Annotated in this window: 56 protein-coding genes and 1 pseudogene (2 of these 57 running past the window's edge); 27 read left to right on the top strand and 30 right to left on the bottom strand. The window is 69.0% G+C overall.

Going from position 1 to position 55707, the window contains the following annotated elements; genetic code table 11:
- On the bottom strand, window positions 1-363 hold the start of the coding sequence (locus tag AC0685_RS16820; RefSeq protein ID WP_478226331.1) for a S8 family peptidase. It extends 1203 nt beyond the left edge of the window; the window shows 363 of its 1566 coding nt (coding positions 1-363); it begins with the start codon at window positions 361-363; its stop codon lies off the left edge, out of view.
- A gap of 393 nt (window positions 364-756) precedes the next feature.
- On the opposite strand from AC0685_RS16820, the gene AC0685_RS16815 reads away from it, so the two are divergent.
- A complete protein-coding gene (locus AC0685_RS16815) occupies window positions 757-1272 on the top strand; it encodes a GNAT family N-acetyltransferase (protein WP_478226330.1) in 516 nt (171 codons plus the stop codon).
- Window positions 1273-1350: 78 nt separating this feature from the next.
- Here AC0685_RS16815 and AC0685_RS16810 read toward each other — a convergent pair whose 3' ends face one another.
- From AC0685_RS16810 to AC0685_RS16795, 4 genes are read right to left on the bottom strand one after another with little or no spacing between them, the layout of a single operon-like run.
- Window positions 1351-2250 carry an ABC transporter substrate-binding protein gene (locus tag AC0685_RS16810; RefSeq protein WP_478226329.1) on the bottom strand — a complete coding sequence of 300 codons (900 nt, stop codon included), beginning with the start codon at window positions 2248-2250 and terminating at the stop codon, window positions 1351-1353.
- Window positions 2247-2936, bottom strand: a complete 690-nt coding sequence (locus AC0685_RS16805; protein ID WP_478226328.1) for an ABC transporter permease — start codon at window positions 2934-2936, stop codon at window positions 2247-2249. The genes AC0685_RS16810 and AC0685_RS16805 overlap by 4 nt, the downstream gene beginning before the upstream one ends.
- A complete protein-coding gene (locus AC0685_RS16800; RefSeq protein WP_340687187.1) occupies window positions 2933-3616 on the bottom strand; it encodes an ABC transporter permease in 684 nt (227 codons plus the stop codon). Before AC0685_RS16800 ends, AC0685_RS16805 begins: the two co-directional genes overlap by 4 nt.
- Window positions 3616-4704, bottom strand: coding sequence for an ABC transporter ATP-binding protein (locus tag AC0685_RS16795; RefSeq protein ID WP_478226327.1), 1089 nt, complete (start codon window positions 4702-4704; stop codon window positions 3616-3618). Before AC0685_RS16795 ends, AC0685_RS16800 begins: the two co-directional genes overlap by 1 nt.
- A gap of 182 nt (window positions 4705-4886) precedes the next feature.
- Here AC0685_RS16795 and AC0685_RS16790 point away from each other — a divergent pair, with 182 nt between their 5' ends.
- The 3 genes and pseudogenes from AC0685_RS16790 to AC0685_RS16780 all read left to right on the top strand — a co-directional run.
- Entirely contained in the window at window positions 4887-6290 is a 1404-nt protein-coding gene (locus tag AC0685_RS16790; RefSeq protein WP_478226326.1) for a bis-aminopropyl spermidine synthase family protein, read from the top strand.
- Between the two features lie 120 nt (window positions 6291-6410).
- Window positions 6411-6683 carry a hypothetical protein gene (locus AC0685_RS16785; protein ID WP_478226420.1) on the top strand — a complete coding sequence of 91 codons (273 nt, stop codon included), beginning with the start codon at window positions 6411-6413 and terminating at the stop codon, window positions 6681-6683.
- A 1-nt stretch (window position 6684) separates the two neighbouring features.
- Window positions 6685-7050: pseudogene (locus AC0685_RS16780) on the top strand (septum formation family protein); the annotation flags it as partial.
- 96 nt (window positions 7051-7146) lie between these two features.
- On the opposite strand, the gene AC0685_RS16775 reads toward AC0685_RS16780, so the two are convergent.
- On the bottom strand, window positions 7147-8322 hold the full coding sequence (locus AC0685_RS16775) for an NAD(P)-dependent malic enzyme (RefSeq protein ID WP_425342001.1): 1176 nt from the start codon (window positions 8320-8322) through the stop codon (window positions 7147-7149).
- A 386-nt stretch (window positions 8323-8708) separates the two neighbouring features.
- On the opposite strand from AC0685_RS16775, the gene AC0685_RS16770 reads away from it, so the two are divergent.
- Window positions 8709-9314 carry a dTDP-4-dehydrorhamnose 3,5-epimerase family protein gene (locus AC0685_RS16770; RefSeq protein WP_478226325.1) on the top strand — a complete coding sequence of 202 codons (606 nt, stop codon included), beginning with the start codon at window positions 8709-8711 and terminating at the stop codon, window positions 9312-9314.
- 1 nt (window position 9315) lies between these two features.
- Here the strand turns inward: AC0685_RS16770 and AC0685_RS16765 are convergent, their stop codons facing one another.
- Entirely contained in the window at window positions 9316-10923 is a 1608-nt protein-coding gene (locus AC0685_RS16765) for a GMC oxidoreductase (RefSeq protein ID WP_478226324.1), read from the bottom strand.
- Window positions 10924-11091: 168 nt separating this feature from the next.
- Here AC0685_RS16765 and AC0685_RS16760 point away from each other — a divergent pair, with 168 nt between their 5' ends.
- Entirely contained in the window at window positions 11092-11769 is a 678-nt protein-coding gene (locus tag AC0685_RS16760; RefSeq protein WP_478226323.1) for a hypothetical protein, read from the top strand.
- A gap of 76 nt (window positions 11770-11845) precedes the next feature.
- Here the strand turns inward: AC0685_RS16760 and AC0685_RS16755 are convergent, their stop codons facing one another.
- Window positions 11846-12316, bottom strand: a complete 471-nt coding sequence (locus AC0685_RS16755) for a hotdog fold domain-containing protein (RefSeq protein ID WP_478226322.1) — start codon at window positions 12314-12316, stop codon at window positions 11846-11848.
- Window positions 12317-12378: 62 nt separating this feature from the next.
- Here AC0685_RS16755 and AC0685_RS16750 point away from each other — a divergent pair, with 62 nt between their 5' ends.
- On the top strand, window positions 12379-12972 hold the full coding sequence (locus AC0685_RS16750) for an acid phosphatase (RefSeq protein ID WP_478226321.1): 594 nt from the start codon (window positions 12379-12381) through the stop codon (window positions 12970-12972).
- A gap of 1 nt (window position 12973) precedes the next feature.
- A complete protein-coding gene (locus tag AC0685_RS16745; RefSeq protein ID WP_478226320.1) occupies window positions 12974-13456 on the top strand; it encodes an N-acetyltransferase family protein in 483 nt (160 codons plus the stop codon).
- A gap of 20 nt (window positions 13457-13476) precedes the next feature.
- Here the strand turns inward: AC0685_RS16745 and AC0685_RS16740 are convergent, their stop codons facing one another.
- Window positions 13477-14016 (bottom strand): hypothetical protein, encoded by a 540-nt coding sequence (locus AC0685_RS16740; protein WP_478226319.1) that lies wholly within the window; start codon window positions 14014-14016, stop codon window positions 13477-13479.
- 245 nt (window positions 14017-14261) lie between these two features.
- On the opposite strand from AC0685_RS16740, the gene AC0685_RS16735 reads away from it, so the two are divergent.
- Together AC0685_RS16735 and AC0685_RS16730 are read left to right on the top strand one after the other, a co-directional pair.
- On the top strand, window positions 14262-15188 hold the full coding sequence (locus AC0685_RS16735; protein WP_478226318.1) for a diacylglycerol/lipid kinase family protein: 927 nt from the start codon (window positions 14262-14264) through the stop codon (window positions 15186-15188).
- Between the two features lie 273 nt (window positions 15189-15461).
- Window positions 15462-15716, top strand: coding sequence for a WhiB family transcriptional regulator (locus AC0685_RS16730; protein ID WP_007028999.1), 255 nt, complete (start codon window positions 15462-15464; stop codon window positions 15714-15716).
- A 294-nt stretch (window positions 15717-16010) separates the two neighbouring features.
- Here AC0685_RS16730 and AC0685_RS16725 read toward each other — a convergent pair whose 3' ends face one another.
- Window positions 16011-17534: a sensor histidine kinase gene (locus AC0685_RS16725; RefSeq protein ID WP_478226317.1), complete on the bottom strand. Its 1524-nt coding sequence runs from the start codon at window positions 17532-17534 to the stop codon at window positions 16011-16013.
- Window positions 17535-17640: 106 nt separating this feature from the next.
- On the opposite strand from AC0685_RS16725, the gene AC0685_RS16720 reads away from it, so the two are divergent.
- Window positions 17641-17715, top strand: coding sequence for a 50S ribosomal protein bL37 (locus tag AC0685_RS16720; RefSeq protein WP_369299112.1), 75 nt, complete (start codon window positions 17641-17643; stop codon window positions 17713-17715).
- 65 nt (window positions 17716-17780) lie between these two features.
- Here AC0685_RS16720 and rsrA read toward each other — a convergent pair whose 3' ends face one another.
- Together rsrA and AC0685_RS16710 are read right to left on the bottom strand one after the other, a co-directional pair.
- Complete coding sequence (gene rsrA / locus AC0685_RS16715) at window positions 17781-18107, bottom strand: mycothiol system anti-sigma-R factor (protein ID WP_340687175.1); 327 nt, start codon at window positions 18105-18107, stop codon at window positions 17781-17783.
- Window positions 18104-18742 carry a sigma-70 family RNA polymerase sigma factor gene (locus tag AC0685_RS16710; RefSeq protein WP_126735738.1) on the bottom strand — a complete coding sequence of 213 codons (639 nt, stop codon included), beginning with the start codon at window positions 18740-18742 and terminating at the stop codon, window positions 18104-18106. The genes rsrA and AC0685_RS16710 overlap by 4 nt, the downstream gene beginning before the upstream one ends.
- A 190-nt stretch (window positions 18743-18932) precedes the next feature.
- On the opposite strand from AC0685_RS16710, the gene ybaK reads away from it, so the two are divergent.
- Window positions 18933-19409, top strand: a complete 477-nt coding sequence (gene ybaK / locus AC0685_RS16705) for a Cys-tRNA(Pro) deacylase (RefSeq protein WP_478226315.1) — start codon at window positions 18933-18935, stop codon at window positions 19407-19409.
- A gap of 182 nt (window positions 19410-19591) precedes the next feature.
- The gene (locus AC0685_RS16700) at window positions 19592-20155 is read left to right on the top strand and encodes a hypothetical protein (protein ID WP_478226314.1); all 564 of its coding nucleotides are present in this window, start codon (window positions 19592-19594) and stop codon (window positions 20153-20155) included.
- Here the strand turns inward: AC0685_RS16700 and AC0685_RS16695 are convergent.
- Together AC0685_RS16695 and AC0685_RS16690 are read right to left on the bottom strand one after the other, a co-directional pair.
- Window positions 20105-20713, bottom strand: coding sequence for an alpha/beta hydrolase family protein (locus AC0685_RS16695; protein WP_478226313.1), 609 nt, complete (start codon window positions 20711-20713; stop codon window positions 20105-20107). The genes AC0685_RS16700 and AC0685_RS16695 overlap by 51 nt on opposite strands.
- On the bottom strand, window positions 20710-21468 hold the full coding sequence (locus AC0685_RS16690) for an SOS response-associated peptidase (RefSeq protein ID WP_478226414.1): 759 nt from the start codon (window positions 21466-21468) through the stop codon (window positions 20710-20712). The genes AC0685_RS16695 and AC0685_RS16690 overlap by 4 nt, the downstream gene beginning before the upstream one ends.
- A 101-nt stretch (window positions 21469-21569) precedes the next feature.
- On the opposite strand from AC0685_RS16690, the gene rsgA reads away from it, so the two are divergent.
- The 6 genes from rsgA to AC0685_RS16660 all read left to right on the top strand — a co-directional run bounded on the left by rsgA (window position 21570) and on the right by AC0685_RS16660 (window position 26999).
- Window positions 21570-22580 carry a ribosome small subunit-dependent GTPase A gene (gene rsgA / locus AC0685_RS16685; RefSeq protein WP_478226312.1) on the top strand — a complete coding sequence of 337 codons (1011 nt, stop codon included), beginning with the start codon at window positions 21570-21572 and terminating at the stop codon, window positions 22578-22580.
- A 60-nt stretch (window positions 22581-22640) separates the two neighbouring features.
- On the top strand, window positions 22641-23543 hold the full coding sequence (locus AC0685_RS16680) for an SCO4651 family lipoprotein (RefSeq protein ID WP_478226311.1): 903 nt from the start codon (window positions 22641-22643) through the stop codon (window positions 23541-23543).
- Window positions 23544-24416 carry an SCO4651 family lipoprotein gene (locus AC0685_RS16675; RefSeq protein WP_478226310.1) on the top strand — a complete coding sequence of 291 codons (873 nt, stop codon included), beginning with the start codon at window positions 23544-23546 and terminating at the stop codon, window positions 24414-24416.
- 90 nt (window positions 24417-24506) lie between these two features.
- Complete coding sequence (locus AC0685_RS16670; RefSeq protein ID WP_478226309.1) at window positions 24507-25187, top strand: hypothetical protein; 681 nt, start codon at window positions 24507-24509, stop codon at window positions 25185-25187.
- Between the two features lie 71 nt (window positions 25188-25258).
- Window positions 25259-26053 carry an SCO4651 family lipoprotein gene (locus AC0685_RS16665; protein WP_478226308.1) on the top strand — a complete coding sequence of 265 codons (795 nt, stop codon included), beginning with the start codon at window positions 25259-25261 and terminating at the stop codon, window positions 26051-26053.
- Window positions 26054-26114: 61 nt separating this feature from the next.
- Window positions 26115-26999, top strand: coding sequence for an NAD-dependent epimerase/dehydratase family protein (locus AC0685_RS16660; protein ID WP_478226307.1), 885 nt, complete (start codon window positions 26115-26117; stop codon window positions 26997-26999).
- A 70-nt stretch (window positions 27000-27069) separates the two neighbouring features.
- Here the strand turns inward: AC0685_RS16660 and AC0685_RS16655 are convergent, their stop codons facing one another.
- Complete coding sequence (locus tag AC0685_RS16655; RefSeq protein ID WP_478226306.1) at window positions 27070-27561, bottom strand: DUF6912 family protein; 492 nt, start codon at window positions 27559-27561, stop codon at window positions 27070-27072.
- Entirely contained in the window at window positions 27558-28964 is a 1407-nt protein-coding gene (locus tag AC0685_RS16650; protein ID WP_478226305.1) for a WS/DGAT/MGAT family O-acyltransferase, read from the bottom strand. The genes AC0685_RS16655 and AC0685_RS16650 overlap by 4 nt, the downstream gene beginning before the upstream one ends.
- Window positions 28965-28998: 34 nt before the next feature.
- On the opposite strand from AC0685_RS16650, the gene AC0685_RS16645 reads away from it, so the two are divergent.
- The gene (locus tag AC0685_RS16645; protein ID WP_478226304.1) at window positions 28999-29778 is read left to right on the top strand and encodes a TrmH family RNA methyltransferase; all 780 of its coding nucleotides are present in this window, start codon (window positions 28999-29001) and stop codon (window positions 29776-29778) included.
- Here AC0685_RS16645 and AC0685_RS16640 read toward each other — a convergent pair.
- Complete coding sequence (locus AC0685_RS16640) at window positions 29753-30178, bottom strand: HAD-IA family hydrolase (RefSeq protein ID WP_478226303.1); 426 nt, start codon at window positions 30176-30178, stop codon at window positions 29753-29755. The two genes, AC0685_RS16645 and AC0685_RS16640, sit on opposite strands and share 26 nt — an antisense overlap.
- A gap of 90 nt (window positions 30179-30268) precedes the next feature.
- Here AC0685_RS16640 and AC0685_RS16635 point away from each other — a divergent pair, with 90 nt between their 5' ends.
- Entirely contained in the window at window positions 30269-30772 is a 504-nt protein-coding gene (locus AC0685_RS16635; RefSeq protein WP_478226302.1) for an Rv3235 family protein, read from the top strand.
- An 81-nt stretch (window positions 30773-30853) separates the two neighbouring features.
- On the opposite strand, the gene secA is transcribed toward AC0685_RS16635, so the two are convergent.
- From secA to AC0685_RS16595, 8 genes are all read right to left on the bottom strand, one after another.
- A complete protein-coding gene (gene secA, locus AC0685_RS16630; RefSeq protein ID WP_478226301.1) occupies window positions 30854-33685 on the bottom strand; it encodes a preprotein translocase subunit SecA in 2832 nt (943 codons plus the stop codon).
- 233 nt (window positions 33686-33918) lie between these two features.
- Window positions 33919-34608 carry a ribosome hibernation-promoting factor, HPF/YfiA family gene (gene hpf, locus AC0685_RS16625; protein ID WP_340687160.1) on the bottom strand — a complete coding sequence of 230 codons (690 nt, stop codon included), beginning with the start codon at window positions 34606-34608 and terminating at the stop codon, window positions 33919-33921.
- A gap of 552 nt (window positions 34609-35160) precedes the next feature.
- Entirely contained in the window at window positions 35161-35799 is a 639-nt protein-coding gene (locus AC0685_RS16620) for a ComF family protein (protein WP_478226300.1), read from the bottom strand.
- 324 nt (window positions 35800-36123) lie between these two features.
- Window positions 36124-37851, bottom strand: a complete 1728-nt coding sequence (locus AC0685_RS16615) for an LpqB family beta-propeller domain-containing protein (protein WP_478226299.1) — start codon at window positions 37849-37851, stop codon at window positions 36124-36126.
- Entirely contained in the window at window positions 37848-39563 is a 1716-nt protein-coding gene (gene mtrB / locus AC0685_RS16610; protein ID WP_478226298.1) for an MtrAB system histidine kinase MtrB, read from the bottom strand. The genes AC0685_RS16615 and mtrB overlap by 4 nt, the downstream gene beginning before the upstream one ends.
- A 7-nt stretch (window positions 39564-39570) precedes the next feature.
- On the bottom strand, window positions 39571-40248 hold the full coding sequence (gene mtrA, locus AC0685_RS16605) for an MtrAB system response regulator MtrA (RefSeq protein ID WP_005150760.1): 678 nt from the start codon (window positions 40246-40248) through the stop codon (window positions 39571-39573).
- 111 nt (window positions 40249-40359) lie between these two features.
- The gene (locus AC0685_RS16600) at window positions 40360-41496 is read right to left on the bottom strand and encodes an NAD(P)/FAD-dependent oxidoreductase (RefSeq protein ID WP_478226297.1); all 1137 of its coding nucleotides are present in this window, start codon (window positions 41494-41496) and stop codon (window positions 40360-40362) included.
- Window positions 41493-41810: a bifunctional 3-phenylpropionate/cinnamic acid dioxygenase ferredoxin subunit gene (locus AC0685_RS16595; RefSeq protein ID WP_478226296.1), complete on the bottom strand. Its 318-nt coding sequence runs from the start codon at window positions 41808-41810 to the stop codon at window positions 41493-41495. Before AC0685_RS16595 ends, AC0685_RS16600 begins: the two co-directional genes overlap by 4 nt.
- Window positions 41811-41962: 152 nt before the next feature.
- Between AC0685_RS16595 and AC0685_RS16590 the strand changes: the two genes are divergently transcribed.
- The 4 genes from AC0685_RS16590 to AC0685_RS16575 all read left to right on the top strand — a co-directional run bounded on the left by AC0685_RS16590 (window position 41963) and on the right by AC0685_RS16575 (window position 47596).
- Window positions 41963-42748, top strand: a complete 786-nt coding sequence (locus AC0685_RS16590) for an IclR family transcriptional regulator (protein WP_478226295.1) — start codon at window positions 41963-41965, stop codon at window positions 42746-42748.
- Window positions 42749-42906: 158 nt separating this feature from the next.
- The gene (locus AC0685_RS16585; protein WP_478226294.1) at window positions 42907-45345 is read left to right on the top strand and encodes a GcvT family protein; all 2439 of its coding nucleotides are present in this window, start codon (window positions 42907-42909) and stop codon (window positions 45343-45345) included.
- Complete coding sequence (gene solA / locus AC0685_RS16580; protein ID WP_478226293.1) at window positions 45342-46487, top strand: N-methyl-L-tryptophan oxidase; 1146 nt, start codon at window positions 45342-45344, stop codon at window positions 46485-46487. The genes AC0685_RS16585 and solA overlap by 4 nt, the downstream gene beginning before the upstream one ends.
- On the top strand, window positions 46484-47596 hold the full coding sequence (locus tag AC0685_RS16575) for an aromatic ring-hydroxylating oxygenase subunit alpha (RefSeq protein WP_478226292.1): 1113 nt from the start codon (window positions 46484-46486) through the stop codon (window positions 47594-47596). Before solA ends, AC0685_RS16575 begins: the two co-directional genes overlap by 4 nt.
- 29 nt (window positions 47597-47625) lie before the next feature.
- Here the strand turns inward: AC0685_RS16575 and AC0685_RS16570 are convergent, their stop codons facing one another.
- From AC0685_RS16570 to AC0685_RS16560, 3 genes are all read right to left on the bottom strand, one after another.
- A complete protein-coding gene (locus AC0685_RS16570) occupies window positions 47626-48258 on the bottom strand; it encodes a dTMP kinase (RefSeq protein WP_083650100.1) in 633 nt (210 codons plus the stop codon).
- Between the two features lie 191 nt (window positions 48259-48449).
- Window positions 48450-49217 carry a hypothetical protein gene (locus AC0685_RS16565; protein ID WP_478226291.1) on the bottom strand — a complete coding sequence of 256 codons (768 nt, stop codon included), beginning with the start codon at window positions 49215-49217 and terminating at the stop codon, window positions 48450-48452.
- Window positions 49214-49783, bottom strand: coding sequence for a papain-like cysteine protease family protein (locus tag AC0685_RS16560; RefSeq protein WP_478226413.1), 570 nt, complete (start codon window positions 49781-49783; stop codon window positions 49214-49216). Before AC0685_RS16560 ends, AC0685_RS16565 begins: the two co-directional genes overlap by 4 nt.
- Before the next feature lie 355 nt (window positions 49784-50138).
- On the opposite strand from AC0685_RS16560, the gene AC0685_RS16555 reads away from it, so the two are divergent.
- Window positions 50139-51107 carry a hypothetical protein gene (locus tag AC0685_RS16555; protein WP_478226412.1) on the top strand — a complete coding sequence of 323 codons (969 nt, stop codon included), beginning with the start codon at window positions 50139-50141 and terminating at the stop codon, window positions 51105-51107.
- A gap of 63 nt (window positions 51108-51170) precedes the next feature.
- On the opposite strand, the gene ahcY is transcribed toward AC0685_RS16555, so the two are convergent.
- On the bottom strand, window positions 51171-52643 hold the full coding sequence (ahcY, locus tag AC0685_RS16550; protein ID WP_478226290.1) for an adenosylhomocysteinase: 1473 nt from the start codon (window positions 52641-52643) through the stop codon (window positions 51171-51173).
- 92 nt (window positions 52644-52735) lie between these two features.
- Here ahcY and AC0685_RS16545 point away from each other — a divergent pair, with 92 nt between their 5' ends.
- Window positions 52736-55030 carry a hypothetical protein gene (locus AC0685_RS16545; RefSeq protein WP_478226411.1) on the top strand — a complete coding sequence of 765 codons (2295 nt, stop codon included), beginning with the start codon at window positions 52736-52738 and terminating at the stop codon, window positions 55028-55030.
- A gap of 43 nt (window positions 55031-55073) precedes the next feature.
- Here AC0685_RS16545 and AC0685_RS16540 read toward each other — a convergent pair whose 3' ends face one another.
- On the bottom strand, window positions 55074-55707 hold the 3' portion of the coding sequence (locus AC0685_RS16540; RefSeq protein WP_478226289.1) for an LPXTG cell wall anchor domain-containing protein. It continues 71 nt past the right edge of the window; 634 of the gene's 705 nt are visible here — the last part of the coding sequence; the start codon falls outside the window, past its right edge; the stop codon is at window positions 55074-55076.

The raw sequence follows: 55707 nt of genomic DNA, 5'->3' as shown, positions 1-55707 counted from the left end.
GTCCGCCGAGATCGAGACGGTCTGGTTCTGCTCCACGTACGCGACGGCGGGGTCGGCGGCGACGCGCTTCGCCTGCTTTTCGGTCAGCGCACCGGAGAAACCACGGACCGAAGACGCGAAGGTCTTCTCGACCGTGCCGCCGTGGCGCTGGGTCACGCTCTTCGCGGTGGCTTCGACCGACGAGCCGTCCTTCAGCACGACGATGTAGCTGTCCTTGATCGCCTTGTCGCTACCCGCGTTGACGATCGAACCCTCGGCCGCCGACGCGACGGTGGTGCCGCCCAGCGCCGTCAGCACGGCGACGGCCGCGGCCACACCGAAGGCGGGCAGTCGTCTCTTCAAGGTTCCCAGGGAATTGTTCAAGATATTCCTCCCAGGCAGGGTCGACCCACGGGCATGACGAAGCCCGCCGGATCGTTGGGGTGACTCAGAGGTGAAGCGCGTTCCACTTAGGAGCGCAGGCTGAGACTAAGTCGCGGTTTCACCCCAAGGAAGACCTTGCATTACGGACATCCCGGTAGTAATGGACGTCGCGTCGACGCAGCTCGGGCACCGTTCAGCCCCCGCCTTTAGTCGCGTTTTACCGCCGTACGGCCCACGAAGAATTGGGGATCCGCACATCTGGTGGTCGTTTTCCGTCCCCTCGGCCGTTTCAACGCCGTGGAAGTACACACGGATGGCCGCCTACTAAAGTCGCGACCTCGCGGCGCGGAAATCGATTTCCATCCTACCTTCGGATGGAGCACACTCGGGCGCATGCTGCTCCGACAGGAAACCCCGGCCGACCGCGAGGCGATCCACGCCGTCCATCTGGCCGCGTTCGAGAAACTCAGTGTCCCGGTGGTCGAGGCGAAACTCGTCGACGAACTGCGGGAGGACGGTGACCTGATCGGCGCACTGTCCATCGTGGCCGAACGCGACAGGGAGGTCGTCGGGCACGTCTGCTGCAGCCCGGCCAAACTCGGCTCCGACGAGAAGTCCACGGTCGGTCTCGGCCCGCTCGGAGTCCTGCCCCGGCATCACGCTTCCGGCGTCGGCTCCGCGCTCGTGCACGCCGTGCTCGGCGCGGCGGACGCGCTCGGTTACGGCGCCGTGGTCCTGCTGGGCGACCCGAACTACTACTCCCGCTTCGGCTTCGTGCTCGCCTCGCGGCACGGGATCACGCCGCCGGTCGCGGAATGGGCGCCGCACTTCCAGGTCCGCACCCTGCGCGCGTACACGCCCGGTCTCCAGGGCGAGTTCCGCTACTCACCCGCCTTCGACCGCCTCTAGCCCTCCTCCCGCGTTTAGTCCTCTGAATGCGGTAGTTGCACACGCAAGGACCGCGTTCAGAGGACGAAATGCATGGGGTCAGGCGGGCGCGAGGAGGTTGTTCCGGCGCAGGAACTCCTCGGCGACGTCGAGCGGGTTGCGCTTCTCCTCGCTGAACTGGACGTTCAACTCGGTCAGCTCGTCGGTCGTGAGCACCGCCGAAACCCGGTTCAACGCGTCGACCTCCTTCGGCGACAACGTCCCCTTCGCGACAAGCGGCACGATGTTCTGCGCGGGGAACATGTTCTTGTCGTCCACCAGCGGGACGAACCCGTTCGCGGCGATCGACGACGACGTGCTGAACAGATCCGCGACCTGGATGTCACCCGACTTCAGCGCGGCGACCGTGACCGGGCCGCCGGTGTCGGTCGTGCGGATCTCGGCGAACTCGCAGCCGTAGAGCGCCTTGATCTTGTCCTTCCAGCGGCTGCTCCACTGGCCGGGACCGCCGAACACGAATTCCCCGCACCGCTTGCCCAGATCGGAGAACGTCCGGATCCCGGAATCGGCGAGTTCCTTGCGCACCACCAGCAGATCCTTGTCCTCCGCGGGCGCTTGTTCGAGGACCTCGAACCCGGAAGGCAGCTTCTGTTTCAGCTGCGCGTAGACGTCCCGCGGTGTGGTCGCCTGCGTGTCCTTGTCGAAGTAGCGCAACAGGTTGCCGCTGTAGTCCGGCACCACCGAAAGCGATTTGTCCTGCAGGGCCTTGACGACGACCTCGCGGCTGCCGACGGGCGGGCGCACGGTCACGTTCTCGGCGCCCGCGTTGCGCAGCGCGCCCGCGTAGATCTGGGCCAGCAGAAGGCTTTCCCCGACGTCGGACGCGCCGATGATGATGTCGCCGGTCGCCCCGCCCTCGGCGCCTCCGGCGAGCGGGTTGCCACAGCCCGCAGCGAGCAAAGCGATACCGGCGAACAGAGCCGCCACCCTCCGCCTCATGCCTTCGCCTTCTTCCCGCTCGCGGCCTGCGCCAGCCGAACTCCCTTGGGCACCAGCACTCGCTGGACACCCGCCAGCGCGAGGTCGAGCACGACCGCGAGCAACGTCGTCAACACCGCGCCCGCGACCACCTGCGGATAGTCCAAAATGGCCAGTCCGTCGAGCAGGAACCGGCCGAGCCCGCCGAGCCCGACGTAGGCGGCCACGGCGGCCGTCGCCACCAGTTGCAGCACCGAGTTCCGCACCCCGCCGAGCACCAGCGGCAGCGAGATGGGCACCTCGACCTTCCACAACCGTTGCCAGCCGGTCATTCCGATGCCCTGCGCCGCGTCGACCACGCCGTGGTCGGTCGCCTGGAGACCCGCGTACGTCCCGGCGAGGATCGGCGGGATGGCGAGTACCACGAGCCCGATGATCGTCGAGAGCTCGCTTTCGGTGAAGAGCAGGAACAGGAAGGTCACCAGCCCCAGCGTCGGCAACGCGCGGATCGCGTTGCCGCCACTCACCAGCAGCACCGCGCCGCGGCCCGTGTGCCCCACGTAGAGCCCGAGCGGGATCGCGATGAACAGGGCGAAGACCAGTGCCAGCGCCGTGTAGCCGAGATGCTGCAACAGCCGGGCCGGGACGCCGTCCGCGCCCTGCCAGTGGGCCGGGTCGCCGAACCAGTTCAGGACGTCGCCGATCATTTCGCCCCCGCCTTGGTCGCCACCCGGTCCCAGGGTGTGAGGAGATTGCGGAGCTGGACCAGCACCAGGTCCACGATCAGCGCGAGCAGCAGGGTCGCGACGATCCCGACGACGATCGGCGAGAAGTACTCGCGCTGGAAACCGTCGGTGAACAACACGCCGAGCCCGCCTGTGCCGATCAGCGCGCCGACACTGACCAGGCTGATGTTGCTGACCGAAGCCACCCGGACGCCCGCCGCGAGCACCGGCACCGAAAGCGGCAGCTCGACGGCGAGGAAGCGGCGCGCGGGTTTGTAGCCGATCGCCGTGGCCGCGGCGACGACGTGCGGCGGGACGGCGTCGAGCGCGTCCAGCACCGGGCGCACGAGCAGGGCGGCGGTGTAGACGGTGAGCGCGACGATGACGTTGACGCTGTCGAGGATCTTCGAACCGATGATGCCCGGGATCACCACGAACAGGGCGAGTGACGGGATCGTGTACAGCAGGTTCGACACCACGAGCAGTACGTTGCACACGGCCCGGTAGCGATGGCCGAGCCAACCCGCCAGCACCGCGATCACCAGGCCCAGCGCCAGCGGGACCAGCGAAAGGTAGATGTGGTCGAGCAGGTCGCCGAAGAACTGCGACCGGTTGTTGGCGCTGCCCAGGTAGCGGCCGAGCTCCGCGAAGAAGTCCCCCATCAGGAACTCAGCGACGGCGCTTCGATCACCTCGAGGACTTGCCGGGCTCTGACCACGCCGAGGACCTTCTGGTCGGCGTCGACCACGACACCGAGGCTCGCGGGCGACGAAAGCGCGGCGTCGAGCGCGCCCCGGATCGGCGCACCCTGGACGTACAGGGATCCGCCCGCGACGAGATCGGTCTCCGCGAGCTCACCGTCCACAGTGGACCCAGGACGCAGCCAGCCGCGAGGCTGGCCCTCGGCGTTGACCGCGACCTGCCAGTCGTCGGACGGCCCGGGGGCGGGCTTGCCGACCTCGACCCGCTTGACCTCTTCGACGACGATCCCGTCCGCCGACAGGAAGGACAGCCCGCGGTAGCCGCGATCCTTGCCCACGAAGGACGCGACGAAGTCGTCGACGGGATGACGCAACACGTCCGAAGGCGTGCCGTACTGCGCGAGCACCCCGCCGACGCGGAGCACCGCGATCTTGTCGCCCAGCCGCACGGCCTCGTCGATGTCGTGGGTGACGAAGACGATCGTCTTCCCCAGCTGCGATTGAAGACGCAACAACTCGTCCTGCAGTTCCTCGCGGACGATCGGGTCGACGGCGGAGAACGGCTCGTCCATCAGCAGCACCGGCGAATCCGCCGCGAGCGCCCTGGCGACGCCGACGCGCTGCTGCTGGCCACCGGAAAGCTGTGCGGGGTACCGCTTCCCGAGCTCCGCGGGCAGGCCGACGGTTTCGAGCAGCTCGGCCGCGCGCTTGCGTGCCTTGCCCTTGTCCCAGCCGGACAGCAGCGGCACGGTGGCGACGTTGTCCAGCACCGTCCTGTGTGGAAAGAGGCCGGCGTGCTGGATGACGTAGCCGATGCCGCGGCGCAGCAACGCCGGGTCGCCGTCGCTGACGTCCTTGCCGTCGAGCAGCACCGTGCCCGAAGTCGGCTCCACCATCCGGTTGATCATCCGCAGCGACGTGGTCTTGCCGCAGCCGGACGGCCCGACGAAGACGGTGATGGTGCCGTCCTCCACGGTGAGGTTCAGGTCGTCGACCGCGACCGTCCCGTCCGGATACCGCTTGGTCACGCCACGGAACTCGATAGTCACGTGTCTCTCCCCATGTCTGGTCGAAAAACCGTAGCCCAGATCGGCCCTGTTGGCACGGTGTCCCAGGGGGCGGGTCACCGGCCGTGTCCTGTGCGGCACGCTCGATGGGCTCCGTGATCCAGGGCAGCCTGGGCGTGGAGACCGCGAGCGTGCCGCACAGGACACGGCCTAGGCTGCGTGGCGTGAGTTCCTCCGTCGATGACGTCCTCGCGGCGCACGGTGTCCACGTGCGACCGCTCCATCAGGTGATTTCCCTGCTCCGGACGGATTGGCGTGACCTCGGCGAACTGGTCCGGATCAGCACCGCGCCACGCCGGAGTGTCGAAGACGTCCTGAACGCGCTCGGCGACGACCTCGAGCGGAACGAGGCCCGCTTCCGGCTGACCCCCGCCGCGCGCGAGAAGTACGCGCGCTTCGAGGCACGGGACCGGAAATCCGACCCCGACCTGCTGAAGATCATCACCAGCTACGTCGAGAACGTGCCCGCGCCGCTGGCCGCGCTGGACCACGTGCAGGCGACGCCGGAAACGGTGCTGAACCGGGCGTTGTGGCTGGACGAGCGGTACGACCTCGGCACGGCGAAGCTGCTGTTCCTCGGCGACCACGACCTCACTTCACTGGCCGTGCGCGCGTTGCGGCCCGACGCGGACCTCACCGTCGTCGACCTCGACGATCGTGTTCTCGCCTACATCGACGAACTCGGCGAGCGGTCCATCCGCACCCTGCACACGGATCTGCGCGTCGGCCTCCCACCCTCGGTGACCGGGCGGATGGATCTCGTGTTCAGTGATCCGCCTTACACGCCCGAAGGAATGGGGTTGTTCGCGGCACGCGGGGTGCAGGCGCTCACCGAACCCTCGGACGGACGACTGCTGCTCGCCTACGGTTACAGCCCGCGCCATCCCGCGCTGGGCGCGCAGGTGCAGCGGGCGCTCGCGACGCTCGGGCTGACCTTCGAGGCGATCCTGCCGGACTTCAACCGGTACTTCGGCGCGCAGGCGATCGGGAGCGCGGCGGACCTCTACGTCTGCCAGCCGACCGCGAAGTCGAAGAAGAACCGCGGCGGCAAGGGGAAGGCGGCGATCTACACGCACGGCCCGCAGTCGGTGGAATCCGCCGGTGCGGCCAAGCCGTCACTGCTGGACAAGCTGCACGAGATCGCCACCGAAGGCGGGCTGGCGCTCGAGTCGCGTCCGGTCGACTGGTCCGGCTCCGGCCCGGAGGGCGACGCGGTCGCGATGGACCTTTCGGCCGACCCCGGCCCGTGGCTGCTACGGACCCTGCTGGGCACCAACGCGCGAAGGCTGGCGCTGCTGGTCCCGAACTCGCATCCCGACCTGACGAACGCCGAGGCGCAGGCCGCGCTGAACCGGCTGATCGGCGCGAAGTACAAGCTGCGGCTGTTGCGGAGCACCCCGGACAACCGGCACGCCATCGTCGTCGCGGACGCCGTCGACCACCAGGAAGAACTGCTGACCCGGGCGCACGCACGGCTCGCGAACGTCTCGCTCGACGTGCCGCCGGACCTGACGGACGCGCGGCTGATCGACCTGCCGCGGCACCGGCTGGCCGAGCTGCTCGGCTGAGCCGCGCTTCCGGCCGTTGTGTCATCGGAACTTCATGCGGTCTTTCCAGGTTCGGTCCCATGCACGGACCTCAAGGCCACGGAACGCCGATAGCACAGCCGTACAGGTTCGACCAGCGGCGTGGCGATCGCCACGCTCGTACTGGGCCTGGCCGGCTGCCTGCCGCTGCTCCCCGCGATCATCCTGGGCATCATCGCCCTCACCCAGACCGGCCCGGGAAACAGCAGGGCCGGGGGCCTGGCGATCGGCGGCCTCGCGGCCGCCGCGTTCTGGGCCATCGGCTGGGTCGCGCTGCTCGGGAACACCATGGGGGACCCGGACCGCTACACCGCGAGCCCGCCGAGCGCGAGTTGCGCGACCCCGCCGGCAGGACACGCCGACGCACGCACCTGAAGTCGGGCGATGCTTCGATCAACCCGCGGTCAAAGGCACTTTCGCCGCCGTCGAACTCACTTCGTGCGGGAGCGCGCACGCCGCCGAAGCGATCGGGGCCTTCACTCCGGCGGACACCTCCTGGCCCGGTGCCGAAAAGCTGCGAGCGGAGGCCGTGGTTCAGTGCCAGCGGATCATGGCCAAGAACGTGGACCGTCCGCGACTCGAGGCGTCAGGTGTCCACGCCGAGCTGAGCTACCTGGGGCCTGGACGCGAGAGCTGGGAAAACGGCGTGCGCACCGTCTTCTGCACGATCTACTCGCCCGACTCACAGCTGTCCGGTTCCGTCCTCGTCCCCGGCGCCGATCTGTCCATCCCTACCGGCTGACGTGCGCAACCCCCACACGCCATGAAAGGCCCCTTCATTGCGAATTTTGCAATGAAGGGGCCTTTCATGGCGCTTGAGCGAGTGTGAAAGGGACCGTCACACCACGCCGTCGGCCTCGGCGGCCTTCGCGACCGCGGCGGCCACCTCGGGCGCGACACGCGGGTCCAGCGGGCTCGGGACGATCCGGTCCGGGCCGAGGTCGTCCTGCGCCACGGCGAAGATCGCTTCGGCCGCGGCCAGCTTCATGTTCTCCGTGATCGCCCGCGCGCCGGAGTCCAGCGCGCCGCGGAAGACGCCGGGGAACGCCAGCACGTTGTTGATCTGGTTCGGGAAGTCGCTGCGCCCGGTCGCCACGATCTTGGCGTACCGCGACGCCACGACCGGGTGGACCTCCGGGTCGGGATTGGACAGCGCGAACACGATCGCGTCGTCGGCCATCCCGGCCAGCAGGGTCTCGTCGATGGTCGCCCCGGACAGGCCGAGGAAGACGTCGGCGCCCTTCAGCGCCTCGCCGAGGCCGCCGCGCAGACCGGCCGTGTTCGTGGTCTCGGCGAGCTTCTGCTTGATCGGGTTCAGGCCTTCGCGACCCTCGTGGATGATGCCGCGCGAGTCGAGCACGGTGACGTCCGCGACGCCGGCGTTCTGCAGGATCCTGGCGCAGGCCACACCCGCCGCGCCCGCTCCCGAGACGACCACGCGCTGGCCGGAGATGTCCTTGCCGAGGACCTGGTTCGCCCCGCGCAGCGCGGCCAGCGTGACGATCGCCGTGCCGTGCTGGTCGTCGTGCATGACCGGGCAGTCGAGGGCCTCCTTGAGCCGGTCCTCCAGCTCGAAGCAGCGCGGCGCCGAGATGTCCTCCAGGTTCACCGCGCCGAACGACGGGCGCAGCCGGACCAGGGTCTCGATGATCTCGTCGACGTCGGTGGTGTCGAGCACCAGCGGGATCGAGTCGAGCCCGCCGAAGGTCTTGAACAGGACCGACTTGCCCTCCATGACCGGCAGCGAGGCGCTCGCGCCGATGTCACCGAGGCCGAGCACCGCCGTACCGTCACTGACCACCACGACCAGCCTGTCCGCCCACGTGTACCGCTTCGCCTTGGCCGCGTCCTCGGCGATCGCGCGGCTCACCTTCGCCACGCCAGGCGTGTACGCGACCGAAAGGTCACGGGGCGAGGAGATCGGGCGCGTCGCGGCCACGGAGAGCTTGCCGCCCTCGTGACCCTCGAAGATCTCGGTGTCCGTCACTGGCGTGGTCATCGTGGTTCCCGTCATTGCTTCCGCCGTGTCTAAGGACGGCGAAGTCTCGATTCGAGCGAAGGTCATGGGATTCTCCTGGGACTGCGAGCGGGGGAACTGGCCGGTGAGCAGGCCAAACTGGGCATGGCCCGGCCACCTGGGGTAACTCGTCCTCCGACACGGCAGCCCAGCGCGGTAGCGCCGGCCTGTCGGCGAAGCGTCCAATCGGCCATCGGTGCCGTGGGTGTGGCGACGGCCGCGGACGCAGCGGTCAGATCATTGTGACAGGCGTGCGGACCAGTGTGCCCCTCTGGTGCGGTTGATGTCACAAACCGGCCCGGCTTTCCGCAGCTCAAGAGATGTTTCGCAAGACGTCCATCCGGTTTGGGAAGGCGGCCTCAGCCCTGGTTAGCATTGGGGTCATGCAAGCCAGGCGCCTCAGCATCCCCGACTGTTTCGAGTTCACCCCGCGGGTTTTCCCCGATCACCGCGGTCTGTTCGTGGCGCCGTACCAGGAACAGGCGTTCGCCGACGCGGTCGGGCACCGCTTTCGCCTTGGCCAGGCCAACACCAGCGTCTCCCGGCGCGGCACGATCCGCGGCGTGCACTTCGCGGACACCCCGCCAGGACAGGCGAAATACGTGTACTGCCCGCGAGGTGCGCTGCTCGACATCATCGTGGACCTCCGGGTCGGCTCGCCCACCTTCGGCGAATCGGCCTCCGTGCTGCTCGACAGCACCGAGTACAAAGCGGTCTACATCCCCGAAGGCCTCGGCCATGCCTTCATGGCACTCGAAGAAGACACGGTCATGACGTACGTCTGCTCCGAGCCGTACAACCCGGTGGGCGAGCACGGCGTCAACCCGATGGACGCGGATCTCGCGCTCCTCTGGCCCCAGGAGATCGAACCCGTGGTGTCCGAAAAGGACACCACGGCGCCCTATCTGAAGGAGGCCTTGGAGCAGGGAGTGCTTCCTCGATACGAAGATTGCGTGGCCTACTACGAAAAGTTGCGAGCCGAGAACTGAGCTAGCGCGCCACGTCCTCGCCCAGCACCCGTTCGACGTTCCGTTCCGCCAGCGCGGTGATCGTCACGAAGGGGTTCACGCCGGTACTGCCCGGGATCAGCGACCCGTCGGTGACGTAGAGATTCCGATAGCCCTTCACCCGGCCGTACAGGTCGGTGGCCTCACCCAGCACCAATCCGCCCAGCGGGTGATAGGTGAACCGGTTCTCGAACGACCGCGTATCCCCGAACAGGTCACTGCGGTAGATCGTGCGATTCGCCCGGTTGACCTTGTCGAACAACGACTTCGCCGCGTCGATCGACGGCTTCCCCTGCGCGGCGTTCCAGCGCAGCCGCACGGAGTCGGTGGCGGCGTCGTAGGTGAAGTGGCCGCGTTCGGGGTTCTTCGTGATCGCCAGGTAGAGGCTCAGCCAGGTCTCGACCCCGGCAGGCACCGGCGCGACCTCGGCGAAGACCGGGTTCACCGGGTCGTCCCACGCGTCGATGCCGAGCGCGGGCATCCCCGACTGCAGCGATCCGCCGAGATCCCACGCGTGGTTGGCGCGGCCCAGCATCACGTTGCCGTTGGTACCCCAGCCGCGGCCGACCTCGTCGTTCAGTCCGGGCAGCGTGCCGGTTTCCCGTGCCCGCACGAGCAGTTCCGTCGAACCGAGGCTGCCGGCGCCGAGGAACAGGTACTTCGCGCCGAGTTGTTTCCTCGCGACGACCGCGCCGTCCTCGGCGGTTTCGTGCACGGTGAGGACGTACGTGCCGTCGCTCTGCCGGGTGATCCCCCGGACCTGGTGCAGTGTCTTGATGGTCACGTTCCCGGTGCCCAGCGCGGCCGCGAGATAGGTCTTGTCGAGGGAACGTTTGCCGTGGTTGTTGCCGTAGATGACCTCGGACGCGAGGGCCGACCTCGGCACCGTGCCCGCTTCTTCCCGCTTCATGTACTCGAAGTCGTAGACACTGGGCACGAACACCGTCTTGAGGCCTGCCCGCGTCGCGGCCTTCCGGGAAACCCTCGCGTAGCGGTAGGAACGGCAGGTTTCGAACCAGTGCGGGTCGATATGGTTCACGCCGAGGGCTCGGTTGGCCAGGGGAAAGTACTTCCCGTACATCTCGTCCGCGTCGACGCCGGGCAGGATCTCCTCGAAGTACGACCGCTTCGGCGTCACGGCCATCGCGCCGTTGACCAGCGAACCGCCGCCGACGCCACGTCCGACGTAGACGGACATGTCGCCGTGGTCCACCCTGTCGAGCACACCGGGGTACCGCTTGATGTCCCGGTTCGCCAGGTCCATCCAGAGAAATGACGCGAGCGGGGCCTGCGTGCGGTTCTTGAACCACGCGGCCCGCCGGTCCGGCCGGAGCATGTCGCAGAAGACCTTGCCGTCGGGACCGGGGTCGGCCCACAGTTTGCCCATTTCGAGCATGACCGTGGGAATCCCGGCTTCGCCGAGCCGGAGCGCGGTCACCGCGGCGCCGTACCCGGTGCCGACGACCACGGCCGTCGAGAAGCCCGGCGACGATTCTCCGGCCTGTGCGGTGGAAATCGTGGTGAGCCCGAGAGCGGCGGCGGAGTTGAGCGCGGTGAACCCGAGGAACCCGCGGCGCGACAGTGGGGACATGGGCCGATGATCGCCCGCTGTTCGAGCCGTCTTCAAGGGCGAATCCGAAGCGGATTCGCGTCAGCTGGGTAAACACCGTTTATTTTCACCCGAACGTGGCGATTCCAGGGGTCCCTTGGGTGGCTTCCCCGATGTGATTCAAACTCGCGCAGACCACGCTTTCGGGTCATGAGACGTCTTCTCGCCGCGACCGCGGCCGCACTGTCCGCAGCCGCCCTCATCGCCTTCCCCGGCCACGCCTCGGCGGCACCGTCGCCGCTGCCCGACTTCGACTTCTCCGCCTGCCCCGCCCCGCCCGCCAACGCCGACCCGGGCACTTGGCGCTGCGAAGCGTTTGTCTCCCAAGGAGTCCTCACCATCGGCGACCGGGAGATCCCGCTCGGGGAGATGCGACTGACGTTCTCCGAAGGCAAAGTGGCCGGGAAGTACGCGCAGGTGTTCGGCGAACTACGGCACGCTCCCGCCCGGATCCGCGGCGCTTTCGGCACGAGCCTGCAGCTGAAGTACGGCGGCTACTCGGACTTCCAGTCGAACGACGAGCGCCGCGGCGAATTGGATCTCTACGCGGCCCTGCGGCATCCCTTACTGCCCAAGGAATGCGCGGTCGGCACCCTCGCCGAGCCGCTGCACTCGGTCGTCAAGGACGATCCCGCGGTCCCCTTCGAGGTGATCTCGCAGAACCCCACGACGGTGAAGTTCGGCGTCGTCGACTCGCAGCTCGCCCTGCCGCGCACGACCGGTTGCGGCCCGCTGACGCAAGTAGCCGACGAATTGCTCGGCCTGCCGTCCGCGAGCGGGCGGAACACCTTCAAGCTGGCGACCTACGTGCAGTTCAAACCCCTCTGACGACCCGCATTTCGTCCTCTGAATGCGGTAGTTGCACGCGCAACGACCGCATCCAGAGGACTAATTGCGGAGGCGCTCACTTCTTCTTGGTCACCCAGATGGTGATGGTCGCGGTCACGACGGTCTTTCCGTTCGTGTCCGTGATCGTCACCGGCACGGGGAGCTCGAAGCCCTCGTCGCCGAATTCCGGCAACTCCGGCAGTTCGGCGACCGCGCGCAGGCTCGTCTCGGCCTTCGCCACGTACTCGACCGTCATCCCCTTGGGCAGCCAGCGATGCGTCGTCGGGACGGTCGCCTCGGCGAGCATGCCCATGGCGATCTCGGCGAGGTTGCATGCCGCGATCGCGTGAAAAGTCTTGATGTGGTTGTAAACACCCCACCACTTCGGGGACGTCACCTCGCACCGGCCGGGACGCAACTCGCGCACCGACGGGAGCACCGTCCGGAAGTACGGCACACGCAGGCACATCGCCGCCGAGAACAGCTGTTTGCCGACCGGCTTGCCCGCCAGCCGGTTCCACATCGCGTAGGTCGGATTCTGCGCCATCACGGTCTCCTCATCATGTTACTCACCAGTAGCATAACCGGACCGCAGGCTATATTCGCAACGTGGCACATCGGCTCTTCCTCCTCCGGCATGGTCAGACCGAGTGGTCCGTCAACGGACGGCACACCGGACGCACCGACATCCCGCTCACGGCCGCCGGCGAGGGGCAGGCCCGCGCGGCGGGCGGCACCTTGCGCGCGGTGCTCGGCGGCAACCCCGCGCTCGTCCTCTCCAGCCCTCGCACCCGCGCGCTGCGAACGGCCGAGCTGGCCGGGCTGCGCGTCGACGAGGTCACCGAAGAGCTGGCCGAATGGGACTACGGCGACTACGAGGGCGTCACCACGCCGGTGATCCGCGAGACCGTTCCCGGCTGGACGGTCTGGTCGCATCCGATCCCCGGCGGCGAAAGCGCGGAGGACGTCAACGCCCGCGCCGACAAGCTGATCGAACGCGTCCGCGAACCGCTCGGCGAGGGTGACGTGATCATCGTCGGCCACGGGCATTTCAGCCGCGTCCTGGTCGCGCGCTGGATCGGCCTCCCGTCGACCGCGGGCGTCCACTTCGGACTCGACCCGGCCGGCGTCGCGGTGCTCGGCGACGAACGCGGCGAGCCGCAGATCGAACACCTCAACCTGCTCCCCACCACAGAGGACTGAAATGGGCGACGACCGCATCCGGCGCATCCGCGAAGAAGACGTGGACGCCGTCGTCCAGCTCGTCTACGACCTCGCCGAGTTCGAACGCGCCCCGGACGAATGCCACCTCACGCCCGAGCAGCTGCGCGTCGCACTGTTCGGTGAAGCGCCGGGGCTGTTCGGGCACGTCGCGGAGGTCGACGGCGAGATCGTCGGCTACGCGCTCTGGTTCCTCAACTTCTCCACCTGGCGCGGCGTGCACGGCATCTACCTGGAAGACCTCTACGTCCGCCCCGAGCAGCGCGGCTCCGGCCTCGGCAAGGCGCTCCTGGCCACCCTCGCGGCGGTCTGCGTCGAGCGCGGCTACGCCCGTCTCGAATGGTCGGTGCTCAACTGGAACCCGGCGCAGGGGTTCTACAAGTCACTCGGCGCGGTGCCGATGGACGAATGGACCGTCGACCGCCTCACTGACGCACCCCTGAAGGCGCTCGCCGCCCAGGTCTAGCCAAGGCGTGACTCGCGTGCTCAGGAGTCGCGTTCCTCGCGCTCACGACGCGCCGCGCGACCCGCGGCGCCGTCACGCTCGGCGGCTTCTTCCTCGCTCTCGCCTTCCTGCATCCCGAGCGCCCACGCGCGCGAAGGGCGGCGGAACAGCAGCACGATGACGGCGACGCCGATCAGCGCGAGCGGCACTCCCCACACCGGCTGCCCGGACGGGCCCGCGCCGTACCAGCCGACGCCCACCAGGATCAGCGCGACGACCACGCCGGGCGACCTCGCCCAGGTCTTCCCCATCATCAGGCCGGCCGCGCAGGCCAGCGTTCCGGCGGCGAGGACGAGGTAATAGGCGACCTCGGCCAGGAGGTTCTCCGGTCCGGCCCGGCCGTTGACCAGGAGCAGGATCGCGAACACGATCAGGGCGAGCCCCGGCAGCGCGGTGACGGCCCCGGCGAGGCGGACTTCACGGGGCGCGGGCGAGAGCTTGTCGGCGATGGACACGGCGAAACAGCCTTCCAGGCTTCCGGACACGGCGCTCCACCAGGGCGGGTCACCGTACGTGAGCACTTTCGATCGTATGCCACCCGGTCGGCCGTTTTTCCCTCGCCGCCGCATGGGAAGAATTGGAAGCGTCGTCGATGAGCGGGCGGTCGGCCCGGGTGCACTTGTCACGACGCGCTGTCACCAGCCGACAGTGAGGAGGGACGCCCGCCACAGGGCCATACGGTGCTGCTTCGAGGACGCACGGGCCATTGAGCTTCGCGTCACCTGACGCTCCCCTCTTCGGGCCGAAGAGGCTTACCCTGCGGTATGTGCGTGCCATCCTCGTCGTGAATCCCCAGGCCACCTCGACCACCGCCGGTGGACGTGACGTGCTGGCGCACGCACTGGCCAGCCAGGTCAAACTCGACGTGGTGGAGACCGACTACCGCGGTCACGCGATGGCCGTCGCGCGGTCCGCCGCCCGCGACGGGATCGACCTGGTGGTCGCCCACGGCGGCGACGGCACGGTCAACGAGGTGGTCAACGGTCTGCTCGCGGACGCCGACGGCGATCCGGCGAAGGTCGGCGGCGCCCCCATGCTCGGTGTCGTGCCGGGCGGCTCGGCGAACGTCTTCGCCAGGGCGCTGGGCATCGCGCACGATCCCGTGGAAGCGACCCATCAGCTCCTCAACGCCATCGAGAACGACCGGAGCCGCGAAGTGGGCCTCGGGATCGCCGACGGCCACTGGTTCACCTTCAACGCCGGCATGGGCTGGGACGCGGACGTCGTCGGCCGCGTGGCCAAACGCCGGGGCAAGCAGACCACCGCCGGGCTCTACCTGAGGGCCGCGGTGGCGTCGCATCTGCGGCCTCCGCTCGGCCGCCCGCCGCTCACGGTCAGGATCCCGGGTGAAGAGCCCACCGAAGTGCTGACCGCTTTCGTGTCGAACACCGATCCGTGGAGCTACCTGGGCAACCGTCCCGTCCACCTGAACCCGGACAGCTCGTTCGACACCGGACTGGGCCTTTTCGCGTTGAGCGGTCTGGGATTGCCCACCGTGTTCAAGCATGTACGGCAGGCATTGCTCACGAAGAGCGACCAACGCGGGCGACGTCTCCTTCGTCACGATGACCTGCCGATGATCCGCATAGACGCTGCTGAACCGGTAAACTTCCAGGTGGACGGCGACCTCGTCGGCCAGCGGAAGAGGGTGGAGTTCTTCAGCGTCCCGGAAGCACTGACGGTAATCGTCTGACGACCGGACCGCTGATCGCCTGCGGCAAAGTACGAACTGCCGCTCATCGACGCAGAACCTCCGCTCACCGCATCGGCCTTCCCTTCGGAAGGCCGTTTCGGACCGAAACCGCAGGTCAGAAGCGTCGCTCGGCCGGGTGAGCTGACTCACCGATCTTCAGAAAACCCTTGTCGAAACGGGTGCTTCGTGAAAGCATTCACAAGCACCCAAAAAAACGACCGCCATGACGACTATGGCGCGGAGTACCGCGCCGTTATGAAGGAGCTCAGAAACATGGACTGGCGCCACGACGCGGCCTGCCGAGACGAGGACCCCGAGCTGTTCTTCCCCGTGGGAACCAGCGGTCCTGCTCTGTCGCAGGTAGCGCAGGCGAAGGCCGTGTGCCACCGCTGCACCGTCGCTTCCGACTGCTTGGCCTGGGCATTGGCCAGCGGGCAGGACGCAGGCGTCTGGGGCGGGATGAGCGAGGACGAGCGACGGGCCCTGAAGCGCCGTCGTACGCACATCGGCACGCGTACCTCCGCCTGAGTCTTTCGGACTCAGCACGCTTCATCGCATTACTCACAACTGAGCAAGACCCCAAGCTTCGGGAAAACTCCCGCGGCGCGATGGCCGCATGGCCGTGCGTCGCGAGGTGACACGTACCCGACTTGAGCTTAACAAGCGAGGCCGACACGCCCCCACGGGGGTATGGCTTCAGCGGACTTTCCAAGTCCTCCCGCGGAACCGTTACAGGGCCGGCGCCATTTTCTCTTCGGGCGCCGGCCCTAAAACGTGTCCGGATGAGACTGTCCCTTGTGGATGATCAAAAGGGACGGTCCACTAGAGACGTCGCGACAACGGGATCCGCAGCGCCGCTTCGGTTCCCAGCCGTCGTCCGCCGGTCTCTTCGGATTCCCCGCGCAGTCCCCTGATCGACAGCGATCCGCGCAGCTCCGACTCCACCAGTGTCCGCACGATCTGGAGCCCGAGGCCGTCGCTGCGTTCCAGTGAGAAACCCGAGGGGAGTCCGCGCCCGTTGTCGCGGATGACGACGTCGAGCCAGCGCGCGGAGCGCTCCACCACGAGTTCGACCTTGCCCGGCCGTCCGTCGGGGAACGCGTGCTCGATGGCGTTCTGGACGAGTTCGGCCAGCACCATCACCAACGGCGTCGCGATCTCGGCGACGACGACTCCGAACGAACCGGTGCGCGAAAGCCCGACCTGCGACTCCGCCGTCGCGACCTCACCGACCATCGGGAGGACGTTGTCGAGCAGCTTGTCGAGGTCGACCCGCTCGTCCACCGAGATGGACAGCGCCTCGTGCACCATCGCGATCGACGAGACCCGGCGCACGGACTCGCCGAGCGCCAGCCGCGCCTCCTCGCTGGAGGTCCGGCGCGACTGGAGCCGCAACAGCGCGGCGACGGTCTGCAGGTTGTTCTTCACGCGGTGGTGGATCTCGCGGATGGTCGCGTCCTTCGAAAGGAGAGCGCGGTCACGGCGCTTCACCTCGGTGACGTCGCGCACCAGCACGAGCGCGCCCGCGGCCTGCCCGGCGGGACGCAGCGGCAGCGCACGGAAGAGCACGACGGCGCCGCGGCGGGAATCCGCCTCCGTCCGGCTGCTGGGCTTGCCGTCGAGCGCCTCGATGATCCGGTGCGACACCTCGGTCGCGTCGAACGGGTCACGGATGAGCGACCGGGTCAGCGGCGCGAGGCGCTGCCCGACGAGGTCGGACTCGTGCCCCATCCGGTGATAGGCCGACAACCCGTTCGGGCTGGCGAAGACCACCGTGCCGGTCGGGTCGAGGCGGATCAGGCCGTCGCCGACCCGCGGGCTCGTATGCGTGTCCGTCTGGTTCCCCGGACTGGGGAACGTGCCGTCGACGATCATCTGGCACAGGTCGCCCGCGCTGCCGAGATACGCGATCTCGAGCGGGCTGGGCACCCGTGAGGCCGCCAGGTTGGTCTCGCGGCTGAGGACGGCGATCACCGTGCCCGCGAACACCACCGGGATGGCCTCGCGGCGCATCGGCAGGTCGCGGTACCAGTGCGGATCCTCTTCGCGGCAGATCCGCACCTCACGGCCGGCCTTGGCCAGCTGCGGGTGCTCGTCGACGGTGAACCGGGAGCCGACGACATCCTCCGGATGGGCCGTCGGCGCCGTCGTCGGGCGTGCGTGGGCGACGCACACGTAGTCGCCGCCGTCGGGTTGCAGCTCCTCCGAGACGGCGACCCACAGCAGGAAGTCGGCGAAGGACAGGTCGGCCAGCAGCTGCCATTCGGCGACCACGGTCTGGAGGTGGTCCGCGGCTTCACCGGACAGACCGGTGTTCTCCGCGAGCAGATCGGAAAGGGTGGACACGTCCCCATCCAAGCAGGGTGAGGGCCGCATGACACACTGGAGAGGTTGACCCTGGCCCAGCGGTGTCGTATCACCCCGCGAGGGCCACTCGGACGAGGAGTGAAACATGTCGAAGCGCGCCCGCAAGCGTCGCGACCGTAAGAAGAACGGCGCGAACCACGGCAAGAAGCCCAACTCCTGATCATCGATCAGACAGCGAAGGCCCCCGCACCGATCGGTACGGGGGCCTTCGTGTGTCCTGAGCCGCTACTGCTCGAAGGTCTGCTCGATCTTGACCTCGGTGCGCTCGATGGTGATCGAGCCCTTGGTCTGCACGGTCTGGCGGATGGAGGCCCGCAGCCGGGACTTGAGGTCGTCCGGCGCGTGGTCGCCGCCGCACTTGCGCGCGAGGAGCTGCTTGATGTGCTCGTCGATGCCGTATTCCTCGAGGCACGGCGGGCAGTCCTCGATGTGCTTGCGCAGGGCGGCGTCGCGCTCGGCGCTGCACTCCTTGTCCAGCAGCAGGTAGATGTCGGCGAGGGCTTCCTCGCACCTGACCTTGTCGTCCGCGCCGGCGCAGTAGTCCTCGGTCATCGCCCCGCCACCTCCTGCTGCTTGCCCGAGCGGATGAAGCCCCGCTCGCGGGCGACGTCGGCGAGCAGGTCACGGAGCTGGGCACGGCCGCGGTGCAGCCGGGACATCACGGTGCCGATGGGCGTGTCCATGATCTCGGCGATCTCCTTGTACGCGAAACCTTCGACATCGGCGAGGTAGACCGCGAGGCGGAACTCCTCTGGCAGCTTCTGCAGCGCTTCCTTGACGTCGGCGTCGGGCAGGTTGTCCATCGCCTCGACCTCGGCCGAGCGCAGCCCGCTGGAGGTGTGACTCTCCGCCTTGGCGATCTGCCAGTCGGTGATCTCCTCGGTGGGCTGCTGCACCGGCTGGCGCTGACGCTTGCGATAGCCGTTGATGTAGGTGTTGGTGAGGATGCGGTACATCCACGCCTTGAGGTTCGTGCCCGCCTTGAAAGACGCGAAGGCCGCGTACGCCTTCAGGTACGTCTCCTGGACGAGGTCCTCGGCGTCGGCGGGATTCCGGGTCATCCGCATGGCGGCCGAGTACAGCTGGTCGAGCAGGGGCATCGCGTCCCGCTCGAAGCGCTCGGCCCGCGCGGCCGCCTCTTCGGCGTCCGTGCCCGTGTCCGGCGCGGGATTCTGCGTGCTCGGCAAACCGTTCCCTTCCCGATCGGCGTCGATGCGCTTGTGCGCATGAGACGTCGTCGAGTTTACGCGGGGGCGGATCACCTGGCCGCCCGGCGTGCGCGGGATCAGGATTCGGGGAGCTTCGAGTGTGGTGGACACGTGCCTTTCAACAGTGACGCCCGGTCGGGCATTCCCGGCGCGCTCGTAGACTCCGCCCATGGCAGGCAAGGGAACCCCGGCGACGGCGCTGCTGGCGAAGCAGAAGGTGGCGCATGTTCTGCACGCCTACGACCACGATCCGCGGGCCGAGTCGTACGGCCTCGAAGCCGTCGAAGCGCTGGGGCTCGACCCCGCGCGCGTGTTCAAGACACTGGTCGCCGAGGTCGACGGGAAACTGACCGTCGGTGTGGTCCCGGTCACCGGCCAGCTGGATCTGAAGGCGCTGGCGGCCGCCGTGCGCGGGAAGAAGGCGAAGATGGCCGACCCCGCCGCCGCGCAGCGCGCGACGGGATACGTGCTGGGCGGGATCTCACCGCTCGGACACCGGAGCACGCTGCCGGTGGTGATCGACTCGTCGGCGGAGAAGTTCGAGACCGTGCACTGCTCGGCCGGGCGGCGCGGGCTGGAGGTCGAACTCGCGCCCGGCGACCTGGCGCGGCTCACCGGTGCCGTGGTCGCCCCGATCGCCGGCTGACCTCCCGCATTTCGTCCTCTGAATGCGGTAGTTGCACGCGCAAGGACCGCATTCAGAGGACGAAATGCGGGAGGAGACTCACTCTCGCGAGGGAGGGGAGTCGGTCCGCAGCGGGAAGATCACGCGGCCACGCTCGGGAATCGTCGTCGGCAAGCGAACGACGACCTCCTGGGAGCGACGAAATGACCAAGACCGTGCCCGGCGTACCGAGGTGGGCGAACCTCGCCGCCCACGCGACGCTGCTGGCGACCTTGCCCTCCGGGCTGTGGCGGATCGCGATGGGCCTCGGCATCCCGGTCGGGTTCACCGCGCAGGGGCTGGACGAGTTCGGCGTCCCCGGCTGGGGCACGGCCTACGCCTTCGGCCTGAGCCTGCTCGCCGAAGCGCTCGCGTTCCTCACCCTCGGGCTCGTCCGGCCTTGGGGTGAAGTGTGGCCGCGCTGGATCCCGGGGCTGCGTGGCCGCCGGATCCCGCCGCTCGCGGCGATCCTCCCGGCCGCCGCGGGCGCGATCACCCTGACCGCGCTGAGCGTCCGAGCACCGTTCGGCTGGGCGGAGGCCGGTTCTTCGATGGCGCCGGGAAGCTGGGAAGACTCGCCGGTCTACGGCGTCGTCATGGCCGCTTGTTACGCGCCGATCCTGCTCTGGGGCCCGCTGCTGGCCGCAGTCACCGTGCACTACGCCCGGCGGCGGTTCTCAGGTGAGCGGCCGCAGCACACGCTCCAGCCACTCGGCGGCCGCGCGTGACACGCCTTCGAGGTCGGCGCTGAGGTTGTGGTCGCCCTGGACCACCACGATCTCGTGATGCGGCCCGGCCTTCGGCAGGCCGAACGGGTCTCGTTCGCCCTGCACCACCAGGGTCGGGACCTCGACGGCGTCCAATTCACCCTGCCGGGATTTCTCCGGCTTCCCCGGCGGATGCTCGGGGAAGGCCAGGCAGAGCACCGCCACCGCCTGCCCCGTCGCGGCGGTCCGGCAGGCGACGCGGGCCCCGGACGACCGGCCGCCGAACACGAGCGGAAGATCGTCGAAGCGCGCGGAGATCTCGTCGGCCACGGTGAGCCACGCGGTGTCGAGCTGGGTGGCGGGAGCGGGCGCCCGGCGGCCCGCCACCCGGTACGGCTGCTCGACGAGCGCGACGTGGACACCGGCCGCCTGCGCCGCGCGGGTGACCGCGACCAGGTCCTTCGCGCCGATCCCCCCGCCGGCGCCGTGGCCGAGCATCAGCACCGCGACGCCTTCCTCGGCACAGAGCAGCTCGGCCCGCGCGGGGCCGTAGGCGGTGTCGATCTCCAGCTTCGTCATGAGTTCGGCAGCTCGAAGAGCAAGCTTTCGGCGGCGGGTTCGACGCGGTCCACCAGCTCCGGACCGTTGTTGCGGACGTTGTTGACCAGGCTGGACACCGGCCGCGGCTCGATCGTGTCGACCAGGTCCGCCGGGGGCGGGACGAGCAGATCGGTGACGTCGGCCAGATCCGGGTCGAGCCAGGTGTCCCACTTTTCGCGCGGCATCAGCAGCGGCATGCGGTGGTGGATGTCGGTGAGCCTGCCGACCGAGTCGGTGGTGATCACGGAGAAGGTGATCAGCGGGTCGGCCTCTTTGTCGTCCTTCGGCCGCCAGGTCTCCCAGATCCCGGCGAACGCGAGCGACTCGTCGCCCGGTCCGGTCATGAAGAAGGGCTGCTTCTCCTTGCCGTCACGCCGCCACTCGTACCAGCCGTCGGCGGGGACGAGGCAACGCCGCGCGGAAACCGCCTTCTTGAACGACGGCTTCTCCTTGGCGGTCTCGGCACGCGTGTTGATCATCTTCGAGCCGACGCCGGGGTCCTTCGCCCAGAACGGGACCAGCCCCCAGCGCATCATCCGCAGCGACCGCACGGCGGGCTCGTCTTCGAGCACCGCGCCGTCGGCGTCACGCGGATGCCGCTGCACGACGGTGGGGACGACCTTGGTCGGCGCCACGTTGTGATCGGTCCGGACCCGGCCCTCGGTCAGGTCCACCGCGGCGAACTCGTCGATCAGCGCCGCCGGGTCCTTGGTCGCGGCATAACGCCCGCACATGCGAAAACCTCCCTGATCGACAGCCATCGTTACACGCTACCGAGGCGTTGGCGAGCAGCATGGGATCATAGTTTCGCGGTGTGCGAAGAGCAGGAGGCGGTTTGGCTGGCAAGGACTGGCGCAGGCTGGACGAATCCGACGTGCGGATCCGTCCCGGCAAGGGCACCAGGCCGCGCAGCAAACGCCGCCCCGAGCACGCGGACGCCTCCACCGCGATGGTCATCGGCAAGGACCGCGGCCGCTGGACCTGCGCGATCGACTCCGATCCGGACCGGGTCGTCACCGCGATGCGGGCCCGTGAGCTGGGCCGGGTCCCGGTCGTCGTCGGTGACACCGTCGGCATCGTCGGCGACGTGAGCGGCAGGCCCGACACCCTCGCCCGCATCATCCGGGTGGACGAACGCTCCAGTGTGCTGCGCCGGACCGCGGACGACACCGACCCCTTCGAACGGGTGGTCGTCGCCAACGCCGAGCAGTTGCTGATCGTCACCGCGCTGGCCGATCCTCCGCCGCGCACCGGATTCATCGACCGCTGTCTCGTCGCCTGTTACGCGGGCGGCCTCGAACCGGTCCTGTGCCTGACGAAGGCCGACCTCGCGAGCCCGGACGAACTCCTCGCCGGCTACGCGGGCCTCGACATCCCCGCCGTGGTCACCCGGCACGACGAGCATCCGGAAGAACTGACCGGACGGCTCAAGGGCAGGCTCACCGCGCTGGTCGGGCATTCCGGGGTCGGGAAGTCCACTTTGGTCAACCGGCTGGTGCCGGACGCCGGACTGGCGACCGGCGTGGTCAGCGCGGTCGGCAAGGGCCGTCACACGTCCGTCGCGGCGGTCGCGCTCCCCCTGCCCGGCGGCGGCTGGGTGGTCGACACCCCCGGCGTCCGCTCGTTCGGGCTGGCCCATGTGACCGCCGACGACATCGTGCTCGCGTTCGAGGAGTTCGCCGAGGCCGCCGAGGAGTGCCCCTCCGGCTGCGGGCACCTCGGGCCGCCCTCGGACCCGGACTGCGCACTCGACGACGTGGTCACCGAGGGTGACGCGAGCCAAGAGCGTTTGACCTCGTTGCGGCGTCTTCTGGGCTCCCGAGCTGGGCATGACGACGATCGGTAACTAATTTCGGCTTCGCGCGATAACCCGTTCGGATTAGATCAACTTTTCTGAGGGGTCCTCTTGAAGCGCGTAACCACACTCGCCGCCATCACCACGGCCGCCGTCCTGGCGCTGTCCGCCTGCGGTGGCGAAAAGCAGCCCACCGCGGCTGCTCCCGCTCCTGCTCCTTCCGAGCAGAAGAGCCTGCTTTCGGCGCCGCTCGGCGACCCGATCCAGCTCGCGGCCCTGACCCGCGAGAGCACCAAGAAGGCCAAGTCGTCGAAGGTGACGATGGAGACCGTCGCCGGCACCGAGAAGAACACGGCGACCGGGCAGGGCGTGTACGACGGCGAGAACACCAAGTTCTCGATGTCCATGGACAGCGACGGCAAGAAGCTGGACGTGCTCTTCGTCGACAGCGCGTTGTTCTTCAAGCTCGACGCGGCCGACAAAGCCGAGATGAAGACCGACAAGTCGTACGTGAAGATCTCCGCCGACGGCCAGGACCCCATCTCGCAGCTGCTCGGCAAGATGATGTCGAAGGCCATCAAGGACAGTGACCCGTCGCGCACCCTCGAGCAGGTCTCGAAGGCCGGCAAGATCACGAAGTCGGATCAGGTCGAGCTGAACGGTGAGCTGACCAACCACTACGTCGTCGAGATCGAGGTCGAGAAGGCCATCGCCCTCGTCGTCGGCGACATCGGCATCCCCCTGCCCGCCGATGTCCTGAAGCAGCTCGACGCGAAGCTCAAGGGCAAGAACGTCACCATCCCCACCGAGCTGTGGCTCAACGCCGACCAGCTGCCGGTGCAGGTCGTTTCGGACCAGACCGCGTTTGTGAAGGCCATGGGCGCCCCCGGTGACGGCGTCGCCAAGACCACGGTCAAGTACACCGACTGGGGCAGCCCGGTGAACATCACCGCCCCGCCCGCCGACCAGGTCGGCGACCTGGCGGAGATCATGAAGAAGGCCGGCGGCCGGTAGGTGCGTGCCACCTTCAAGTTCGTCGCGGTGGCCGCGGCCCTGACCCTCGTGGTCACGGGCTGCGGCACCCGTCCGGAGGCGACCCCCGAGAACACCAAGGGCGGCGGCGAACTCGCGCTGGCCAGCCCGTTCACCGACGCGCTCGGCCTCGTCGAGGCCGCTAAGCAGGGGACTCAGAAGGCGAAGTCCTCCACGACGATCATCGACGGCATGCTCGGGGCCCAAGCGGTCACGGGCACGGTGAAGGCGTTCTACGACGGTCCCGCCACGAAGCTCGAGGCGAACATGACCGTCGACGGCGAAACGGTCGGGATGCGCCTGGTGGACCGGATCCTGTTCATCAAGCTGTCCGGCGACCAACGGGCCGAGCTCAAGACAGCCAAGACCTGGGGAAAGATCCCGTTGGACAGCGAGGAACCCCGGAGGAAGGCCATCGGGAAGGCCATGCAGCGGTCGTTCGAGATGGGCGACCCGGCGAAGCAGCTGGAGATGGTCGAAAAGACCGGCAAGATCATCAAGTCGGAACAGACCCAGCTGAACGGCTTGCCGGTGAACCACTACTTCGTGGAATTCGACATGCGGAAGCAGTTCGACCTGTTCCTCGGCGACGACCTGCCCGCGGACCAGCGGGCAGAGGTCGAGAAGCGGCTCGAAGGCAAGGACCTGCGGGTTCCGGCCGAGCTGTGGATCAACGCCGAGCAGCTTCCGGTGAAGATGACCATGGACATGACCTCGCTCATGAAGGGGATGGGGGCGCCCGAGACGGTCGAGGCCGAATCGACCTACACCTACAGCGACTGGGGAGCGGCCGTCGATGTCTCCCCGCCGCCCGACGGGGAGGTCGCCGACTACATCGAGCTGATGGACGGCTAGACCTTCACGCGCTTCCGGACCATCGGACGGTGGAAATTCACGCGATAGGCGCTACGGTAGTGGTACAGACCATTCACCCGAGGGAGTCCCATGCGTGCCACCGGATTCGCCGTCGTCTGTACCGCTCTCCTGCTGCTGGGCGGCTGCTCCGGGGAAGGGAAACCGGCGGCACAGCCGGTGAACGACGCGGCGCAACTGGCCTCGGCCGCCGCCGCGGGCACGCAGAAGGCCCGCTCGTCCAAGATCGCGCTGGAGACCACCACTGAGGACGGCCGCAAGGTCGTGGTCACCAGTTCCGGGCTCTACGAGGGCCAGAACAGCAAGTTCTCCATGGTCGCCGAGGTCGCGGGTGAGAAACGGGACCTGATCTTCGCCGACGGCGTCCTCTACTACCACCTGTCGGACACGCAGGTCCGGGAATTCAAGACCGACAAGGAATGGGTCAAGATCACCGCCGGCGGCAAGGATTCGCTCTCCGCAGCCAACGGCGCGTTGCTGACGAACGTCGTCGAGACGATGGATCCGACGCGGACGATCGACCGGATCTCGAAGTCGGGCAAGGTCACCAAGTCCGAACAGGCCGATGCGGACGGCACGGCCGCCACGCGGTACGTCCTCGACCTCGGCGGTGCCCCGGCCGAGCTGTGGCTGGACGGCGAGCAGCGCCCGGTGCGGGTCACCATCGGCAAGGCCACGGTCAAGTACGACAGCTGGGCTTCGGATGTGGTGATCATCGCGCCGCCGCCCGAGGCGGTCGGCGACAGCCGCTGAGCCGTCCCCCGATCGGGGTGCGGGCCACCGCTGTGTTTCGCTTGGGCGCCCGCCTTTGAAAGCAGGTCCTCATGCGGAGAACGGCCCTGTCCACCGTCGTGCTCGTCGCCGGCGCGCTGCTCGGCGCGTGCGACGGCGGAGCCGTGTCGTTCGCCGACGCCCGCGCGCTCGCCGACGGAGCCACGTCCGCCATGGACGGCAAGGCCGCGAAGTTCGTCACCGAGGTCGCCGCGGGCACGATGCGGTCGAAGAGCCAGGGACAGGCGAGGGTCGCGGGGGCGGGCACCGCGCTGGCCATGTCCACGGACTTCCTCGGCGAACCCCTCGAACTCCGACTCGTCGACAAGATCGTCTTCGCCAAGGTCCCGGAAGCCGCCCGCGAGGACGTCCCCGGCGGAAAACCCTGGGTGAAGGTCTCCCCCGACGGCGCGGATCCGTTTTCGCAGGTCGCCGGCGGCAGCATCGACCAGCTGGCGAAGCAGAATGACCCCGCCCGCGCGCTCGACCAGGTGCGGAAGGCGGGCACGCTCACCGAATCCGGGCACACCGAACTCGACGGGATGCCCGCCGAGCACTACCGGCTGGACGTCGACCTGGTCGCGCTGGGCGGTGATCTGCCCGCCGGGTTGTCGGCCGAGGCCGTCGGCGAATTGCGGGGGAAGGTCGGGAAGATCCCCATGGAGGTCTGGCTCGACGACACGCACCGGCCGGTGCGGATCGTGCTCGACCTCGCGCCGGTCCTCGCCGCTTCGGGTGTCCCGGACAGCGCGACGGCCCGGATCGTCACGCGTTACGGCGAATGGGGCACGCAGGCCGACATCCAGGCGCCGCCGCCGGAGGAGATCGGGGAGATCCCGGCGGGCTGACCCGTCACGTTCCCCGCGCGCGTCTCGTCCCTCTCGTGAAGGCGGGACAGGAGGAGCGGACATGCGGGTGATGGTGATCGGGGCGACCGGGGTGCTGGGGCGTCCGCTGGTGCGGCGTCTGGTGGCCGAAGGCCACGAGGTGAGCGGGCTGGCCCGCGGGGTGGACCGGGTCGCGGCGGTGCGCGCGACCGGGGCGAAACCGGTGCCGGGTTCGCTGTTCGACGTCGATTCCCTGGCAGGCGCGCTGAACGGGCACGACGCGGTGCTGAACGTCGCGACCCGCATCCCGGACGCGCGCCACGCGATGACGTTGTCCGGCTGGGCCGAGAACGACCGGGTGCGGATCACCGGCAGCAGGACGCTGGCGAATGCCGTGCGCCGGGTCGGTGAGGTGGGAATCGTGGTGCAGGAAGGGATTTCGTTCGTCTACGCCGACGGCGGCGACCAGGAACTGGACGAGGACGCGCCCCTCGAGCTGCGCGGCAACATCGCGTCTTCGACGGTGGCGCACGCGAACATCGCGGAACTGGCGGACGAGGGGCGCACCGCGATCCGGTTGCGGATCGGGCTCCTGGTCGCCGACGATCCGATGACCACGACGATGCTGGCGGCCGCGCGGCGCGGTTCGCCGCTGATCTTCGGCCGCCGGACCGACTGGACCGCGGCGATCCATCCGGACGACGCGGCGGCGGGCGCGATCGCGGCGCTGCGGGCACCGAGCGGCGTCTACAACCTGGCCGCGGATCCGGTGCGGAAGCAGGAACTCGGCGAGGCGATGGCCGCGGCGGCCGGTGTCCGCCGTCCGCACGCGCTGCCGAAGTGGCTGGCGAACCGCCTGGGCCTGATGTCGGTGCTGGCGCGCTCGCAGCGCGTCGTCTCGGCCCGGCTCACCGAAGCGACCGGCTGGCGCCCCGAGCGCCCGGTTCCCGGCCCGTCCTGGTTCTGACGCGTTTCGTCCTCTGAATGCGGTAGTTGCGCGTGCAAGGATCGCATTCAGAGGACGAAATGCGGAGGGGTTACAGGAGTTCCAGCAGGAACGGGAGTTCTTGAGGCGCGTACCAGGCGAGTTCGTGGTCTTCGGCGTCGCCGAGGGTGAACTCCGCGTCCGGGTCGCCGAGGTCGGCTTGGTCGATCACCGCGGCGGCGGCCTGCACGGTCTCGGCGGCCTCGGCCGCGTCGACGTGGATCGCGGCGACGCCGGCGATCTTCACCGGCCCGGACAGCCGGACGACGGCGGCGTCGAGATCCGGGCGCAACGTGACCTCCTCGACGTCTGCCGAGATCACCACGCGCCGCGGCTCGGGCTTCTCCTCGGCCGCGATCAGCCGGAGCGACGCCCTCGCGGCGTCGAGCAGCGCGGCGTATTCGAGTTCTTCGTCGGAACCGCTGGCGTAGGACTCCCGCAGCGCCGGGGTCAGCGCGAATCCCGTGCCACTCCGCGCCCGGAACTCGCCGGTGGTTTCGAGCTCACGGAGCATCGCGATCGTCGCCGGTAGATAGACCCTCACCAGTGCGCACCCTTCAGCTCTTCCAACGATTCCTCGATCATCCCGGCGAGCAGGTCCACATCGGACACGGCCTTGCGGTCGCCGTTCAGTCCGAAGTAGACACCGCCGTGATACGAGGTGACCCCGATCGCCAGCGCCTGATTGCGCACCAGCGGCATGACCGGGAACATCTCCACCATCTTCGCCTGTCCCGCGTAGAGCGGCACCTGCGGGCCCGGTGAGTTGGTGATCAGCACGTTGAAAATGCGCCCCGACATCGACCCGGCCGCCCGCGCGCCCAGCGAATGCAGCGTCGCCGGGGCGAAACCGCCGACCGTCAGCAGCCCGCGCGCGGCGACCGAACGGCCGGAGTCGAGGTGGTCCGCCATCGCGTGGCCGATGTGCTGCAGCCGCAGGACCGCGTTCGGCTCCCCGACCGGGAGATCGACCAGATAGGCGTCGACCTGGTTCCCGACCAGTGCCGGCGTCGAGAACTCGGCCGTCTCGGCGTCGCGGACGGCCATCGGCACCAGCGCGCGCACGGTGGTCGTCGCGGTCAGGTTCGAGCCGCGGGAGAGCAGCCATTCCCGCAGCGCGCCGGTGATCGCGGCGAGCACGACGTCGTTGACCGTCCCGCCGTGCGCGGCGCGGACCTTGCGGAAATCCTCCAGCCGCGTACGGACCACGGCGAACACGCGGCCGCCCGAGGTGCGGACGTTGAGCGGCCCGGACGGCGCCGGATTCACCATGGTCTTCAGCGCCGACGCGACGTCACCGACCGTTTCGGTGACCTTGCCCGCCATCGCGGTGGCGTCGTGGGCGATGGAGCGGACGTTCTCCACCAGCTCCGTCGGCCGCTGCACGGTCTCGGCGACCGCGTCGAGGATCAGCTGCGTACGGCTCGGTTCCCGGCGCGGATGCCAGGTGTCGTCGAACGGTTCCGGCTCCTGCGGGGTGGCGTCGAGGATCAGCTGCCCGAGCTCGATGGTGCCGATCCCGTCCACGACGGACTGATGCGTCTTGGTCACCAGCGCGACGCGGTCGCCCGCGAGGCCCTCGACGAAATACGCCTCCCAGAGCGGCCTTCCCGGGTCGAGCCGCCGCGACATCAGCCGCGCCACGAGGTCGAACAGCCGGCCGTCGGAACCCGGCTGCGGCAGCGCGGACCGGCGGACGTGGTAGTTCAGGTCGAAGTCGACGTCGTCGACCCACACCGGCCTGGCGAGATGCCCCGGCACCTCCAGCACCCGCTGCCGGTAACGCGGCAGGAAGGCGAGGCGCTGCCCGATCAGGTCCAGCAGCTGCTCGTGGGTGAAGCCGTCGCGCGGCCGCTCGAAGATCGCCACACCGCCGACGTGCATCGGGGTCGAGTGGTCTTCCACGTACAGGAACGAGGCGTCCAGCGCGGAGAGGCGGTCGGGCATGAGCCGATCCTTACACAGTGGGACACTCGCCGGTGTGGGTGATGAGTCGGTGATCTCGCCGAAGGACCGGTTCCTGACGGTGTACGGGCGCAAACCGGTGCTCGAGGCCTTGGACGACGCGGCGCTCGAGGTGGACAAGGTGATCCTCGCCGACACCGTGCGAGGGCCGAACGCCGCCGAGATCCAGCGTGCCGCCAAGGCCGCCGGGGTACCGGTACAGCGCGCGAGCGCGCATCGCGTCAAGGTGCTGGCCGGCAACGGCAAACAGGACCAGGGCGTGCTGGCCGACGTCGTCGCCCCGCGGATGCGCTCCCTGCACGCCGCCCTGTCCGACGGCAGGCCGCCGTCGCGGGTGCTGCTGCTCGACGGCATCACCACCCCGGCGAACGTCGGGATGATCCTGCGCACGGCGACCGCGGCCGGGCTGGACGGGGTCGTGGTACCGCGGCGCGGCGTCGCCGCCCTCGACCCGATGGTGGTCAAGGCTTCGGCCGGGGTCGCGTTCCGCGCGCCGGTGCTGCGATGCGGCAGCGCGCGCGAGGCGGCCGAGATGCTCACCGAGGCCGGCTACGGGATCTTCGCGATGGGCGCTTCCGCACGAAGCTCGGTGTTCGACGTCGAGCTGCCGCAGCGCGCGGCCTTCGTGCTGGGCGGGGAGACGAACGGCGTCGGGGCCGAGGTCGGCGAGCTGGTCACGGAGTGGGTGTCGATCCCGATGCCGGGCGAGGTCGAGTCGCTGAACGTGTCGGCCGCCGCGGCGGTGCTGTCCTTCGAGCTGGTGCGGCGCGCTAAGGCGCCGGGAACAAGGCGCTGAGCTCGGTCAGCGTCTCCTCGACCGAGGTGTGGTGCACTCCCGCCATCCCGGCCGCCACCGCCGCGCGGACGTTGTGCGCGGCGTCGTCGACGAACACGCACCGGCCGGCGGGCAGGTCGAGCAGTCCCGCGGTGAGCAGGTAGACCTCGCGTTCGGGTTTGGCCACGCCGACCTCACCGGAGAAGACGAGGGCGTCGAAGAACGGGCAGAGCGACCGTTTGGCCTCGTCGGAGGCGCCGGGAGCGTTCGAGAGCAAGGCCGTTTTGATGCCGCGCTCCCTCGCCGCCCGCAGGAAGGCGTACAGCTCGTCCGCGCCGGCGTCCGTGAGCACCCCGACGTAGTCGATGACCAGCCCTTTCAGCACGGGCCACCGTACACAAGCGATCACCGCCCGGTTCATCCTCTCGGGCGGTCCTTGTCGCGGTTCCGCCCGCCATCTGCCCCTTAGTTGCTGGGCGCGGCCGAGGGGGCCGCGGAGGGGGACTGTCAGATGAAGTCGTACGTACTGAGACGGCTTGAACCGTGTGAGCCGCCGTACCGGGTCGCCGGCAGGCCGGACGGCCTGGTGCACCGGGCCGCGGCGCCGGACAACCAGCTCGTGCTGGACCTGCCGCTGTTCGGCGAAGCCGTCGTGGAGGAACCACGGCCGCGACCGGACACCCCCGACGGCCGGCAGGTCGGCAGGCTGCTGACCACCATCCTCGAAGCCTGTGACGGGCGCCGTCCCGCGGTCCAGGTGCGGCCCATCCTCGACCCGGCGCTGCACAGCGCGCTGCTCGACAGCGGCCGCCGCCGTCCCTCGGGCGGCTACCGGCCGAAGTCGGTCCACCTGGGGCATCCGGCGGACGGCGTCGTCGAAGCCTGCGCGACCGTCGAACAGAACGGACGCTGCCTCGCGCTGGCCGCCCGCTTCGAGCGGACACCGTCGGGCTGGGTGTGCACCCGCTTCCACCTGCTGAAGCCGCCGAGACGAGTCTCCGCGCTCGCGGCCTGAAGCGCGTGAAGGCCCCCTTCCCTCGGCTGGTCATTCGAAACCGTGGCCGAGGGAAGGGGGCCTTCACGCGCCTTGGGGCCTTTAGCGGCGCGGGCCCTTCTTGCCCTTCTTCTGGGAGGCGCGCTGCGCGGCGCGACGCTCCCGGCGGGTTCCGCCCTGGTCACCACCGGCACTGTCGGCACTGTCCGAATGCGACTCGACGCCGCCGTCCTCGGACGGGCCCGACATCGTCAGCCCGGACCGCGAACCGCCGCCGAGTCCCTTGCCCCGCAAGGCGGACGGCACGGACTCGGTGTCGGTCGCCGGCGCCTGCGGAGGCGTCGGGCGGGCGTGCCGTCCGTCGCCGTTGGCGGCCTGGCCGTTCCCGGAGCCGACACCGGCGGGCAGCGCGGACGCCGACTCCGGCGCCGGGGTGGTGGGCTCGGCCTGCTCGACCTGGAGGTTGAACAGGAAACCGACGGCCTCCTCCTTCAGCGACTCCAGCATCGCGCGGAACATGTCGTAGCCCTCGCGCTGGTACTCGATGACCGGGTCGCGCTGCGCCAGGGCCCGCATGCCGATGCCCTCCTTGAGATAGTCCATCTCGTAGAGGTGCTCACGCCACTTGCGGTCGAGCACGGTGAGCATCACCTGGCGCTCCAGGCTGCGCATCGCGCCTTCGCCGACCTTCGCGTCGATCTCGGCTTCGCGCTCGTCGTACGCGCGGTGCGCGTCTTCGAGCAACGCCTCACGAAGCTTGTCGGCGTCGAGGTCGTCGTCCTCGGTGAGCTCTTCCCAGGTGACCTTGACCGGGTACAGCTGCTTCAGCGCCGTCCACAGCTTCTCGTGGTCCCAGTCCTCGGCGTAGCCCGTGGCGGTCTCTTCGGTGACGTACGCGTTGATGACGTCGACCAGCATGTGCTCGATCTGCTCGCGGAGATCCTCGCCTTCGAGGACGCGCAGGCGCTCGGCGTAGATCACCTTGCGCTGCTCGTTCATGACCTCGTCGTACTTGAGGACGTTCTTGCGGATCTCCATGTTCTGCTGCTCGACCTGCGTCTGAGCGCTCTTGATCGCCTTGGAGACCATCTTGTGCTCGATCGGCACGTCGTCCGGCAGCCGCATGGTGGTCATGACCCGCTCGACCATCGTCGCGTTGAAGCGGCGCATGAGCTCGTCACCGAGCGACAGGTAGAACCGGGACTCGCCCGGGTCGCCCTGACGGCCGGAACGACCGCGGAGCTGGTTGTCGATCCGGCGCGACTCGTGCCGCTCCGTGCCGAGCACGTACAGCCCGCCCGCCGCGCGGACCTCCTCGGCCTCGGCCTTGGTGTCGGCCTGGACCTCTTCGAGCACCTTCGGCCAGGCGGCCTCGTACTCCTCGGAGTGCTCCACCGGGTCGAGGCCGCGGTCGCGCAGCACCTCGTCGGCGATGATGTCCGGGTTGCCGCCGAGCACGATGTCGGTACCGCGGCCCGCCATGTTGGTGGCGACCGTGACCGCGCCCTTGCGCCCGGCGCGGGCGACGATCAGCGCCTCCCGGTCGTGGTGCTTGGCGTTGAGGACCTCGTGCGGGACACCCAGCTTGAGCAGCAGCTTCGACAGGTGCTCGGACTTCTCGACACTCGTGGTGCCGACCAGCACCGGCTGGCCCTTCTCGTGCCTCTCGGCGATGTCCTCGGCGACGGCCTCGAACTTGGCCTGCTCGGTCTTGTAGATCAGGTCGGCCTGGTCGGCGCGGACCATCGGCTTGTTGGTCGGGATCGGCACCACACCCAGCTTGTAGGTCTGGTGGAACTCGGCCGCCTCGGTCTCGGCGGTACCGGTCATGCCCGCCAGCTTGTCGTAGAGCCGGAAGTAGTTCTGCAGCGTGATCGTGGCGAGCGTCTGGTTCTCGGCCTTGATCTCGACGCCTTCCTTGGCCTCGATCGCCTGGTGCATGCCCTCGTTGTAGCGGCGGCCGTGCAGGATGCGGCCGGTGAACTCGTCGACGATGAGGACCTCACCGTCACGGACGATGTAGTCCTTGTCGCGCTTGTAGAGCTCCTTGACCTTCAGCGCGTTGTTCAGGTAGCCGACCAGCGGCGTGTTCGCGGCCTCGTAGAGGTTGTCGATGCCGAGCTGGTCCTCGACGAACGCGACACCCTTCTCGGTGACACCGACGGTGCGCTTGCGGATGTCCACCTCGTAGTGGACGTCCGGCTTCATCAGCGGGGTCATCCGGGCGAACTCGATGTACCAGCGCGAGGACTGGTCGGCCGGGCCCGAGATGATCAGCGGCGTCCTGGCCTCGTCGATGAGGATGGAGTCCACCTCGTCGACGATCGCGAAGTTGTGGCCGCGCTGCACGCAGTCTTCGAGGCTCCACGCCATGTTGTCGCGGAGGTAGTCGAAGCCGAACTCGTTGTTCGTGCCGTGCGTGATGTCGGCGGCGTACTGCTGGCGGCGGACCTCGGGCGTCTGGTCGGCCAGGATGACCCCGACCTCGAGGCCGAGGAAGCGGTGGATGCGGCCCATCCACTCGGCGTCACGTTTGGCGAGGTAGTCGTTCACCGTGATGACGTGCACGCCCTTGCCGGAGACGGCGTTCAGGTACGCGGGGAGGACCTGGGTCAGGGTCTTGCCCTCACCGGTCTTCATCTCGGAGACCTGGCCGAGGTGCAGCGCGGCGCCGCCCATCAGCTGGACGTCGTAGGGCCGCTGGCCGAGCACGCGCCAGGCCGCCTCCCTCGCCACCGCGAAGGCCTCCGGCAGGAGGTCGTCGAGGGACTCGCCGTCCGCGTGCCGTTTACGGAACTCGTCGGTCTTGGCCCGCAGCGCGGAGTCCGACAGATCCTTGACGTCGTCTTCGAGGGTGTTGATGTGATCGGCGATGTGTCGCAGCCGCTTCACCATTTTGCCCTCGCCCGCGCGGAGCAGGCGGTTCAGCACCATCCGGTCGACCTCACTAGCTGATTGTGATCGCACCCGAGCCGGTCCCGGGCAATCTCGTACGCGGTGGTGCCTGGTAACGCACCACCGTCCGCCCCCATCGTAGGGAACACCTCGGTGTTCGCGCACGCACCGTCGGTCGGTAACTGACGGGACGAGGCCGCGTCCCGCCTGATCCGGACATGACGGCGGCCCGCACGGGACGCGTGCGGGCCGCCGTCTGGACGTGGGGCCGGCTAGCTCAGCCGGATGACGCCGTAGTCGAAGCCTCGCCTCCGGTAGACGACGCTCGGGCACCCGGCGTCGGCGTCGTTGAACAGGTAGAAGTCGTGACCGACCAGTTCCATCTCGTAGAGAGCCTGGTCGACCGTCATGGGCTCCGCGTCATGTTTCTTCTCGCGGACGACGCGACCGGGCTGATGTTCGGTCACCCCGTCGTCCCAGCGCTGCTGCTGGGGCATCTCGAAGTCACCGCCCTCGACAGCGAAACCGTTGGCCATGGGTTCGGCCTCAGGCGCTTCGAGTACAGCGGTACCGGCCAGATGTCGGGTGTCGGTGGTCATTCCACCGGCGGCCGCCATCGAAGTCGCCTCGGCGACGGATTCCGGGCGGCTGCGGCCGTAGTGCACGCGCCGGCGGTCGTGTGTCTTCCGCAACCTGTTTTCGAGCTTGTTCAGTGCGGAATCCAGCGCTGCGTAGAAGTCGCCGGCACACGCTTCGGCGCGTACGGCGGGGCCTCGGCCCTTACCGGTGATTTCGACGCGCTGGCAGTTCTTCGACTGCCGGCGATTGGGCTCGTGGAAGAGCTCCACGTCGTAACGGATGACCTTCTTGTCGTAGCGCTCTAGCCGGGCCAGCTTTTCGCTGACGAGTGCCCGATAGTGGTCGGGCACCTCCACGTTGCGGCCCTTAACGACGATGTCCATACACGACCTCCCTCGCTGAAATGACTGCGAGCTGTAGATGTGTTCACTAGGGCGCCGGTAATGCGGGGACGAAGCCCGGATCGCGGGCGGTGAGGGAACTCGGCATACGGTCACGACGTCTCGTGTCGGATGTCCGAGCGCGGACTCAGCGCGGCTCCGGCGCCAGGGACATGGGCTGGTCACCTCCCTGCCTGCCGGGATTGCTGATAGCGCTGCACGTTAGCTGCATCACGCCGCGAGCAACAGCCCCCGAGCCGGGGGATATCAGGACGTGAGACCTCGTCACCGCACGCGACGAAGATCGTGCGGCCAGCGCGACAATCCGGCCTGTCGGGCGTCGACCCCGTGATTTGTTTTCACGCGGACGGCGCAAGCCTTCGGACAGGAAAATGCGGAGGGTGCCTAGGACACCGTCCCCGAGGGAATCCGCCGCCACCCCGGTGGAGTGGCGGGCCGTCGGAGTGTTCCCCTCAAGCTCCCTCATATCCCGTCAACGCCCTTGTACCCATTCGCGTTCCCGATCATTCATCACTCTTGTAGGTGACTGCGCGATCACCCGGCGGCGGCCAGCGCCACCACCGCGGAAACGTGAATTCCGCTTATGTCCAAAAAACGCGTACAAGCGGCGGCGGTCGCTCCGGTTGTGATGACGTCGTCAAGGAGAACGACCTTCTCCCGGCAGGCTCCGGGAGCGAGGCGGATCCGGCCGTCAAGGTTCGCCGACCGCTCGGCCCGGCTGAGTCCCACGGCGTCGCGAACTCCGGACCTCAGCTTGAGGACCGGCGCCACTGTCGCGACTTTTCCCTTGCCTCTTAGTACTTTCACGCATTCTGCGGCAACCCGCCGGACGTGCGGCCCGCCGCGCACACGGGAGGCGTGCCGCCGCGAGGGCACCGGAACGAGACAAGGTTCCGGCTCCGGATCGGGCAGCTGGGCGAGGGCTTCGGCGATCGCCCGCCCCAGGGAAGGCGCGAGGTCGCGGCGGCCGCGTTCCTTGTAGGCGAGGATCAGGCGGCGGGCCTCGCCGGCGTAGGGGGCCAGGGCGTACACGGGCACAAGCCCGGCCGTCGGGCCGCGGATGATCTCGCTGAGCGAACCCCAAGCGGTCTGACAGGTGGCACAGCAGGGAGCGCCCGGTGCTCCGCAGGACACGCAGCGGGCGGGGATGAGGAGATCCAGGAGGTTGGACATGGGGCGAGTGTCGGCCAGGGCTCCGACAGTTCCAGGGCACGTCGTGTCGTGAGAGGTCCGGTTTGGACCCTTTCGTCCTAAGGGGACCAGTCAGGACCGCAGTTGAGGAGAAGGCTTTCGGGCGGCTTGGCTTCTGTCCGTGAAGGACTCCTTGCCTACCCTCAAGGTAGTGAAGGAGGCCTTCACGGACTTCTGCCGCCACGGATCGCTAGCGCCGCCAGGAAAGCTAGCGGTACTAAAGGTCCCTTGCTCCCCACCGCAAGGATGGCGCGTTGCGAAAGTGGCTTTCGCGACATGCGGGCGCCCCGAAGTAAGCCGAAGTGCTCAGCCTGGGTAGAACGGGTCCGCGTCGGTGACGGTGTGCGCCTGCGGCCGCCAGACTTCGCCCAGCTCGGAGGCGACCCACAGCCCGCCCGCGTCCGCGACCAGGTTCTGCCTGCTCGGCGCCGCGGTGACGCCGTGCACCGGCGGGGTCAGGTTCGAGCTGTTGAACGTGTCCATCCGCTGCCCGTCCAGCGGCACCTTGACCACCGGCAGCGAGGTCGACGACGTCGCGGCGATCAGGTGGTCCTGGGTCGCCCAGTCGACGTCGACCACGTCCTTGAGGTCGCGTTCCTGCAGTTTCCGCGGCGCCCGCAGGGCCACCGAGTCCGCCGTCCGCACGATCGAGGCGACCACCAGCTGCCCGTTGACCACGGCGGCCAGCCGCGATCCGTCGCGCGAAAGGCGCAGTTCGGTGATCTGGCCGAGGCCGGTGAGCATGGTCGCGTCGACGCCGGCCTTCACCCAGCGGCCGTCCGCGGCCAGGGTGACCCTGGCGACGGTGTTGTGGTCGACGACCGTCCAGACCTCGCCCGAGAGCCCGCCGCCACGGGCGACCGGGCGCCAGGTGGGACGGCTCAGGCTGCCGCCGAACAGGTCCACCGAGGCGAGGTCGTGCCCGAGGTCGCCTACCCGGAGCCACTGCCTGCCGTCGCGTTCTTCGACCACCGCGAGCCGTTTCCCGTCGACGGACTGCGCGGCGCTGACCACCTTGTATCCGCCGTTGCCCGCGGGACCACCGACCGGCTGTCCGTCGCCGAGCGACCGGACCCGCCCGTTCACGGTCATCAGTCCCAGCAGTTCCGAGTTGGGCGCGATGTCCACGTTGTAGTTGGGCAGCTCGCTGGCGCGCCAGTATTCGTGGTCCGGCACCAGCGCGGTGCCGTCGGCCAGCAGCCGGATCCGGCTCAGCGTCACCGTCTGCAGCGAGAGGACGATCTGCGCGGCGATCAGGTTGCGGTCCGCGAGGCTGGCCCCGCCGACGCCGGTCAGGTTGATGTCCAGTGTCCCGTCGTCCGTGCTGCGGACGTTGCTTTCGGTGGTGACCTGGTCGCCGAGCAGGTCCTTGACCGCGCCCTTCAGCCCTTCGGACGGTCCCTGCAGCACCAGGTCCATCACCCGGCCGGGCAATCCGGCCTGCGGTTTCGCCGCGACGTAGCGGAGGTCGGGGACGAAGGCGCCGGAGTCGGGCGAATAGAAGCTGATCGGCACCCGGAAGTAGTTGAGCGCGAAATCCTCGTCGGTGACGGCGAGTTCCTGCGGCGGGTCCACGATCCGCCACTGGCCGTTCGGCTGCTTCCGCAGTTTGAATTGCTGCGAGTACTCGGCCTTCACCGGGATGAACGCGCTGTCGGGGCTCAGGTTGCCGAGTTTGAACCCGCGGACGTTCACCACCTGCTCGTCCGGGTTCCCCGACGACGACGATGTGTCGTAAACGGTGCCGAAGGTGTCGTCGATGATCGTCAGCCCCGGCGACGGCTTCCAGTTGCGCCGGCCTTCTTCGTCGAGGTAGACCCGCGCGTCGGCGTTCGCCGTGCCCGGGGTCGCGGAGTTGCGGATGAACTGGCGGGTGACGGTCAGCGGGTCGATCCCGGCCGCCGGTTCGGCGACGTCCGCCGGCGCCTGCCCGGCTTTGTCCCCGGAGACGACGGCGGGCTGGGATTCGAGCGGGATGTTCGCGCAGCCCGCGAGCAGCAGCAACACCGCGAGCAGGGGCAGGAGCCGTTTCACCGGCCGACCTCCTCTGGCTCGGCGAGGATCGCGTCGGGGGCGGGGCGGACTTCGAGCAGCCCGGAGGACCCGTGCGTGTCCGTCGGAGTGTGATCGGGCGGGGGCAGGACCAGCGGGCTCTCCCCCATCGGCGTGTCCTGCCGCCGCGGCAGCACGAGCCGGAAACAGGCGCCGTGACCGGTCTCGCCCCACGCGTCGAGCACGCCGCCGTGCAACCGGGCGTCCTCCTGGCTGATCGCGAGGCCGAGCCCGGTGCCGCCGGTCCGGCGGTTACGGGACGGGTCGGCGCGCCAGAACCGGTTGAACACCAGTTCCGCTTCGCCCGGCCGCAGGCCGACACCGTGGTCCCGCACGGTGACGGCGACCGCGGTCTCGTTGACCGCGAGGGTCAGCACCACCGGGTTCCCTTCACTGTGGTCCACCGCGTTGGCCAGCAGGTTGCGCAGGATCCGCTCGACGCGGCGCGCGTCGACCTCGGCGTGCGCCTCCTCCTCCGGCAGCACCAGTTCGACCGAGCTGCCCGCGTTGCCCGCGATCACCCGGACCTGCTCGACGGCCCTGGTCGCGATCGGCCGGACGTCGATCAGCTCGGCGGAAAGCTCTTCGACGCCCGCGTCGAGCCTGCTGATCTCCAGCAGGTCGCCGAGCAGGGCCTCGAACCGGTCGAGCTCGTCGACCAGCAGTTCGGTGGAGCGCGCGAGCCCGGCCGGGAACTGCTCGCGCGACGCGTGCAGCACGTCGGCGGCCATCCGGACGGTGGTCAGTGGGGTGCGCAGTTCGTGTGAGACGTCCGAGGTGAACCGGCGTTGCAGGCCGCCGAACTCCTCCAGCTGGCGGATCTGCCGCTGGATGCTCGCGGCCATTTCGTTGTAGGAGACGGCGAGTTTGGCCAGATCGTCCTCGCCGAGCACGGCGAGGCGCTGGTCGAGGTCTCCGCCCGCGAACTGTTCGGCGGCCGCGGCGGCCTGCCGGACCGGCCGGACCACCTGCCTGGTGACCAGGTTCGTGATCCCGGCCAGCAGGAGCAGCAGCACGAGACCGCCGACGAGCAGCGTGTTCTGCACGGTCGAGACGGTGTTCTGCTCGCTGGTGAGCGGATACAGCAGGTAGAGCTGGAGCGGGTTGATCATCGTGCTCACCGGGGCACCGACGATCAGGTACGTCGTCTTGCCGCCGTCGGCGTCGGTGACCGTGTGGATCAGGTGGCTGACCTGTTCGGTCTCCACGAACTGGCGTAGCCGCTCCGGGACCCGGTCGTAGGGGCCGGCGAACACCGGTTTGCTCGACTGGTCGCGGCCGCCGGCCGCCAGCACCGGTTCGAAGGTTCCGGCGGCCGATCCGGCGCTGTCCTGCGAAGTCGTCGTGCTGGTGATCTTCTTCAGGGCGTTCTTCATCCGCGCGGTCAGCGCTTCGGGGCTTTCGGTGCCGACGCCGATCAGTTCGCCCGCCGCGGTCTCGACGACCGCCCTCGTCTGCGCGATCGCCGCGTTCTGCTTGGTCTCCAGCAGCCGTTCGGTGATCTGGTTCTGCAGCACCATGCCCAGCACGAACACCACGGCCGACGACAGCGCCAGTGTGGACACCGTGACCCGGAACTGCAGCGAATGCCGCCACAGTTCGTTGAACGAGACGACCTTGCGGCGCACGAAAACCACGATGCGCCGGAAGTGGCGCATCGTGGTCTGGGCAAGCCTTCGCAAGCGTCCGCTCATGGGGTGATCACGGCGGGCCGGCCTTGTACCCGACGCCACGAACGGTCAACACCACCTCGGGGTGTTCCGGGTCCTTCTCCACCTTCGAACGCAGCCGCTGGACGTGCACGTTCACCAGCCGGGTGTCGGCGGCGTGGCGATATCCCCACACCTGCTCGAGGAGCACCTCGCGGGTGAACACCTGACGCGGCTTGCGGGCGAGCGCGACCAGCAGGTCGAACTCGAGCGGGGTCAGCGGGATGGCCTTCCCCTCGCGCGTCACCTCGTGGCCGGGGACGTCGATCGCGAGGTCGCCGATCGTCAGCGACTCGGCGGGCTCGGCCTCGGTGCGGCGCATCCTGGCGCGGACGCGGGCCACGAGCTCCTTCGGTTTGAAGGGCTTGACCACGTAGTCGTCGGCCCCCGACTCGAGCCCGAGGACGATGTCCACGGTGTCGCTCTTGGCGGTGAGCATCACGATCGGCACGCCGGACTCGGCCCGGATCGCCTTGCAGACGTCGATGCCGTTCATCCCGGGCAGCATGAGGTCAAGGAGGACCAGGTCCGGTTTCAGCTCGCGAAGCGCGGGCAGCGCCCGTGAGCCGTCGGCCACGACCGCTGTGTCGAACCCCTCCCCACGCAGCACGATGGTGAGCATCTCCGCGAGAGCAGGGTCGTCGTCGACGACCAGAACACGTGCCTTCATAAACCTATGTTCGCACTAGTTTCCCCGCGCGAGCGCGCGACCCGGCGATGTGACCACCAGAAAGATCATCGAATCGGGCAAATTGCTCCATCCGAGTAGGGTCTTCGGGCCCTAGAGCGCACGTCGGAGCCTGGTGAACGGCCTCGGCGAGTCGATCGCGAACACACCGGCCAGGACGTCGCCGCGGTGATAGGTCGCGACGAACCGCTTCGAAGCGACGTCCCCTTCGGCGATCCGCACGTCTTCCGTGGCCACTCCGGCGAATTGGAGCCGCCGTCCGTACTGATCGGACCAAAAGTAACCGTGTCGTGCGAAATGCGTGACGGTCGATCCGGCGAGCAGATTCGCGACCGCGACGCCCGGCTGTTCCGAGGCCGCCGTCCAATGCTCGGCGCGGACCCGCCCGCCGCGCAGTGGACAGCGGTACCGCGCGACGTCACCCACCGCGATCACTCGGGGATTCGCTGTGACACAGCCGGAATCGACCAGCACCCCGTCGTCGACGGCGAGCCCGGAGCCGGTCAGCCATCCGGTGGCGGGCAGCGCCCCCACTCCGGCGACGACGAGATCGGCGAGAAGCCCGCGGCCGTCGGCGAGCCGCACGCCGGTGACGCGACCGTCACCGTCGAACCCTGCGACAGGCACGCCCGTGATCAGCCGGACGTCGTTCTCGGCGTGCAGTTCCCCGCACACCGCGCCCATCCGCGCGCCGAGGACCGAGGCGAGCGGCACGGGCGTCGCCTCGACCACCGTCACTTCGTGCCCGAGCAGGCGGCACGCGGACGCGACCTCCGCGCCGATGAATCCCGCGCCGATGACGACGACCGAGGAAGGCCCCGCCGCGAGAGCGGCTTTCAGCGTGACCGCGTCGCCGAGGGTCCGCAAGGTGTGGATACCGGACAGATCCCTTGCCGCGTCGAGGGTTCTGGCCACAGCCCCGGTCGCGATGACGTAGCCGTCGGCGGCGATCGTGGTGCCGTCGCCGAGCGTCACGCCTTCGCGGCCGAGCTTCTCGGCGCGGACACCGAGATGCCATTCGGCGGCCAGCGCGTCGAGATCGTCCTGCCCGGCGAGCGCGAGATCATCGGCGGAAACCTTGCCCAGCAAGAAATCCTTCGACAGCGGCGGCCGGTCGTACGGCGGTTCGGCGCCGATCATCACCAGCCGCCCGTCGAAACCCCGCCCGCGCAACTCCTGTGCCGCGCGAAGTCCCGCCAGCGAGGTGCCGACGACGGCGATCGTTCTCAAGCCACTTCCTGGCGCGCCTCGGTGTCCACGTAGATCACGCCGTCCGCGATCACGACCGGGTATGTACGCACGGCGTTCTTGGCCGGCAGGCAGTCCGGGGCGCCGGTCCGCAGGTCGAATCGCGCGGCGTGCAGCGGGCATTCGACGTAGCAGCCCTCGATCCAGCCGTCCGCGAGCGACGCGTCCTGATGGCTGCAAGTGTCGTCGAGGGCGTAATAGGCGCCCCCGGCATGGAAGACCGAGACGGGAACGGGGCCCGGCAGGCGAAGGGCTTCGCCTTCGGCCAGTTCGGAGACGGAGCAGGCACGAATCATCGGGGCCTCCGGGGAAAGGACCGACGGTGGTTGATGTTGCGTATTACGAGACAGGATGTGCTCTGCGCAACAATCACCCCGGAGGGGCCGGTACGTCAAGGGATTCGCCCACTCAGCCGAGCGAATGCGGGCGAAACGGCTACTGTTGCGTCATGCGGAACCAGGACGCGGGGAACGCAACGCCCAGTCAGGTGCAGTCCGTCGACCGCGCGATCAGCGTGCTGGAACTGCTGGCGCGCAACGGGGAAACCGGGATCACCGAGATCGCGGGCGAACTCGGCGTGCACAAGTCGACGGCGTCGCGCCTGCTGAGTGTCCTGGAGAATCGCGGTCTCGTCGAGCAGCTCGGCGAACGCGGGAAGTACGCGATCGGCTTCGGTGTCGTCCGGCTCGCCGGCGCCGCCACCGGCCGGATGGACCTGGCGAAACTGGGCAGGCAGACCTGCCAGGGCCTGGCGGAGACGCTCGGCGAGACGGTCAACATCGCGATCGCCGACGACGGCGTCGCGATCAACGTCAGCCAGGCCCGCGGCTCGGCCGCGATCACCACGCAGAACTGGACCGGGCAGCGCACTCCCCTGCACGCGACGTCCAGCGGAAAGGTGCTGCTCGCGTACCTGGGCGACGTCGAGCGCAAACGTTTACTCCGGCGGAAGCTCGAACGGTTCACGCCGCGGACCACGGTCGATCCTGAGGAGCTGGCCGCCGAGCTGGAGCGGGTCGCCGAGGACGGGTACGCGGCCTGCTTCGAGGAGCTGGAGCTGGGGATGCACGCGGTCGCGGTGCCGGTGCGCGGCCCCGGTGGCGACGTCGTCGCGGCGATGAGCGCTTCCGGCCCGTCGTACCGGCTGTCGAAACAGCGGGTGCGGCAGATCGTCCGGCCGCTCACCGAGGCGTCGGCGGATCTTTCGGCGCAGCTGGGGTACTTCACCGAGTGAAGAGGCCGACCTCTTCGGGCTCTTGACAGCGCGCCCGCACGTGCCGCACTTTGTTGCTGAAGACGGAACAACGTGCCTCATCCGCAACAGCGCCTGTCACCCCGATGCCCTCGTGTCCTTTGTGGATTCTCCAGGGCAGGCAGGAGGTACCCCGCATCATGCCCCCAGGACCCCGCGTCGTCGTGATCGGCGCAGGCATCGTCGGCTGCGCCCTCGCCGACGAACTCACCGAACGTGGCTGGACCGATCTCACCGTGCTGGACCAGTGCGACCTGTTCACCACCGGCGGGTCGAGTTCGCACGCACCCGGTCTGGTCTTCCAGACCAACTCCTGCCGCACGATGACCGAGTTCGCCGCGTACACCGTCGCGAAGTACGGCGCGCTCGACCTCGACGGGAACCCGTGTTTCCACACCGTCGGCGGGCTGGAGGTGGCCACGACGGCGGAACGGCTCGCCGATCTCAAGCGGCGGCACGGCTGGGCCACCGCGTCCGGCGTCGAAAGCAGGCTCGTCGAGCCGGACGAATGCGCCGCGCTGCATCCGCTGCTCGATCCGGCCAAGGTGCTCGGCGGGTTCCACATCCCCTCCGACGGCCTGGCCAAACCCCTGCGTGCCGCCGAGGCGCAGGCACGCCGCGCGATCGCGCGCGGCGCGAAGTTCCTCGCGCACCAGAAGGTCGTCGGGATCGAAGGGTCGGGCGGCCGGGTCACCGGCGTCACCACCGAGACCGGGAGCTTCCGCGCGGACATCGTGCTCTCGTGCGCCGGGATGTGGGGGCCGTTGCTCGGCGACCTGGTGGACCTCGCGATCCCGCTCGTTCCGATGGCGCACCAGTACGCGCGCACCAGCCCGCTGCCGTCACTCGCCGGCGTGACCGAGGAGGCCACGCGGCCGATCCTGCGGCATCAGGACGCCGATCTCTACTTCCGCGAGCACGTCGATCGGATCGGCATCGGCGCGTACGGGCACCCGCCGATGCCCTTGCCTCCCCACGAAATCGGCGCCGGCGAGGGGATGCCGTCGGAACTCGCGTTCACCCCCGCGGATTTCGAGCCGTCCTGGGCCGCCGCCGTCGACCTGCTGCCGTCACTGGGCGAGACCAAGGTCGAGGAAGGCATCAACGGCCTGTTCTCCTTCACCCCGGACGGGATGCCGTTGCTGGGCGAACACCCGGAGCTCGACGGGTTCTGGGTCGCCGAAGCCGTCTGGATCACGCATTCGGCGGGAGTCGCCAGGGCCATGGCGCGGTGGCTGGTCGACGGCCAGCCCGGCGTGGACCTGCACGGGTGCGACCTCGCCCGGTTCGAGCAGGTGCAGCTCGCCCCGGACTACGTCATGGCCCGTAGCTGCCAGAGCTTCACCGAGGTCTACGACGTCGTCCACCCCTTGCAGCCCATGGAAGATCCGCGACCGCTGCGAACGAGTCCCTTCTACGAAAGGCAGCAGGAGCTCGGCGCGTTCTTCCTCGAAGCGAGCGGCTGGGAGCGTCCGCACTGGTACGAGGCGAACGCGGACCTTCCGGAGGTCGCTCTCATCCCGGAGCGCAACGACTGGGCCGCGCGGTACTGGTCGCCGATCGGCGGCGCCGAAGCGCTGGTCGCGCGGCAACGGGTCGCGATGTTCGACATGACCTCGCTGAAACGGGTGGAGCTCACCGGCCCCGGCGCGTTGCCGTTCCTGCAGACGATGACCACGAACCAGCTCGACAAGAAGCCCGGTTCGGTCACCTACACGCTGTCGCTCGACGAGGACGGCGGCGTGCGCGGCGACCTGACCGTCGCCCGGCTCGGCGCCGAAAGGTTCCAGGTCGGCGTGAACAGCGCGATCGACATCGACTGGCTGCGGCGGCATCTCCCCGGCGACGGTGCCGCGCAGATCCACGAGACCACGCCGGGTACCTGCTGCATCGGCCTGTGGGGACCGCTGGCCAGAGCGGTACTGCAGCCACTGTCCACAACGGACTTCTCGCACAAGGCGATGGGCTACTTCAAGACGAAGCAGGCGTACGTCGGCCAGGTGCCGGTGACCGCGATGCGACTGTCCTATGTGGGCGAACTCGGCTGGGAGCTGTACACGAGCGCGGACCTCGGCCGCCGTCTGTGGGACACGCTCTGGGAAGCCGGGCAGGCACACGGGATCATCGCCGCCGGCCGGGACGCCTTCTCCAGCATGCGGCTGGAGAAGGGATACCGGCTGTGGGGAACGGACGTCACCGCCGAGCACGATCCATACGAGGCCGGGCTCGGCTTCGCCGTGCGGATGGACAAGGGCTACTTCATCGGGCGGGACGCGCTGGCCGGTCGCTCGGACGAAACGGTGACCAGGAAACTGACCTGTCTCACCGTCGACGATCCGTACTCCGTCGTGCTCGGCAAGGAGCCGGTGTTCGCCGACGGGCGTCCCGCCGGGTACGTCACGAGCGCCGCGTACGGCTACACCGTCGGCAAGAACATCGCGTACGCCTGGCTTCCGCTGGAGTTCGCCCAGCCGGGCAGGCCCCTGGAGATCGAGTACTTCGGCGAGCGGATCCCCGCCGTCGTCGCGCGTGAACCGCTGTTCGACCCCGGCATGAACCGGATCAGGAGCGCCGCATGAGCCACTACGACGTCATCGTCATCGGCCTCGGCGGGATGGGCAGCGCCGCGGCGTACCGGCTCGCCCGGCGAGGTCAGCGCGTGCTGGGCATCGACCGCTTCGCGCCCGTGCACAACCTCGGGTCCAGCCACGGCGGCTCGCGGATCACCCGGCAGGCGTACTTCGAGGATCCCGCGTACGTCCCGCTCCTGCTGCGGGCGCACGAACTGTGGGACGGGGTCGAACGCGACTCCGGCCGGAAGATCTTCACCCGGTGCGGCGGGATCATGCTCGGCGGCCCCGAGTCCAGGACGGTGTCGGGAAGCCTTGCCAGCGCCCGGAAATGGGAGCTGCCGCACGAGCTGCTGGACGCGGCGGAGATCCGGCGCCGGTTCCCGACGATGAACCCGGACGATCACGAGATCGCGCTGTACGAGGAGAACGCCGGGTTCGTGGTGCCGGAAAGCAGTGTGGCCGCGCATCTCCAGCTCGCCGCGCGGGCCGGGGCGGAGCTGCACCACGAAGAGGAGGTCCTTTCGTGGCGGGAGACGTCCACCGGGGTCCGGGTGGCGACGTCACAGAACTTCTACACGGCGGCACAACTGGTGATCTGCCCCGGCGCGTGGGCGCCGGAACTGCTCGCCGAGCTCGGCATCGGCTTCACCGTCGAACGCCAGGTCCAGTACTGGTTCGCGCCGTCGGGCGGGGCGGAGCCGTTCCGCGCCGGACGGCATCCGATCTACGTCTGGGAAGGCGCGAACGGCCGCCAGTTCTACGGTTTCCCCTCGCACGACGACGCCGGGAGCGTGAAGGTCGCGTTCTTCCGCGGCGGTGAGACCTGCACACCCGAGTCCATCGACCGGACGGTGCACCCCGAGGAGGTCGGCGAGATCTCGGAGTTCGTCCGGCGAAAGATGCCGGCGCTGCCCGGCACCTTCCTGCGCGGGGCGACCTGTATGTACACGAACACGCCCGACGAACATTTCGTCATCTCCCGCCATCCCGCGCACGAACGCGTGGTGGTCGCCTGCGGGTTCTCCGGGCACGGCTTCAAGTTCGTCCCGGTGGTCGGTGATATCCTCGCCGACCTTGTCGTGGACGGCGCGACCGGGCATCCGGTCGCCCTGTTCGATCCCGCCCGGTTCGCCGGAGTCCCGAGATGACGAGTCTCATTCCCACGCTGAGTGGCGGCTACTACACCGATCCCGCGATCTTCGCTGCCGAGCAGGAAAAGATCTTCGAACGTCAGTGGTTCTGCGCGGTCCGGGCGGCGGATCTGCCGTCGGCCGGCGACTTCCGGACCGTCCAGGTCGGACGGGAGAGCGTGCTCGTCAGCCGCGGACGGGACGGCGGACTGCGGGCGTTCCTCAACGTCTGCCGCCATCGCGGGGCCCGGTTGTGCACCGACGAGTCCGGCACGGTGAAACGCGCGTTCCAGTGTCCGTACCACGCGTGGACGTACGGGCTCGACGGCGAGCTGATCGCGGCGCCGAACCTGGCGAGCCTTCCCGGCATCGACCGTTCCGAATACGGGCTGCACGCCGTCCGCCTGCGCGAATGGCTGGGTTACGCGTGGGTCTGCCTCGCCGCGGACCCGCCGTCGTTCGAGGACGACGTCGAAGGCGCGGTGCGGGAACGGCTGGGCGACCTGGAATCGATCGAGCGGTACGGTCTCGACCGGCTCTCGGTCGGGCGCCGGATCACCTACGACGTCAAGGCGAACTGGAAACTGATCGTCGAGAACTTCATGGAGTGCTATCACTGCGCGACCATCCATCCGGAGCTGACCGAGATGCTGCCGGAGTTCGCCGACGGCTACGCGGCGCAGTACTACGTCGGGCACGGCGCCGAATTCGGCGAGGCCGTGGACGGCTTCACCATCGACGGCACGACGGGCTTCGACCGGCTCGACGGTGTCGCGGACGAGCAGGACAGGCGGTACTACGCGATCACCATCCGGCCGCAGGTGTTCGTGAACCTGGTGCCGGACCACGTGATCTTCCACCGGATGTACCCGCTCGCGCCGGACCGGACGGTCGTCGAATGCGACTGGCTCTATTCCGAGGAGGTCGTGGCGTCGGGCCGGGACGTGTCCCGGTCGGTGGAGTTGTTCCACCGCGTCAACGAGCAGGATTTCGACGCCTGCGAACGCTGCCAGCCCGCGATGGCGTCCCGCGCCTACCGCGGCGGCGGGGTGCTGATGCCGTCCGAACACCACATCGGCGAGTTCCACTCCTGGCTGCTCACGCGTTTGGAGGACGAAACGCGGTAGTTGCGCGCGCAAGTACCGCATTCAGAGGACTAAGTGCGGAGGAGGGAGGTGGCGAGCGCCGGGGTGTCCACGCCGGCGACGCCGTCGAGGACGTGCCAGGGCGCGAGCCAGCCCGTCGCGGCGAGCTCGTCGTAGACCACCGAGCACCGCTTCTGGAGCGCGTCGTCGGTCTCGAAGGAATCCCGCGCGCGGTCGGCGTCGCTCTCCGCGCGCCGCTGCGCGCGGTCGGCGGCGACGTCGGCGGTGACCCGGAGCAGCAGATGCGCGACGGGCACCGGCAGGCCGAACCGGTCGATCTCCAGCTCCTTGAGCCAGCGCACGAACTCGCCGTCCGCGCCCTGGTGGAGCCGGGCGGCGCCGTACGCCGCGTTCGACGCGACGTACCGGTCGAGCAGCACGACGTCGTGATCGCCGAGACGAGCGCGGATCTCGTCGGCCGCGCCCCGCCGGTCGAGCGCGTAGAGCATCGCCATGCCGTAGACGGAGTCGGCGAGGTCGCCGTGGCCGCGGTGCAGCGCTTCCTTCACGAGGTCGGCGTGCACGCTTTCGCCGTACCGCGGGAACGCGATGGACGTGACGCTCGCCCCGGCCGCGTTCAGCGCGCCGGTCAGCGCGTCGGCGAGGGTGCGCTTGCCCGCGCCGTCCAGACCTTCGATCACCACGAGTCGTCCCACGCGCTCAGAATATGACCAGCACCGCGAAGCGGTTCCGTTGAGGGCGGTGGCGGGGGCATGGATGGATGACCAGCACCGCGAAGCGGTTCCGTTGAGGGCGGTGGCGGGGGCATGGATGGATGACGAGGTGGTCGACCGGCGGGCCAGACGGGTCAGCTCACGTCCGGCCCACCGGTCCGCTAGGGGACGCGCCTCTTCGAGTGCAGGAAGAAGCCGGCGACACCGATGAGGAGCAAGCCGCCGAAGATCAGCAGCGGCACGAAGCCGGTGTCCTGCGCGTCGGGCGCGGGGCCGCCGTCGCCGCGCGGCATCACTTGGGCGTTGTAGCCGCCTGCCTTGCCCTCCTGGGCGTACGGCGAGTTCGCGAGCATGGCGCCGTACCGGCCGGAGACGGTCTTCTGGTACTCCGCGAGGGTGGCCGAGGCGCCGCTCGCGTAGCCGCTGGCACCCGAGTCGAGCAGGGTCACCCGCCCGTCGCGCAGCGCGTACCAGGCGTCGACCTGGGGTTCGTGGAGCAGCGTCGCACCGGCGGGCAGCCGCCGGGCCAGTTCGCTTTCCCGGTCACCCGACGCGATGTTGCCGACGCGCCAGACGCCGTCGTCGCCGCGGACCGACCAGACGGTCGCGGTCCGCCCGTCGGACGCCGCCACCGGTACCGCGACGTAGGCGAGCCGCCCGGCGACCGCGCCGTCACCGGCGACGAAATCCCTCGAAAGCTCGTAAACCGGGAAGGATTCGTCGACGACGCTCACCGACGGCGCAGTGCCCGAACCACCCGTCTGTGTGAAGAAGCGGCCGATTTCGGCACGCAGCGTGGGGTCGTCGGCAGCCGCCTTCGCGGCCGCGAGATCTTCACCGGACAGGTGATCCGCGCGCGCTCCGGGCGCCGAGACCAGCAGCGCGACCGCGACCAGCCCGGCGAGCCCGAGGAACTTCCGCGCGCTCATCGCCGGATCCCGGTGAGCGTATGGGTCCAGGTGAAGGACTTGTTCGCCGAGTAGAAGTCGTAGGTCGACCAGTTGTAGCGGTTGCCGGTGGGCAGTGGATCCCCCCACGAGATCCACTTCCGGCCGGCGTCGTGGCCGTAGAGAACGTGCATGTGGCCGCCGCCCGCGGCCCAGCCGACCCGCGTCTGGACGGGCTTGCCGTCGCCGGTCTGGGCCTGGACGGCGGCGAAGGGGATGCGGCTCTTGAGGTAGTTCCCCGGGGCCGCGAAGCCGAGCTTGCCGAAGGCGCGCCGGACGTCACCCAGCGTTCCCGGCTCGTCGGCGCACTCCCGGCGGCGCTCGTCGTGGGCGATCCGGCAGAATTCGTTCTGAGTGACGGTCACGCCGTGGTGTGCCGCGATGGTGTTGCCGGAAGCCACCCAGCACCACTGGGACTTCTCCTGCGTCTGCATGGCGATGGGGTTCTGGCGGGCAGGCGGCGAGGGCAGCGCGCTCGCCGGGGTCTGGATCGCCAGCCACGCCACGAGACTCGCGGCGCCGGCGGCGCAAAACCTCCTCGAGAACACAGGCACGACGGGCCTCCTGGTCACCATGGCGAACCAATGTGGTCACAACGGTGAACAGCAGGCTCACACAGAGCAAGATGGGCACTCGGCGGAACGGACCGTTCCGGGGCGTTTCCATACCCCGGAACGGTCACTCTTCCGGGGTCAACCACCCCGAACGGGGGACGTAGTGTTCACAGTGCGCTGCTAACGTGAACGTTCCGCGGTGTTCACGCTCAGCGCACACACTGGTCTGGTGAAGGGACGAGCGGTGACACGAGACGGTGCCGATACGTTCTCGGCGGGAAAGCTCGCCTCGACTCGAGTTGACGCGTCCTCGGCGGGAGGGCATGCCTCGAACGACGACACCCCGACGATCATCGACGGCACGCGCCGTCAGCCGCTCGAAGCCTTGCCCAAAGAACTCGTCGAGGCCCTCCGCAGCGGCGAATTCCACCACGCGCTCCGGCAGGCGATCGCCTACCGGGGCCTGTCACTCGCCCGGCTCCGCGCCCACCTCGGGCTCCGCGGCGTCCAAATCGGACAGTCGACGTTGAGCTACTGGCAGCGCGGATTGCGGCAGCCGGAGGTGCCCAAGGCGCTGCCCGCGGTGCGTGCGCTGGAATCGGTGCTGCAACTGCCCCCGGACGCGCTCGTCGTGCTGATCGGACCGCGGACGGCGCGGGCGCGCGGACACCAGATGGCCGCGTCGTTCCACGACATCCGGTCCGGCGACATGGGCTCGATCGTCGACCAGCTGCTGGCCGAACTGGGCGCGTACCCGTCGTCCAATCGCTACAACGCCGACCTCGAGATGCTCTCGGTGCACGACACGATCACCTTCGACGCCGCGCACCGGCAGGTCGGCCTCCAGACCCGGCTGGTGTGCCGGGCCCGGCGGCACGGCCCGGACCGGTACGTCACCGTCTACAACGGCGACCCGGGCTGCAACATCGGCGACGTCGAGCTGATCACCGCCGAGGGTTGCCGGGTCGGCCGGATCCGGCGCAACGCCGGGGCCGAGACGATGGCCACCGAACTGCTCTTCGACCGGAAGCTCGCCGAGGGCGAGATCCATGTGTTCTGCTTCGAGGTCCGCGACGACTCCGGCACCGCGTCGCCGGGGTACTTCCGGATGCTGCGGGACCAGTGCTCGAGCTACCTGGTGCAGCTGAAGTTCGCGCTCGGCGCGCTGCCCGCCCGCTGCACCCGGCAGTTCCGGACGCGCGACGACGCCGTGCCCGTCGAGTCCGAGGAGCTGCCCCTCGACATGGGCGGCGTGACCAGCGGTTTCTTCAGCGACGCCGGGCCGGGGCTGGCCGGTATAGAGGTCGAGTGGCGCTAGCGCGTGCCATGAAAGGTCCTTTCCTTGCGAATTTTGCAAGGAAAGGACCTTTCATGGCAGTCGTCAGTACCGGTAGTGGTCGGTCTTGAAGGGACCTTCGACGTCCACGTCGATGTACTCGGCCTGCTCCTTGGTCAGCTTCGTGAGCTCACCGCCGAGCGCGTCGAGGTGGATCTTCGCGACCTTCTCGTCGAGCTTCTTCGGGAGGCGGAAGACCTCCTTGTCGTACTCCTCGTGCTTGGTGAACAGCTCGATCTGCGCGATCACCTGGTTGGAGAAGCTGTTCGACATCACGAAGGACGGGTGCCCGGTCGCGTTGCCCAGGTTCAGCAGGCGGCCCTCGGACAGCACGATGATGCTCTTGCCGTCCGGGAACACCCACTCGTCGACCTGGGGTTTGATGGTGATGCGCCGGATGCCCGGGTAACGCTGCAGGCCCGCCATGTCGAGCTCGTTGTCGAAGTGGCCGATGTTGCCCAGGATCGCCTGGTGCTTCATCTTCGCCATGTGCTCGACGAGCACGACGTCCTTGTTGCCGGTCGTCGTGATGATGATGTCGGCCTCGCCGAGGACGTTCTCCAGCTTCTTGACCTGGTAGCCGTCCATCGCCGCCTGCAGCGCGCAGATCGGGTCGATCTCGGTGACGATCACCCGCGCGCCCTGGCCGCGCAGCGATTCCGCGGCGCCCTTGCCGACGTCGCCGTAACCGCAGACGACCGCGACCTTGCCGCCGATGAGGACGTCGGTACCGCGGTTGATGCCGTCGATCAGCGAGTGCCGGATACCGTAGCGGTTGTCGAACTTCGACTTGGTCACCGCGTCGTTCACGTTGATCGCCGGGAACAGCAGCTCACCGGCCGCGGCGAGCTGGTAGAGCCGCAGCACGCCGGTCGTGGTCTCCTCGGTGACCCCGCGGACGCCTTCGCCGATCTTGGTCCATTTGCCGGTGTCGGCCGCGACGGAGGCGCTCAGCAGCTGCAGGAACACGCGGAACTCGTCCGAGGTGTTCTCGTCCGGGGCGGGGACGACACCGGCCTTCTCGAACTCCGTTCCCTTGTGCACCAGCATGGTGGCGTCACCGCCGTCGTCGAGGATCATGTTGGGACCCTCGCCGTCCCAGGTCAGCATCCGCTCGGTGCACCACCAGTACTCCTCCAGCGACTCGCCCTTCCAGGCGAACACCGGGACACCCTTGGGCTCCCCGGGGGTGCCGTGCGGGCCGACGACGACCGCCGCGGCGGCGTGGTCCTGGGTGGAGAAGATGTTGCAGGAGGCCCAGCGCACCTCCGCCCCCAGCGCGACGAGGGTCTCGATCAGGACCGCGGTCTGTACGGTCATGTGCAGCGAGCCCGAAACCCGGGCTCCCCGCAGGGGATAGACCTCGGCGTACTCGCGGCGCAGCGCCATCAGGCCCGGCATCTCGTGCTCGGCGAGGCGGATCTCCTTGCGGCCGAACTCGGCGGCCTCGAGATCGGCGACGGCGAACTCGATGCCGTTGCGGGTGTCGTGCCGCTTGGCAACGCTTTCGGGGGTCATATGCGCGCTTCCTCCAAGGTTGGATGACATCGGAACAGTACCGTTGTCGGCTCAAAGCCCACTGGAACGGTTTGGAGGCCTTCACCGTGGTCATGCCGGGTCCCGATACCCGCGTCGTCGAAATACGCGTACCCGGGCTAGTGGGCACGAGCGGTGAAAGCCTGCTGGATTCGACGTCGGTGGTCGACGTCGCGGGCGATGGGATCGGCAGGCTGATCCGGCCGTCGGACCGGCTGCGCCGTCCCGCTCCCGGTCCGGTGCTGCCCGCGCTCGGCCGTTCGATCCCGCGCATCCTCGAAGGCTACCTGTGGAGCGGGATGACCTCCGGGGGCGCGGCGAAGGCGACCTGGGCGCTGCTGTTCCCGTTCTCGCTGGCGAACGTCGCGCACTGGATGCTGCCGCCGGTCCCGGAGGGCAAGCGGTTCGCGGCCCTGCTCGGCACGGTTTGCCGAGGGCTGCTGCGGGTGGCCTCGCTGTTGCTGACGATGTTGCTGATCAGCCAGCTCGCCGTGGTCTCGCTCGACCTTTTCGCCGCGCAGTGCCTCGCGCCCGGTTCGACCTGTCTCGAAGGGGCGCCGTCGTTCCTGCGGGACTTCGCGCCGCTGCGGACGGCGATCGGGGTGCTGCCGCTGCTGGCGCTGATCTTCGTGCTCGACCGGATCCCGTCGTCGGACTGGCGATCGCGGAACAGGCTGCACCGCGTCCCCAGTTCGAGCCCGCTGCAACCGCAGGACCAGCCGCGGACGCCCGGCCTGCGCACCCTCCACACCGTCGCCGCCTTGACCTGTGTCGCGCTTCCGCTGCTCGGCGGGCCGTTCCGGCTGCCGTCCGCGACGTTCGACCTGATCGTCTGGATCTGCGCGCTGGCGCTCGTCCTCGCCACGCTGGTGGCCTCGACGGTCGGCTTCTCGGCCGGGCCGGTGATCCGGGGCGGGCTGATCGGGGTCGCCGTCGTCCTGGTCGGCATCGCCGTCGTGCGCCGGACGCCGCTGCCCGCGGGGCTCCCTGGCGGTGGGCTCGGTGGAGCGGACGGGACGGTCGAGGCGCTCGGGGCCGCGATGGTCGCGGTGACCGTGCTGTTCGCGCTGATCCTCGTCCCGGCGGCCCTGCTCGGACGGCCGGCGTGGAAGCACCTGCCGCACCGGCTGCGGCCGTGGCTCGGCGGGTGGGCGGCGGCGCCGGTCGTCGCGCTGGCCGGTCTGCTCGGCGGCGGCTTCGGCGCGGGGCTCGCGGTCGCGCTGCGGCAGCTGGTCGGCGCGAACGAACTCCGGCTGCCCGACACCTACGCGCTCGTGACCGTGTTGTGGGGTGCCGGTCTCGCGCTCGCCGTCGTGCTCGGTGTGCTGGGCTTCGCGGTCGCCGTCCCGCTGCGACGGCTGCGCCGCGGCATCCCGAAGATCGTCGCGCTGATGGAGATCGACAAGGCACAGGAAGAGGAAGCCGCGAGTGCCTGGGCGCGTGCGTCGTGGGAACGCAAGCATCTGCACCATCTCGCGCTCACGGTGGCGCTGGCGATGGCGGCGGGCGGCGGGGCGCTCCTGGTGCTGCGCTTCGGTTTCGGCCCGCTGCCGGGCTGGTTCAAGCCTCTCTCCGCGATCGGCGTGTTCGCGCTGGGCGCGATGGCGGCCGGGCTGCTGCGCGTCGTGTTCGCCGCCGCGACGACCCCCAAACGCAGCCGTCACCTCGGCGCGCTGGCGGATCTCGTCTGCTTCTGGCCGCGTGCCGCCCATCCGACCGTTCCGCCGAGTTACGCGCTCAAGGTCGTGCCGGAACTCGCGGACCGGGTCAAGGAACATCTGGCCGATCCGGGCACCAGGGTCGTGCTTTCCGGATACAACCTCGGCAGCCTGCTGACCGTGCTCGCCGCGGCACGCGTGATCGCCGATCTCCCGCCGGAGGACCGCGACCGGGTGGGGCTGCTGACCGCGGGGTCACCGCTGCAATGGGGTTACCAGCGTGCCTTCCCCGCCATGCTGCCGCAGGCGCAGCTGGCCGGACTGTTCGAAGGCCTCGACGGCCGCTGGCGTGCGCTGTGCCGCGGCACGGACATCTTCGGCGGCGGCGTCACGACGTGGCGTCATCGCGTGGTGGCCGGGAAACTGCTGGGCGACGGCTACCTGCCCGGCGGCGGGACCGGGCCGCTGGCCGCCGAGGCCGACGATCAGGGCGTCCTGGTCCTCGGCGGCGACCACTGGCTGCCCGACCCGATGCGCGGGCCGACCGGGCGGCACCGCTGGGCACCCGGGGTCCTCAAGCACACCGACTACGTCGTCGACGCCGAATGGGACAACGCCGTCGCGATGGCCGCCGGCCTCGGCAGGCCACGCCCGAAGAACCCTTGGGGCGAGCAGGGATCGCTGTTCGGGGACTTCCCGCAGATGCGCTGAAGGCCCCCTTCACGAGGAAGAGGGCCTTCAGGCGTCGCTAGCTTCAGTTGGCCTTGCGGCGCAGGCGCAGCAGGACCAGGACGCCGGCACCGGCCAGGACCAGCAGGCCACCGGCCCACAGCAGCCAGGCGTTGTCGAAACCGGTGTCCGCGAGGCCGCCGCCGTTGCCGCCGTTACCGTCGACCACGGGGGCCGGGGCGGTGGTGGTGCTGCTGGGGGCTTCCGACGTCTGGGACGGCTTGTCCGGGGAAGTCGGGGCCGTCGTCGGCGGCTTGGCCGTGGTGGTCTTCGTCGGCTCGGTCGGCTTCGTCGGCTCGGACGGCTTGGTCTTCTCACCGCAGACGAACCAGTGGCTGATGTCAGCCTGCTGGTCACCCTTGTTCAGCGGCGAACGCAGCTGCGTCCACGGCGGGTTCTCGGGCAGCCCCTTCTCCCCTGGCACGTAGACGTTGTAGCCATGGCCGCCCTTGACCACGATCGCCGTGACGGTGACGCCCTTGGCGACCGCGGTGATGTCGAGGTACTTGTCCTGCTGTGTGCCACCGGTGAAGGTCAGGTCCGAGGTGGGCAGGACCTTGCCCGGGACCTTGGCCCCCTCGCAAGTGGTGGCGTTGCGATCCACGACCTGGGTCGCGCGGTCGTCGCTGCGGGTCGCGAGGGCGGTGCCTGCGGTCCCG

The organism is Amycolatopsis sp. NPDC043889 (assembly GCF_056435645.1).
The sequence above is the reverse complement of the archived record's forward strand: the minus strand, read 5'-3'. Positions and strand labels throughout refer to the sequence as shown.

Excerpts from the sequence above, each read along its gene's own strand:
- AC0685_RS16695 (WP_478226313.1), bottom strand. The coding sequence starts at position 20,713 with ATGACGAAGCTGGAGATCGACACCGCCTACGGCCCCGCGCGGGCCGAG.
- mtrA (WP_005150760.1), bottom strand. The coding sequence starts at position 40,248 with ATGAAGGCACGTGTTCTGGTCGTCGACGACGACCCTGCTCTCGCGGAG.
- AC0685_RS16585 (WP_478226294.1), top strand. The coding sequence starts at position 42,907 with ATGCCCCCAGGACCCCGCGTCGTCGTGATCGGCGCAGGCATCGTCGGC.
- rsrA (WP_340687175.1), bottom strand. The coding sequence starts at position 18,107 with ATGACCGAGGACTACTGCGCCGGCGCGGACGACAAGGTCAGGTGCGAG.
- AC0685_RS16640 (WP_478226303.1), bottom strand. The coding sequence starts at position 30,178 with ATGAACCGGGCGGTGATCGCTTGTGTACGGTGGCCCGTGCTGAAAGGG.
- AC0685_RS16730 (WP_007028999.1), top strand. The coding sequence starts at position 15,462 with ATGGACTGGCGCCACGACGCGGCCTGCCGAGACGAGGACCCCGAGCTG.
- secA (WP_478226301.1), bottom strand. The coding sequence starts at position 33,685 with ATGGTGCTGAACCGCCTGCTCCGCGCGGGCGAGGGCAAAATGGTGAAG.
- AC0685_RS16755 (WP_478226322.1), bottom strand. The coding sequence starts at position 12,316 with ATGGCGCAGAATCCGACCTACGCGATGTGGAACCGGCTGGCGGGCAAG.
- AC0685_RS16545 (WP_478226411.1), top strand. The coding sequence starts at position 52,736 with ATGCCGGGTCCCGATACCCGCGTCGTCGAAATACGCGTACCCGGGCTA.
- AC0685_RS16660 (WP_478226307.1), top strand. The coding sequence starts at position 26,115 with ATGCGGGTGATGGTGATCGGGGCGACCGGGGTGCTGGGGCGTCCGCTG.
- AC0685_RS16810 (WP_478226329.1), bottom strand. The coding sequence starts at position 2,250 with ATGAGGCGGAGGGTGGCGGCTCTGTTCGCCGGTATCGCTTTGCTCGCT.
- AC0685_RS16700 (WP_478226314.1), top strand. The coding sequence starts at position 19,592 with ATGACCAAGACCGTGCCCGGCGTACCGAGGTGGGCGAACCTCGCCGCC.
- AC0685_RS16805 (WP_478226328.1), bottom strand. The coding sequence starts at position 2,936 with ATGATCGGCGACGTCCTGAACTGGTTCGGCGACCCGGCCCACTGGCAG.
- AC0685_RS16690 (WP_478226414.1), bottom strand. The coding sequence starts at position 21,468 with ATGTGCGGGCGTTATGCCGCGACCAAGGACCCGGCGGCGCTGATCGAC.
- AC0685_RS16670 (WP_478226309.1), top strand. The coding sequence starts at position 24,507 with ATGCGTGCCACCGGATTCGCCGTCGTCTGTACCGCTCTCCTGCTGCTG.
- AC0685_RS16635 (WP_478226302.1), top strand. The coding sequence starts at position 30,269 with ATGAAGTCGTACGTACTGAGACGGCTTGAACCGTGTGAGCCGCCGTAC.
- AC0685_RS16650 (WP_478226305.1), bottom strand. The coding sequence starts at position 28,964 with ATGCCCGACCGCCTCTCCGCGCTGGACGCCTCGTTCCTGTACGTGGAA.
- ybaK (WP_478226315.1), top strand. The coding sequence starts at position 18,933 with ATGGCAGGCAAGGGAACCCCGGCGACGGCGCTGCTGGCGAAGCAGAAG.
- AC0685_RS16590 (WP_478226295.1), top strand. The coding sequence starts at position 41,963 with ATGCGGAACCAGGACGCGGGGAACGCAACGCCCAGTCAGGTGCAGTCC.
- ahcY (WP_478226290.1), bottom strand. The coding sequence starts at position 52,643 with ATGACCCCCGAAAGCGTTGCCAAGCGGCACGACACCCGCAACGGCATC.
- AC0685_RS16575 (WP_478226292.1), top strand. The coding sequence starts at position 46,484 with ATGACGAGTCTCATTCCCACGCTGAGTGGCGGCTACTACACCGATCCC.
- AC0685_RS16745 (WP_478226320.1), top strand. The coding sequence starts at position 12,974 with ATGGGCGACGACCGCATCCGGCGCATCCGCGAAGAAGACGTGGACGCC.
- AC0685_RS16620 (WP_478226300.1), bottom strand. The coding sequence starts at position 35,799 with ATGTCCAACCTCCTGGATCTCCTCATCCCCGCCCGCTGCGTGTCCTGC.
- AC0685_RS16775 (WP_425342001.1), bottom strand. The coding sequence starts at position 8,322 with ATGACGGGAACCACGATGACCACGCCAGTGACGGACACCGAGATCTTC.
- solA (WP_478226293.1), top strand. The coding sequence starts at position 45,342 with ATGAGCCACTACGACGTCATCGTCATCGGCCTCGGCGGGATGGGCAGC.
- AC0685_RS16665 (WP_478226308.1), top strand. The coding sequence starts at position 25,259 with ATGCGGAGAACGGCCCTGTCCACCGTCGTGCTCGTCGCCGGCGCGCTG.
- AC0685_RS16595 (WP_478226296.1), bottom strand. The coding sequence starts at position 41,810 with ATGATTCGTGCCTGCTCCGTCTCCGAACTGGCCGAAGGCGAAGCCCTT.
- AC0685_RS16770 (WP_478226325.1), top strand. The coding sequence starts at position 8,709 with ATGCAAGCCAGGCGCCTCAGCATCCCCGACTGTTTCGAGTTCACCCCG.
- AC0685_RS16765 (WP_478226324.1), bottom strand. The coding sequence starts at position 10,923 with ATGTCCCCACTGTCGCGCCGCGGGTTCCTCGGGTTCACCGCGCTCAAC.
- mtrB (WP_478226298.1), bottom strand. The coding sequence starts at position 39,563 with ATGAGCGGACGCTTGCGAAGGCTTGCCCAGACCACGATGCGCCACTTC.
- AC0685_RS16815 (WP_478226330.1), top strand. The coding sequence starts at position 757 with ATGCTGCTCCGACAGGAAACCCCGGCCGACCGCGAGGCGATCCACGCC.
- AC0685_RS16565 (WP_478226291.1), bottom strand. The coding sequence starts at position 49,217 with ATGAGCGCGCGGAAGTTCCTCGGGCTCGCCGGGCTGGTCGCGGTCGCG.
- AC0685_RS16800 (WP_340687187.1), bottom strand. The coding sequence starts at position 3,616 with ATGGGGGACTTCTTCGCGGAGCTCGGCCGCTACCTGGGCAGCGCCAAC.
- hpf (WP_340687160.1), bottom strand. The coding sequence starts at position 34,608 with ATGGACATCGTCGTTAAGGGCCGCAACGTGGAGGTGCCCGACCACTAT.
- AC0685_RS16760 (WP_478226323.1), top strand. The coding sequence starts at position 11,092 with ATGAGACGTCTTCTCGCCGCGACCGCGGCCGCACTGTCCGCAGCCGCC.